Source organism: Ruegeria sp. BB5 (assembly GCF_056539405.1).
Map to the genome: position 1 here is coordinate 1 of NZ_JBQFUX010000006.1, position 57,671 is coordinate 57,671.

A 57,671-nucleotide genomic window follows, 5' to 3' on the forward strand; every position below is an offset into this window, starting at 1 on the left:
CGTCGTGACAAGGGATGGGGTGATCTGGCTGATGGTGCGGCCCCATTTTGTGACAGGGTTTTCCGCGATGAAAATGATGTCGTTTGAGCGCAGCTGGAATTGCGCGGCCAGGGTCAGCTGTGCGGCGTTGCGGATATCAAGGTGCCAGGCGGTGACGGCGCCGAACTCGCGGGCGTCGGTTGCGGCGCGCAGCACATAAACCTCCGATGCGTCGCCGGTTTCCTTGGCGATGCCGCCGCCGGTGTCGAACAGCGCATCGGCCAGGGTGGCCGCGTGGTTGAACGGCAGGGCATAGCGGCCCTGGGTGCGGACCTCGCCGGACAGGTAGACGTAATCGCGATCAACCGCGTCCAGTTCGATGGACTGAACAAAGTTGTTGCGGCGCTCATCCAGATCGGCGCGGCGCAGATTGACGGCCACGTTCAGCTCTTGCAGGGCGGTCTGGCGGCCTTCCAGCACGGTCTCGCGCAGGGCGATCTGCTGGGCAAAGAAGCGCTCGGCCCGGTCCAGATCATAGTCGGTATCGACAAAGACCGAGTCATCAGCGATCAGCTTGAGGTTCTGCAAGGCGGTGCGCGCATACAGATCTTCCAGCGGGATCTGATACATCTGCCCGTCGCGGTAGATGCGCACCGAGGAATTGTCGATATCGCTGACCGAGACCGACCCGGCGGCCGACAGCGCCTCGCCCAGGGTCAGTTGGGTCAGGGTGATGGGCTGGATGCCGGGCTGGCCGACGGCGCCGCCGACCGAGACGCGGCGGGAATTGAACTCGGCAATTTCCAGGCTGAAGGTGGGGTCGATCTGGTTTTCCACCAGACGCTGGAACAGCAGCGCCTCGGCCTCATCCACGGTCAGGCCGACCAGCCGCACGCGGCCGACATCGGGGATGTTGATCGAGCCGTCATCCTGCACGGTATAGCCGTTGCGGCTGTTCTGCGCGGCCAGCAGGCCCGACAGCTCTCCGGCGGTGCCTTGGGTGGATGGCGTGGACAGCACCAGCACGTCGCCGATGCCAATGGTGTAGGGGCCGGGGTTCACTTGCGGTGGCGGGTCCAGCTGCAGCCCGGCGCGTGATCCGTCCTGGGTCGAGGGCGCCTCGGGCAGGGGGCCGGTGCCGCGCAAGCTGGTGGAGGAGCCCGATCCGGCCGACAGGCCAAACACCGAAGGCAGGGTTTTGGGCGCATAAGGCGAGCGGTTGGCCACCAGCACGGTCTCGGGCGTGACCGGCACAACGCGGACCTTGCCGGCATCCGACACGCCTGCGGTCACCGAGGGGCTGCGGTAGATGGTTGAACATCCGGCGATCAGGCCGCTCAGGGCCAGCGCACTGAGGAGAAGGGGGAAATGGCGCACGCGCAGTCCTTTGCTGTTCAAAATCTCAACTCTCATCGGGCACCACCTTTATGACCATGTTGCCCAGGAAATCGCCGGTCCATTGCGAGGACTGGACGATGCGGCCGGTGCTGTCCTGCACCCAGTAAATGTTGCTGAAGGTCTCGGCCACCCCATAGCAATCCTCTTGCCGCTTTTGCGCGGCAACGGGCGTGCCCTGCAACACCACCGGGTCAGACCCCAACGGGGTGATCCGGCAGCGATAGGCGTGCAGCTCGATCTCGTCATTGCCGTTGAGAAAGCTGTGGAACCGCTCGGCCCGGCCCGAGCCGCCGCTCAGGATCAGCGCCGCGCTCTGGCTGACATCCGATCCGGCCAGACCGCCGCCGAACCCCTTGGCCGAGGTCAGCAACCCCTGATCCAGCGTGATGGTGGCGCCATCCGCACTCAGCCAGGTCTGTACCCCGGCGCGCTCGGTCTCAAGCAACATGACCCCGGCCAGATCGCGGGCGGGAAAGCCGACTTCAAGCCGCGGCGGGATCGGGCGGCGCGCGGCCAGCGCCTGCGCGCGCGGATGGAACCGGGGCGCATTGGGAAACAGCGCCCCCTTCAGCAGATCGACATCTTCCTGCGCGTCGCCGCAGGAGATCAGCATCAGGGCCAGCAGGGCCAGCAGGGCAGGGCGGCGCAGGGCTGTCATCGCCAGAACCTCCCCCAGCCGCGCGACAGGTCCTGCGCGCGGGCCTCGCGGGTGACGCCATAGAGCCGGTTGCGCACATGCAGTCGCGCGCCGCCATCGCGCAGAACGGGGCGGATGGTCTGAGCGATCTTGTTGCGCGACGGACGCCCGGTCAGCCATGAGACCGGGATTTCCAGCCGGATACCCTTGTCGAACGAGCCTTCGCCGAACTCTTCCGAGCTGACATTGGTCAGGGTAAAGAAGGCACCAACCTTGAAGCCGTTGTTGAACTCGCGATCCAGCGTGAAGGTGGCGCCATAATCGCCCGCCAGGTAGCGCCCGACATCGACCTGCGCGTGATACTCGCCCGGCAGATCGTAATAGGCCGAGACATGCCCGGTGGCGACGGAATAATCCTGAAAGCCGAACAGCACGTCGAAATCGCGTTGCACCGCATAATTGGCCTCGGCCCCCAACGCCAGGCGGCTGTTGGTGGGATACCACAGCAGTTCCGCCGACAGCCCGCCGAACATGGTCTCGAGATAGCCCAGCGTGGTGCGGGCATAAAGGTTCGTGCCCGGCCGCCACAGGTACTCGCCGGTCATATGTTCGATCCGCAGGTTGGATTCGCGGGCATAGATCGCCCAGTCTGAGCGCACATGCGGCAGCGGCGAATCCGAGACCCGGGTGCTGTCATCCAGCGTGCTGAGGATCGGCAGCCGCAGCCCGGTCGACAGGGTGAAGCCCGGCGAAAGTGTGTAATCCAGCCCCAGCGCGGCGCCCACCTCGTATCGCAGCGGGTCGTCGGGGTCGAAGAAGGAAAAGTTCAGATACGGCCCGAACCGATAGGAAAAATGCGGGTAAGCATCGCTGAGGATACCGCCCTGCACCAGCGGCAGCGTGTCCGACACCTCGGCCCGGGCAAAGCTGCGCCAGGCATTGTCGGGGTCGTGTTCCAGCTCATACAGGTCGTCGCGATTGACCCGCACCGCGCTCAGCGGCACGCCGTTCGACATCAGCGCGATGTCGAAATGCTCGGTTTGCGGTGGTTCTTCATTGGCCATCACACGGGCGGTGCGCCCCAACGCCTGGGCGGCCTGACCATAGGTGGTGTTCTCGACCCCGACCTGAACCGTATCGCCGGTCTCCGACAGATAGACCAGCCGCAACCCTTCCTGCGCCAGCGCGGCCTGCATCCGGGACCGGATGTCGCCGGTCGCGCGGTCCGCTGTTGCGGCAGCGGTCTGCGATCTGGGCTGCAACGGCGGTGGCGCGGCACCTTGTCCGCCCGGCGCCACCGATTTGCGCGGGTCGACGAAATAGCTCAGCGTCAGCCCCAGCGTGGAGCCATAAAGAAAAGATGTGGTCAGCTGCGTGCCATTGTCGAACCGGTACTGGACCCCGACATTGATCGGGGATCTGACCCGGAAACTGTCGTTGACCGCTTCCTGGCTGTACAGATCGGGGGAATACTCGGCCAGAAAGGTCAGCCGGTCATTATATTGCCAGCTGGCGCCCCCAAACAGCGCCGCATCGCCACGGAACCAGTTGCCGAATTCCAGCTCACCGCCCTGACCGTTCGAATTTGGCGGCGGCCGGGTGTCGAACCGGCTGCCAAACACACCCAGCGGGTTCGAAAACGCGCCCCGCCCCGCCATGCGGCCCCAGCCGATGCCACCGGTCAGCTTGAGCCGGTCCTGAAAGGTCTTGGTGGCCACAAAATACTCGGCGGCATAAACACCGGTACCGCCAAAATCGCGTAGCCCCATCACGATGGCCGGGCTGTGCCGGCTTTCCTCGCGCAACCGGAAATGGATGTCAAAGCTGCGGTCATACCGGGTGGTGTCGGGCCCATCCAGCCTGTCGATCACCGCATAACGAAAGCTGCCATGCACCCAGGGCAGCATCTGGAACGTCATCGTCCCCCGCCCGCTATTGCGCAACCCCGCAGCGGTGAAAACCAGCGCCCCGTCATCGAACATCTCGGCGGTTGGGATCTCAAGCAGGCCGGGCGTACCATAGGTCGAAACAGACTGCGCCTGACCCACGCCCGCCGCACCCGCACATACCAACGCCAACAGGCTTCTCAACCTCAAAGACACCGCTCGAATCTTCACGTCAATCTATCGCTTTTTCGATCGGCGTCTCACTAACAACTTTCAATACAAACGTCCCGAAACAATCCGCCAAAAAAAATATCCACAAAACACCATGTGGCAATTCTGCAATTGAAGAGTTAACGGCAGTGTGGCCGGGCCGGATAGCGTTGCAGGCCACCCTTGAATTTAAGGAAACGCGCCTAGGGGTTCTGCGGGCGCGATCTGTGGCAAGCCTCTGAAAAAGCAAATTTTATCTGCACGTTTATAGAATTTTTTTCAGCAATGACATTCTCACCTCCGAACGGTTGTGATAGCGTCCGGCCAAGACTTGTTTTAGGAGATTCATGATGATCAGAGCGACCGTGTTGGTTCTGGCCCTTTCAACCACAAGCGCCTTTGGGCAGGACGCGACCGACGGGACGACCCCGGAGCCTGTCGATCCTACTCGTGTAGCCCCATTGGACGATGCGGCGGCTGCAGCTGCGGCTGAAGGTGTGACTGGTTTTGTACCTCTTGTCGCGCCCGCACTTGGCGTGGCTGCGGCCGCAGTAGGTGTGGCTGCTTCGGGCGGCGGTGGCGGCGGGTCGTCAAACAGCACCACAAGCACAGTGGGCACCAACTGATCCGCTGTTCAAACAAACGAATAGTAGTGCGCCAATACGGCGCGCTGTCACCGGGAAAACCACTGCGGCAGTCTTTAGTTTTTAGATTGGTGTAATGTGTCGTGACACCGGAATTATCCTTTAGACACCTGCTTACAAACTTTTACGCCAGACACACGTAAAACGTGTGTCGTGCCGCTTTACCCTATGGCACCAAAACATGAGCTTTGGGCCTAAGCGCTTGACCATACCCCAACCTTAGAAACACGGCCGAAACTGTCTGAGATACAGTCATGTTCCCATGGGACATGGATGAAAAAATTGACTGAACAGTAAAAAAATGCTGCCATCCTGCCAGACAGGAGAGTGTTATGACAAAAACAATATTTTCAAGAAGAGTACTGCTGGCCGCTGTGGCGGCTGCCTCAACCCTATTCTCCGCCGGTCTGGCGGCAGCGGAAACCGTCAAGGTCGCGGCGATTTATACCTTGCCGGTGGAACAGCAATGGATCAGCCGCATACACAAGGCCCTAAACACCGCAGCCGAGCGTGGTGACATCGAATACGTGTTCTCGGAAAATGTGGCGAACACAGATTATGAACGTGTGATGCGCGAATATGCCGAACAGGGTGCACAGCTGGTTGTGGGCGAGGTGTTTGGCCTGGAGCGTGCGGCGCGCAAGGTGGCTAAGGACTATCCTGATACCGCCTTTTTGATGGGGTCATCTTTTGGGCCAGTAGCGCCCAATTTTTCGGTCTTCGACAACTGGATTCACGAACCGTCTTACCTGACTGGCATGGTGGCAGGGGCTGCCACGGAATCGAACGTGATCGGCATGGTCGGTGGATATGCCATCCCCGAGGTAAACCGCCTGATGAACGCCTTCATGGATGGCGCGCGCGAAGTGAACCCAGATGTCACATTCCTCGTGACCTTCATCGACAGCTGGTACGATCCGCCTAAGGCCAAGGAAAGCGCCATCGCGATGATGGATGCGGGGGCGGATATCATGTACGCAGAACGCTTTGGTGTCTCGGATGCGGCGGTTGAGCGTGGTGTAAAGGCCGTAGGCAACGTCATCGACACGTCGGGCGACTACCCCGGCACGATCATGGCCTCAGCCCTGTGGCATATGGAGCCGACCATCGACAAGGCCATCGCCAATGTTGCGGGCGGCTCTTTCGAGGCTGCGGATTATGGCCAGTACAGCTTTATGGGTTATGGCGGCGGGTCAATGGTTCTGGATGAAGAGCTAGTTCCGGCCGAGGTTCTTGAGGCGGTGAATGCCCGTCAGGCCGAGATTCTGGACGGTCTGTTCCGGGTGAATGTCAACGATGACCGCCCGGTCTCGGATAACTGATACTGCTCGGGCCGGTTCAGCAACTGGCCCGTGTTTCCAATGACAGACTCCACGGTTCTGAAACTCAACGGGCTGAGCAAACGCTTTGGTCCCGTCGTCGCCAATGACGATGTCAGCCTGATCCTGAACAAGGGCGAGGTTCTGGCATTGCTGGGCGAGAACGGCGCGGGCAAGACCACGCTGATGAATATGTTATTCGGGCATTATTTGCCCGATTCAGGGTCTATCGACGTCGCTGACGAGGCGGGTGTTCTGCAGCCCTTGCCATTGGGTCACCCGCAGGTGGCGCTGGCCGCAGGCGTGGGCATGGTGCATCAGCATTTCACGCTGGCCGAGAATATCTCGGCCCTAGATAATATCACATTGGGCTCAGAACCCCTGCTTGCACTGCGCCGCAACCGGCAGGAGGCCCGAGAAAAGATTCAGGCCATTATAGATCGAAGTGGCCTGACCGCGCCGCTGGATACGCCCGTGGGACGATTGTCGGTGGGTGAACGGCAGCGGGTGGAAATCCTGAAAGCCCTGTATCGGCAGGCGCGAATTTTGGTACTGGACGAACCCACCGCCGTGCTGACCCCGCAAGAGGCCGACACATTGTTCGAAAACATCCGGATGATGACGGATGAGGGGCTATCGGTCATTTTCATCAGCCACAAGCTGCGCGAGGTTCTGGCCTTTTCTGATCGGATCGCGGTGCTGCGCCACGGACGCAAAGTTGGTGAGATGGCTACATCCGAAGCGGATGAGAAATCTATCGCCCGAATGATGGTCGGGGCGGATACGCCGGAACTTGCCGGGGGCACCATGGCGCCGGGCGTTCCGGTACTCAGCCTGTCCGGCGTGTCAGTCGCTGGCCGGTCCAAGCGCGATACGCTCAGTGCTGTGGACCTAACCGTGCATGCGCACGAAATCCTCGGGATCGCTGGGGTTTCGGGCAACGGACAAAGCGGCTTGGCAAATGTGATCTCGGGTCTCGTTCAGCCCGAACAGGGTCTAATAAAGGTGGATGGAGTTGAAATTGGCACGCTCAACCCCGCGGCGATGATACGGGCGGGCGTGGGGCGCATCCCCGAAGATCGCCACCACGAAGGCATCGTTGGCGCGATGAGCGTGGCTGAAAACATGGTGATCGAGCGATTGGGTGACAGCGACGTGCAATCGCGCGGCCTGCTGCGACGTGAGGCGATCGAAGAGAACGCCGCCCGCCTTGCAAAGGCTTATGACGTGCGTGGGCCGGGTGTCGAAGCCCAGGCGCGGTTGCTGTCGGGTGGCAATATACAAAAGCTTATTCTGGCGCGGGTATTTGATCGGGCACCGCGTTTGATCCTGGCCAATCAACCGACGCGTGGTCTGGACATGGGGGCTGCTGCCGAGGTCGGACGCCGCCTGCTTGAGGCGCGCGAGCGTGGGGCCGGAGTGGTTCTGATCTCAGAAGATCTTGATGAAATTCTGGGTTTGGCCGACCGCATCGTGGTGATCCGCGATGGTGAATTGCACGAGGCCCCCGGCCGCGACCGCGAACAGATCGGGCTGATGATGGCAGGAGAACCGGCATGATCCGCATAGAACCGCGCCAGACTCAGTCGCGAGCCTTTACCCTGGGTGTTCCAATCCTGTCCGCCATAATTGCACTGGGGTTTGCCGCCATTCCATTGCTGGCCGCGGGGGCGAACCCTATTCTGGCGTATCAAGAGATGTTTCGCGGCGTATTTGGTTCTGTTTTCGCATTTTCCGAGGTGCTGACGCGCGCCACGCCACTGATCTTTACCGGTCTGGCCGCCGCTTTGGCGTTCCGCGCCAAGCTGTGGAATATCGGGGCCGAAGGGCAGCTGTATCTGGGCGCGATGGCGGCTGTGGCGATTGGGTCGGGGGTGCTGGATGTCCATGGTATCTTGTTATTACCGCTGATCGTCGTGCTGGGTGCTGCAGCGGGTGCGGCGGGGATGGTTGCCCCGACCTATCTGAAAATCCGTTTTGGCGCGGATGAGGTGGTGACTACGTTGCTGTTGAATTTCATCATTCTGATCTTTGTGCAGATGATGCTGGAAGGGCCCCTACAGGACCCAATGAGCCTGGGATGGCCGCAATCCGCCCCTATCCTGGATCAGGGTATGTTGCCGCCTTTGATCGAGCGGATGCGGGTGCATTCAGGGTTGATTGTGGCTCTGATACTGGCCGGATTGGCGCAATTCATGCTGGCCCGATCGGTTTGGGGATTCCGTTTGCGGGCGGTGGGGGAAAACGCTGCTGCTGCGCGCCATGCCGGGATCAACGTAAACCGCTCGCTGTTTGGCGTGGCCATCTTGTCTGGTGGCCTTGCGGGGCTGGCCGGGGTCAGCGAGGTCGCCGGGCTCAAGGGGTATCTGACCTCAGACCTGTCGCCGGGCTTTGGCTATACCGGCATCGTGGTCGCCATGCTGGCGGGGCTGTCACCTGTGGGCGTGGTGATCGCCGCGTTGTTCATCGCATCCGTGTTCGTGGGTGCCGACAGTATGAGCCGCGCAATGGGCGTGTCGTCCTTTCTGGCCGATCTGGTGGTGTCGGTTTCGTTGCTTTGCGTGTTGGTTGGTGGGTTCTTTGCCCGCTACCGGATCGTTCGGGCCAGCACGTCAGGGGTCACGTCATGATGGATATCCTTAATATCCTGCTCTCCGAAAGCTTCTGGGCCGCGTCCTTGCGCATCGCCACGCCGCTGATCTTTGGCGTTTTAGGCGCGCTGATCTGCGAGCGGGCGGGTGTGCTGAACCTCGGGATCGAGGGGATATTTGTCGTCGGTGCCATGTGCGGCTGGATGGCCGTTTGGCTGGGCGCGGGGCTGTGGGGCGGCGTGCTGGTCGCGGCGCTGGCCGGGGCCTTTTTTGGTCTATTGCACGCGATCCTAACGGTGCCTCTGGGTCTGTCGCAACATGTCTCAGGTCTGGGGATCACTCTGTTTGCAACTTCCGTCAGCTATTACTCCTATCGCACCGCATTGCCGAACGTGTCGTCACCGCCGCGGATCGAGCCATTTCAGCCACTGGATTTGCCCGTACTGTCAGATCTACCCTTTTTAGGGACTGTTTTGTTCCAGCAAACCGCACTGACATGGCTGGCTCTGCTCATGGTGGCGGTGGTCTGGTATGTGATGAACCGCACCGCCCTGGGCGTGGCCATTCAGGCGGTTGGAGACAACCCGGACAGTGTCGATGCACAGGGCTTATCGGTTTACGGGCTGCGGATCGGGGCCATTGTCGCGGGCTCGGCCTTGATGGCTTTGGGCGGGGCTTTCCTCACGATGAGCGCCTTTGATGCCTTCTTCTTCGGCATGGTCAACGGGCGCGGCTGGGTTTGCATCGCGCTGGTAATCTTTGCCAGTTGGCGGCCTGGAAAGGCGCTGTTGGGCGCGTTGTTGTTCGGGGCCTTTGATGCGTTGCAGGTGCGGCTGCAAACCGAGATCGGCGCGCTGGTGCCAGGTCAGGTATTCCTGATGGCCCCTTATATCCTCTCGATCATCGCCCTTGTGGTTGCGGCGCGGTCGGCGGATTATCCGCGTGCACTGCTCACCCCCTGGTTCAAGGGCCAACGATAGGAAACGTCATGTTCGATCTGATCGTCAAGAATGCCACCCTGACCGATGGCCAGACTGGCATTGATATTGCCTGCGTGGATGGCAAGATCGCCGCGATTGAATCCGGGATCACAGCCGAAGCTGGCGAAGTAATCGATGCGGGCGGCCAATTGGTTTCTCCCCCTTTTGTTGACCCGCATTTTCATATGGATGCGACTCTATCGCTGGGTAATCCGCGCATGAATGTCTCGGGCACATTGCTGGAAGGTATCGCGCTGTGGGGAGAGCTGAAGCCGATCCAAACGGTCGAGGACATCATCGCACGTGCAATGCGGTATTGCGAGTTGGCCGTGGCCAAGGGGATTGGCGCGATCCGCAGCCATGTAGATACCTGCGATGATGAGCTGAAGGGTGTTGAAGCCCTGCTGCAAGTGCGCGAGCAGGTGAAGGACTACCTGGATCTGCAACTGGTTGCCTTTCCGCAGGACGGTGTTTTGCGCGACCCGACCGCGATGCAGAACACGATCCGCGCACTGGACATGGGTGTGGATGTGGTGGGCGGTATTCCGCATTTCGAACGCTCCATGGCGGATGGGGCCGACTCTGTACGTCAACTTTGCGAAATCGCGGCCCAACGTGGCTTGATGGTCGACATGCATTGTGACGAAAGCGATGACCCGCAAAGCCGCCATATCGAGACGTTGGCCTATGAAACCCAACGATTGGGTCTAAACGGACGGGTGGCGGGGTCGCATCTGACCTCGATGCATTCGATGGACAACTACTATGTCTCAAAGCTGATTCCGCTGATGGTCGAGGCCGAAGTACATGCAATCCCGAACCCGTTGATCAACATTATGCTTCAGGGCCGCCACGACACGTATCCCAAACGCCGCGGCCAGACCCGCGTGCGCGAATTACGCGATGCGGGGATCACCGTGGGGTTCGGATCGGATTGCATGATGGACCCGTGGTATTCGCTGGGTAAGGCCGACATGTTGGACGTGGCCTTTATGGGGCTGCATGTGGGGCAACTCTCAAGCCGGGCTGATATGGCATGGTGTTTTGATGCGGTGACCGAAAACTCGGCCCGGATCATGGGGTTGCAGGGGTACGGCGTGGCCAAGGGTTGCGACGCGAATTTCGTTCTGCTGCAGGCCAGCGACAAGATCGAGGCGATCCGCCTGCGCGCCCATCGTCTGACCGTGGTGCGCAAAGGCCGGGTTATCGCCCGGTCGAATCCGGTGATCCATGATCTGAACTTGCCCAGCGGGCAGACATCTCTGGATGAGGCACGCGTGCCATTCACAAGCTGAAATCTGACAAGGCCCAACGGTGTTACAGGTTTGAACGCGGCAAATCTCGATAAGCTCATCCTGAATCTCTGCGGTCAGATGCTCCTGTTTCGTGCATATGGGCGTACATAAACATTAAATTCGTTAACCATTGCAGACTCAGACGGGTCTGCTGTGCTAGGTCTGTGACTGAAGTTGGGGGCTTCAGAGGGGCGACATGTCTCAGGACCTTAGGGACTGGCTAAGCGCACTTGGACTATCTGACTATGCGCAAGCCTTTTTGGATAACAAAATTGATTTCGCAATTTTGCCCGATCTGACGGGCGAAGACCTGATCGAAATCGGAGTGACCGCTGTCGGAGATCGCCGCAGGCTGCTGCGCGCGATTGCTGAGCTTGAGACTGTCGAAACCGTTCAACCCTATGAGCCCGAAACCCCGCTGGAGCCCGCCAGGCGGCAAGTCACAGTCATGTTCGCCGACCTAACCGGCTTTACCCGCCTGACCAGCGAGTTGGACGCCGAGGACATGCATGAACTGCTGAACGCGTTTTTTGCCAAGGTGGATCATGTGGTCGAAAAATTCGGTGGTCGGATCGACAAGCATATCGGGGACGCGGTGATGGCGGTGTTTGGAGCGCCGATATCGCACACGAACGATACCGAGCGGGCCGCCCGGGCGGCGCTGGAAATCCATGCAGTGCTGCCCGCTTTGAACCCGCCTCTGTCGTGTCACATCGGCATCGCGTCGGGTCAGGTGATCGCCAGCACAACCGGCAGTCAGGCCCATACAGAATACACGGTGACGGGCGACGGCGTTAATCTGGCGTCGCGCATCACCGATATGGCGACGCCGGGTGATACTTTGGTGTCCCATGACATTCAGCGCGCGTTAGGGCCGCTTTTTGTCGGCGAGTCGCTGGGTGAAAGGCCGATCAAGGGGCTGAACGAACCGGTCGAACTGTGGCGTCTGGATCGAATGGCGCGCAACATCCGGTCACGCCGGCACCGATTTGTCGGTCGCGAGCGCGAGATGTCGCTGTTCTCGGCCACGTTCGACCGCTGTCAGCAGCACGGCAAAGGTGAGGTGCATATCGTTCTGGGTGAGCCGGGCATCGGCAAAACCCATCTGTCCGAGCAGGTGGCCGAGATGGCCGCAGGCCTCAAATACTCGATCCACAACGGCGTGGTCATGGATTTCGGCGCGCGTGAGGGGCATTCGGCCATCCAATCCGTTGCCCGCAGCATTCTGGGGTTGCAACCCACGGACGACGCTGCCACAGGCGCTGCAATGGCGCAGGATGCGGTGACCAAGGGCTGGGTGTCGCCGTCTAACGTGGCACATCTGAACGCGCTTTTGGAACTGGAGCAGGACCCTGGCCTGGCCGAAGTTTATGCTGTGATGGATAACGCCACCCGCCAACGCGGAAGGCGGCAAGTGATCGACGAGCTGATCGCGGCACGCAGTCGTGAAGCGCCGATGCTCATCCAGATCGAGGATATCCACTGGGCCGCCCCCGAAATTCTGACCGCCTGCGCCCATATTGCCGCGACCACGCGCGATTTGCCTTGTGTACTGTTGATGACCAGCCGGGTCGAGGGCGATCCGATCAACCGTGAATGGCAAATGGGCACCGAAGGCGCGCTGATCTCGAAGCTGGAACTGGCGCCGATGGGGGATGAGCAGGCCCGACAGTTGGTTCAGGAGTTCACCGGCGTGGACCCCGAACTGCTGGATGCCTGCGTAAAGCGCGCGGGGGGCAACCCGCTGTTTCTGGAACAGCTCTTGCGCAATATCGATGTGCTGAAACGCGAATCCGTGCCGGGCAGCATTCAGGGCATCGTGCAATCGCGGCTGGATGCGCTGGACCGGCGCAGTCGGGCGGCGATTCAGGCGGCCTCGGTGTTGGGTCAGAGGTTCTCGCCCGAGGTGCTGAACTATGTCTTGGGTGAAGGGCATCTGGACACTTCGACCCTGATCCGGTCCGCCCTGATCCGTGAGGCAGGAACCGATCTGATGTTTGCCCACGCGCTGATCCGCGACGGGTCTTATGCGACGCTGGTGAAATCCGAACGCGCGCGGCTGCATCGTCAGGCCGCGAAATGGTTCGAGGATCGCGATGCCACCCTGCGGGCGCAACATCTGGATCGGGCAGGTGCCACCAATGCGGCACAAGCGTATCTGGAAGCTGCCGAGAAATTGATTCAGGCGTTCCAGTTTGATGATGCCAGCCCGCTGATCGAACGGGCCTTGGAATTGCCCGCGCCATCCGGGGTACGGTTCGATCTGTTTTGCGCGCGCGGTGAAACCCACCGTTTGCAGGGCTTGTCGGATGACGCCTTGCGCGAATTCAAAGAAGCCGCCGATCTGGCTGAAACGGATGAACAGACCGCCCGCGCCCATATCGGGTTGGCGCAGGCCGCACGGCAGGCCAGTTTGTACAAAGACGCATTGCAAAGCCTGGGTACGGCCGAGATGGCTGCAGAGCGGTGTGGATCGGAACGCGATATTGCCCAGATCAACTATGTCCGTGGCAATGTGTATTTCCCTCTGGGTCGGGTCGAGGATGCCCTGCAAAGCAATGAAAAGGCTCTAACACTGGCCAGAAAGCTGGAATCGGCGCGGCTTGAGGTCGGTGCGCTCAGCGGTTTCGGCGATGCGAATTTCATGAACGCGACCATGCAGACCGCCACGGGGTTCTATACGCAGGCGGTGGAACGGGCACGAGAAAAGGGGTTGGTGCGTGATCTGGCAGCGAACCTGCACAACCTCAGCGTGGCGCGCAGCTATACCGGCGATGTGGCGCAGGGCAAGCTGGATGCACAAGAGGCCATCGAGGTGTCCCAGAAGTATTTTGCCTTTGTTCCAGAATGCGTGGCCCAGACCTGCCTTGGCGTTGCGCATACGTTTTTGGGTGAGCTGGATCGGGCGCTGGAGACCTTCGCAGTTTCGGCCGAAATTGCCAACCGCGTAGGCGCAAAGCGGCTTGAGGCGCAGGCATTGGAGCATCTGGCCCGCACACAGGTTTACGCCGGGCAGATAGACGATGCTCGGGAAACCGGTCAGCGGGCTGTCGATATTGCGCTCGAACATGGTCGGAATTTCGTGGGGCCCAAGGCGTTGTCGGCGCTGGCCATGGCGGAAACAGACCCTAAACAGCAAGATCAGCACCTGAAACTGGGCGCCCAGATCATTGCCGAAGGTTGCGTCGGTCACAGCCACCTGCATTTTTATCCCGATGCCAGCGCCGTCATGCTGGCACGACAGGAATGGGACCGGGCGACTGAATATGCGGACGCATTGGCAAAATTCACCGCCGAGGAACCCCTGCCAATGGTCGACCTGTCGATACAGCACACCAGGGTTCTGGCCGCGTGCGGGGGCTGGGGCATTCCCATGTCAGCACATGAAGATTTCGAAGCGCTGGGCGCGCGCTTTTCCGAGATGGGCATCACGCAATCTCTGGTCGGGCGGTTGAATTGAGCGGGCGAGGGGCTGAATGAGCATCGAAAAGAAGGTTTGGTTGATTTCCGGTGCCCTGACGCTTGCTCTGGCCGTCGTGCTGTTCAAACTTTTGGTCGCGCTGAACCATTTTGAGGGCGACCCGACGCAATTGCCAGATGAGGCCTCAGTCGATGAGTATCTGCAAAAGCTGGACAATTTGCCCGACTATCGGGTCAAAACCGGCATCTTCATCAAATCCTTCAGCTTTACCGGCGCCAGCGACGTGCGCGTGAGCGGCTACGTCTGGCAACATTTCGAAGACGGCGTACATGACGCGATCAAGCCAACCGAAAAAGAGATCGGGTTCATCCTGCCCGAGGCCGTCGATGCCGCGAATGGCGTAATCGAAGAGGCCTATAGGATGGATCAGGACGGCGTGACCCTGATTGGCTGGTATTTTGAACAGACCCTGCGGCAGAGCTTTGACTACACCAGCTATCCGTTCGACCATAAAACCGTCTGGGTCCGGTTTTGGCCCGGTGAGTTTGATGTAAATGTGGCTCTAATTCCTGACTTTTCGTCTTATCCCGCCACCGGGCCGGATGATATTTTTGGCATAGATCCTCGCATCGTCATGGGCACGTGGGAGCGTGAGAACACCTATTTCGACTATCGCTTGTCCGATCTGGATACAACGCTGGGAATTGGCGAAAACGAGTTCCAGACCAACCTGCCGGAACTGCATTATAACTTCGTCATCAAGCGCAATTTCGGGAACGCTTTCATTGTCCACATGATTCCGTTGATCGTGGTGACGATGCTGCTGTTCGGTGCGGTAATGACGGTGACCCGCCGCCCCGATTTGGTCGAACGGCATGATTTCAGTACCTCCAGCGTGATCGGCACATGCTCGGTCTTGTTTTTCGTGATCCTGCTGGCCCATGTACAGCTGCGTGAAGGCTTTGCCGGATCGCCGGTGATCTACATGGAGTCGTTCTTTTTCCTGATGTATTTCCTGTTGCTGGCGGTTTCCGTAAACACCTACTTGTTTGCATCCGAGGCTGCGCCGTCCCTGCGGCTTATCCATTACAAGGACAACCTGTACCCAAAGGCCGCTTTCTGGCCTTTTGTCCTTCTGTGCATGGTGGCGATCACGGGCTACAACCTCAACCTCAAGGCCGGACCCGAGGTTGAGGCCGTGATCGAAACCCACAATTAGGCTGTCGGTTGAAACCCCGGTTTTGGCGTACCGGTGGCCATATCCAGCGTGTATTCCGCCACGATCCCGGATGTGCCTTGTTCCCATTCATCCAGATACTTGGTGGGATGCGCGATCACATAGGTATAGGCGGGTTTTTTGACGCCGTTGATCAACACGTTGATCCGCTTGCGAACATAGACATTCTCGGGCGAGTTGGGGCCGTGATAGCCTTCAAGCTTGTCCAGCTCTTTCATCCCGGTGGATGAGACGCGATAGACCTCGCCCCGCACCGCTTTGCCACGGCCTTTCTGGTCGACCAGCGTGGCCATCCGGTGCAAAAACCCACAGTTCGGATTATCGCAGAACGGCTCGTGGGGCACGATCAGGGGCATGCGTTGCCGGGTGATCGCCTCGCCCACAAAATCATCCAGCACCTCGGCATGGGCATCGTGATTGGGAAAGCCTTTCTTCAACGATCCGTAGGTGAAGTAGAGATGGGTCTTTTCACGGTCTTCTATCAGATCGTCTTCGTCCTCATCCTCAAGTTCAGTCAGAGTGTGAGTATTGGCCCAATCGTCCAGCATTGCCTGGATTTCGTCCGAGACTTTGGCGTCTCTGGCGTTTTTGGGATTCTGCAGGAACTGGATGCACGAACTGGCGTCGATCCCATCAGCTGCCAGCAGGATTTTCACCATCTCGACCGAGTTGTTCATTACCGCCACATGCAGGCTGGTAAAGCCGTGGTCGTTGCTGGCGTTGACGTTGATGCCACGGTCGATCAGCGCCTGTGCCGCCTCAAGGTCGGGCTTGCCCAGATCCATCCCGCTCTCGTTCATCTCGCCTTCGCCGCCTGCCGCGTAGTGCAACAGGGTGTCACCGTTGCTGTCATCAACGATATCAATTCCAGCCATACCGTTGTCGATGGCCTGAAATACACGGCCCCATTGCGCGAACTCATCCGAGGCGGCGGCCTCTTGCGCCCATTTGCAGATGTTGTGTTCCTGATCGGCCAGTTCCTCGAAGGCCTCGTCCAGAACCTCCATGATCTGATCCGGGGTGGCCATCATACCGATGCCCATCATGCCGTTAGACAGCCGCCCCTTGCGCGGCCCGACCAGATCAATACCCAGATCGCGCAGTTTTTCGACATTGTTCTGGGTGGTGACGTTGTTCCACATATTGGTGTTGCAAGCGGGGCAGAGGATCACCGGTTTGTTCCGGTATTGCCACGCCACAAAGACCGAGGTCAGCAGGTTGTCGGCAATTCCGTTGGCGATCTTGCCCATTGTGTTGCAGGTCACCGGCGCCACGATCACGCAATCGGCCCAGTCACACAGCGCCAGATGCGAGGCGCGCAGGGGCATTCCAAACTCGATATAGCGAAAGTTCCACTCGTCATCGTCGCGGTAATAGTCGTTATGGGTGATGCATCGTTCGATCCGTTCGGCACCGAAATCGCGAAAGAACCTCTCGGCCGAGACCGAGGGGATCAGTTTCACGTTGTGCCCGGCCTGTGTGATCCGTTCCACCAGTTCCGGCACCTTGTCGGCTGCCGATGATCCGCAGGCGCACAGCAATACGTTGCGCTTTTCGGTCGGCGCATCGGTCAACCCGCCCTTGGGATAACCAAAGATGTTCTTGTCCAGGCTGGGGGATTCATGGCGCAGCAGAACCGGTAGACCGGCTTTGTGTACCCGTTCCTGCAACCGACCTTTCAGGATCATATCGACAATGTCCGACCGCCTGCCCAGGCATTCGCTCTGGAAAAACAGGTAAGGCGGTTTTTCCTTACCGGTCAGCACATTCAGTTGCCGCCGGATCTTCATCACATTGGCCCCGTGGCCTTCAATGTCGATCAGCTTGATGCTGGTGATGCCGATATTGGACAGGATACTACGCAGCATATAGGACCACGGGTCCTCATCGGCGTAAAACAGCACAAGCGGGTTGGTCGCGACAATGCGGGCCACGTCGGTGGGGTCTTCTGGGGGGTCGTGTTCCTCGATCACCAGCATCGCTGGGTTTTTCAAATCACGCAGGCCGCGGAAGATATGCCCGCGCGGGGCCTGCCACACCTGCGAGGTCGCAGGGCTCATATCCACCACGGTCACCAGATCGGTATCCTCGTCATAGGCGATGCAGAGGCACCAGAACTCCTCAAGCAAGGCCGTTTCACGATAGACGTTCTCGGGCGGACGGATGACTTCAAACCCCAGCACGCGGTTAAAGTCGATGTTGATCATCAGGTGCCGATCATCATCGCTGTTGAGCAAGCGCAAATGATCTTGGAACCATTTCTCGGGTGTTATCTCCTCGGGATTAGGTCGCAAGGCATAGCTGTGGAACGTGCTGCCCAGATGCACATCGGGCGATTGGCTCAGGTACCGCTGCGCAAGGCTGTGCATTTCCTTGGCGGTGGACACACGGCTCAAGGCTTCGGTGTAATCGGTTTGCGTGGCAATCAGCAGCTTGTCTTCATCGACCTGCTCATCCCCAAGGATCGCAAGGCTTTCGGCCAGCACCCCCAGCGAGTTCATATTCGGGCTGGCCCGCCGGAACAGGTTGCGGCGTTTCTTGGGGTCTTTGGCCAGATACAATGTGCTGTCCACATAGTTGCAGTCCTGCTGCAGGGTCTGCAGGTTGGTCTTTACAGCCTCACGCGCTGAGAACCGCAGGATGCCCCGTGATCGCATCGAGGTTCCGTCGCGATCCGACATTCCGGCCCACAGCCGGTCGATGGTGGTGACCCACAGCTTGCCGTATTTCTCGGGGTGGACGTCCATCATATGCACCAGCCCGGTGCTGGGATTGCACTTGGCGATGATGGCAAAGTGGCCCCCCGGCATGGTCGGTTTGCCATGGGCGACACCGACCTGAAAATTTGCCACCAGGATGTCGTTGTCCCCACCCAGGCGGTTGGATTCGTCGATCGCCTTCAGCAAAATTTCGACCGAGGTCGTGGCCTCGTCCATGAAATAGGCCTGAACCTGCACCTTGTCGCGCAGGCCCTGGGTGTGGATGAAGGTGCAGGCGACGTCGTAAAGCTCACCCAGTGAAATACCGTCATTGACCACGAAAGACGTGGGCAGGGCACATTCGCGAAAGATATCGTTGACCTCGCAACTGAACCCCAGCGCCGACATGCTCAGCGCCGCTGCCGTAACGCTGCAGCAATTGATGGGTTGCTGAAAGTTCTGCAAATGCACGCTGACCAGATCACCGAACAGGGTGTCATAGCAGGCTTCGCGGATGTCCGTCGGAATTTCCAGCCAGTGATTGCTGGACAAATAAGCCAACTTGGTGCCGGGCGTGGCCAAAGCTTCGAGGCTGACGGGAATATCAAAGATTTCAAGATGTTCCTCGTAGAAATAGTCGCCCGCGTCGGCCTTTGCCAGAACCGTCTCGTCCTGTCGCAGATGCACCTCGCCCCCCAGCACCACATACATGCCCCGCGATGGCAGGATCGTATCCTCAGCCACTTCGAAACACTCAAAATGCGATTGGATTACGGTTGGATCATCGGCGGGCAGAACTTCTTGTATCAGCGCCCAGTCGGATTCGGTTGGATGATAGGAAATAGTGTTTTCAATCGGGTCTTTAGGCACGTCTGTTCCCCCCTGAACTAAAGCCGTGAATGTCGTCAAAGAACCAGTGCTGCGTCTTGTGGCATGTGTCAGGCGTCTTATGGTCAAACAGAAATAAAGGACCGGCCCGACGGTTAATCTGCACTGGCCGGGCCAACAGAATGCGCACGTTCAGCGCGAACAAATGGGCCCAATTGCGCGTACCGTATCGCATTTGGACACAAAAATCACCGATGTTGTTGATTTGACTATACGAGTTCGGATTGTAGCTTTTGTCGCCCGCTTCCTGTCAGCCATGGTTTTGACATTATGTCGAAATTACCGTCGTAATGACGTAACTTTCCGCGTTTTCGTCAAGAATACCCCTGCGGATCGAACAGCCCACCCCTCATACTTTTCCTAAACGAAAGAGGAGGCGCGTTTTGAGCTGGAACATTTGTGTCATAGGGGCAGGTAAGATCGGTCAGATGATCGCCAGCCTGCTGCAAGCATCGTCGAATTACTCGGTCACCGTTGCCGACCGCGATCTGGCGGCGTTATCGGTGCTTAATAAACAGGGGATTGCGACCCGGCAGATCGATGTGGGGGATGAGGCACAACTGACCCAAGGACTGTCTGGGTTTGATGCCGTGATCTCAGCTGCTCCGTTCTTTTTGACGCCGAAGATTGCCAAGGCGGCCAAGACCGCCGGGGCACACTACTTTGACCTGACCGAAGACGTTGCAGCCACCAATGCGGTGCGCGAATTGGCCGAAGACAGCGATACCGCCTTTATGCCGCAATGCGGTCTGGCTCCGGGCTTCGTTGGCATTGCTGGCGCGTCGCTGGCGGCCGAATTTGATGAGCTGGACAGCCTGCACATGCGGGTTGGGGCTTTGCCGCTCTATCCGACCAACGCAATGAAATACAATCTGACCTGGTCGACCGACGGGCTGATCAACGAGTACTGCAACCCCTGCGATGCCATCGTGAATGGCGAGCGCGTGAAAACCGCGCCGCTGGAAGATTACGAAGTGCTGGGCCATGACGGGGTGGAATACGAATGCTTCAACACCTCCGGCGGGTTGGGCACGCTGCCCGAAACGCTTGAGGGTAAGGCGCGGGCGGTATCCTATCGCTCGATCCGCTATCCCGGCCATTGCGATATCCTGAAGCTGCTGCTCAAGGATCTGGGGCTGGAGCGCCGCCGCGACCTGCTGAAGGACATCTTCGAGACCGCGCTGCCGCGCACCGATCAGGATGTGGTGCTGGTCTATTGCACTGCCAAGGGCCTGATTGACGGTGCGCTGCGCGAGAAATCCCTGATCAACAAAAGCTTTGCCCGCACCCTCAACGGACAGGTCTGGAGCGCCATTCAGGTCACCACCGCCGCAGGCGTTCTGGGCGTGGTCGACCTGATGCGCACCGGGGGACTGCCCGCAAAAGGATTTATCCGGCAGGAACAGGTGAACCTGTCCGATTTCCTCAACACTGAATTTGGCCGACTCTATCGCGCCGGCGACGTAACTGAACAGAACAAGGCGGCCTGAGATATGAAAGACATCGTGATGACTGCGCAAACCACCCTGGCAAATCTGGACCTGACCGAGGCCGAACTGACCGGCGGCACGCTCAAAGTGACCTCGCCGATTGACGGTAGCCTGCTGGCCGAGGTGCATGAGACCCCAGCTTCCGACATGGAGGCCATCCTTGCCCGTTCGAAAATGGCCTTCAAGGCATGGCGCACCGTGCCCGCGCCGCGCCGGGGCGAGTTGATCCGTCTGCTGGGCGAGGAATTGCGCGCCGCCAAGGACGATCTGGGCGCGCTGGTCAGCTGGGAGGCCGGCAAGATCACCTCGGAAGGTCTGGGCGAAGTGCAGGAGATGATCGACATCTGCGATTTTGCCGTTGGTCTGTCGCGCCAGCTATACGGTCTGACCATTGCCTCGGAACGGCCCGGCCACCGGATGATGGAGACATGGCACCCGGCGGGTCCGGTGGGCGTAATCTCGGCCTTCAACTTCCCCGTCGCAGTCTGGTCGTGGAACGCAGCGCTTGCGCTGGTGTGTGGCGATCCGGTGATCTGGAAGCCGTCCGAGAAGTCCCCGCTGACGGCAATGGCCTGTCAGAAAATCTTTGAACGTGCACTGGCCCGGTTCGGCGACGCGCCCGAAGGCTTGTTGCAAACCCTGATCGGCGGCGCCGCGCTGGGCGAGGCGCTGGTGGCCAGCGAGGATGTGCCGGTGATCTCGGCCACGGGTTCAACCCGTATGGGCCGCGCAGTGGCCCCCATCGTGGCGCAGCGGTTTGGCAAGTGCATTCTGGAACTGGGCGGCAACAACGCAATGATTGTCGGTCCGTCGGCTGACTTGGAAATGGCAGTGCGGGCGATTGTCTTTTCGGCTGTGGGCACCGCGGGTCAGCGTTGTACCACTCTGCGCCGTCTGATTGTGCATAGCTCGATCCGTGAAGAATTGGTGAGCCGTTTGAAAAAGGCCTATGCTGGTTTGCCCATTGGCAACCCGCTGGCTGAGGGCACCTTGATTGGCCCGCTGATCGACGAAGCCTCGGGTGCGGCCATGACCGCAGCCCTGAAAGCGGCTGAGGCCGAAGGCGGCACCGTATTCGGCGGCAACCGTGTGACCGAAGGCGTGCCTGCCGGGGTCTATATGGCACCCGCCATCGTCGAAATGCCCGGCCAAAGCGATGTGGTGAAGACCGAAACCTTTGCTCCGATCCTCTATGTCATGGGTTATGACGATTTTGACGATGCGATCGAGATTCAGAATGACGTACCGCAAGGTCTGTCGTCGTGCGTGTTCACCCTGAACATGCGTGAGGCCGAGCAGTTTTTGACCGCAGCCGGGTCGGATTGCGGAATTGCCAACGTAAATATCGGACCTTCGGGTGCCGAGATCGGTGGCGCATTTGGCGGCGAGAAGGAAACCGGTGGCGGGCGCGAAAGCGGCTCGGACGCCTGGAAGGCTTATATGCGGCGTCAGACCAATACGGTGAACTACTCAGCCGAACTGCCGCTGGCCCAAGGCGTCAAGTTCGACATCTGATTGACCCTTCCGGCGGCATCGGCAGGTGCCGCCGGATCAGTCTGCAAACAGATAATCCAGTCTCATCACGGCCTGCGCCTTGTCTTCTGGGACATTCAGAAATTCAGCCATTACCTCTTCGTTTTCAGCCCGCGTATTGGCCTCGCGGATACGCAAGTATCCTTCGAACCCCGCACCCCGGATCAACTCGGTTTCATAGGCCAGCGAATTGCGCAAGGCCGGCACAAGGCGCGCAACGGTTTCCGATGGGCTGTTTTCTCCGGCCAGACCGACCCGCCGCGCATGGCCGATCAGGTAATCGTCAGAATAGTCGCATTCGATCTCAAGAACCCGGGTCCTGACCTGGTCCGAGCAGAAATCCTGAATGATATCCAGATTTGCCGGGTCCACACACAGTACCAGCTTGTTGGTCTGGAAATGATCGAACAACATCCGCACGACCGCGCGCCGGTGGCGGGAGCGCTTGGTTAGCGTCGTCTCGATACCGCCAAGATTAGGCAGAAGGGTGTCTTCTTCATTGAACAGGTATTCGACACAAGGAATGTCAGTCTCGGACGTGATCTGATCGACCAGACGCTTGGCCACGTGCCATTTTTTGCAAGCAATTAGATATAGTTCGCGTTCGGGACCCAGGGTATTCCCGGCCTCCCAAAAGCGCTGCCCAAAGCGGCGGCCAACGCGTCCGCGCCCGGTTAGAAACCCATAGAGGTTCCGCCCTTCATCCGAGATTTGGAACTCGACCCCTTCGCTGGCATAGAGCTGGCCCAGCCTCTCTTTCAACTCATGCGCCTCGGGGCTGATCTTGCGGGCAAACATGTAATCCTGCCCCAGCAGCATGTCGTAGTGATCGTTGTAAAAGGTCACCGGCATCCCGTAATCCGAGAACATTAGGAAAGTGGGGGTTCGGTTCTCAATCTCTTCCTTGGGGATCAGATGGCGGACTAGGGTCTGGAAAAACGTCTCATCCGGTATCCAGGTGGTCGAGAAAAAGCGGACCACATCCGGGCGCTGTTGCAGGAGCTCAAGGATCATCTCGACCGTGCGGCGGCGCAGGCACCACCACTGACTGCCGATCATAACTTGGATGTCTGCGGGGATATCGCGCGTCAGGTCAAAGCGTTTTTGTAGGTTGTATGCGGCATAGAACCGTTTGCTCTGGGTGCGTTCGTTGAAGAAATGACGGTAAATTAGCCGGTCTTCCTTCATACCGGTTTTGATCCAGTTGCTGGCAAAGAAATCGTGGCTTTCCACAAAATCCTTGTCGTTTTCGTCCAGAAACCAATGGATGTACTCGGCGGTTTTGATCGCCATGCAATCGCCAGACAGCATGTAGAAATGGGTGACCCGTGGAAACGCATCCACCGCAGCCTGCACGGCATTCAGGGTCGCCTGCACCAAAGACCACTCGCCCCAGCCGCATTTGATGCGCTTGGCGGCAAAAGCCACATTTGGATTATCTTTCAACGCGCTGCGAATACGGCCATAGGCCACCGCGCTGGCGCGCGCGTCAAAATGGATGGCCATGCAGTCGCCTGCGGCTGTCAGTTGCTCGGCCTGCGCGATGATTGCGTCAGGGTCCTTGTGGCACAATAGAATATAGGCAATTTTTGCCATATTGCGTCTGTAACGTCCGTTTCTGCCTGTTTGCTCTCTGATACTGAGGATGAGCGATTGAATAAACAGAATATTTTTGGTTCTTTATGAGCCTAAGCGGGCGCGTGTGGTTATTTTGACCCGCTGAGGAGGCATTGCAGATGGGTTTTCCCGGTACATGGATGACCGAGAGTGAGAGTATGGTGTACCGTGTTGTGCCGAAATGTGCGTGCTCGACCATCGGGCAGATTATGTACTACTCGGACCACGGTCGGTTTTTCGACGGCGATATTCATGACGCCAAGGACGGCATGCACAAATGGGCCTTTGCCGACAGCCAGGCCCGGATTTCCGGCAATATTCGCAAACACGCCTCATACTCTTTTACCTGTGTGCGCAATCCGTACACCCGGATACTCAGCTCGTTCTTCGACAAGATTTGCGGTATTCAGCGCAATGGCAGCCGGTATCGGGGCAATCTGGTCCCGACGCTGATCTATAATTACGGGATCGAAGTGGGCGGCGATGACGGCAAGGGCGAGTTTGACCAGATCGCCAGTTTTCGCCGCTTTTTGCTGTTTGCGCGGGATACGATCCGCTGGCGCCGACCGATGGACCCGGACATTCACTGGTCAGCCGTGTCAGGGCATGTCTCGACTTTCATCGTAAATGGTGGACGCTACGACCGCATTTTCTGGACCGAGAAATTCAATGTCGGAATGCAGGGGGTGCTGGACAATCTGGACACACCTCACGCGGTCAGCCTTTCAGATATTCCACGGTTCAACGAATCCGAAGGGCATGGCCCCAAACGTGCGCATCCGGTCGAGGATTATTTCGACGATCTGTCCATGCATTTGGTCTTCGAAATCTACAAACAGGATTTCGAACTGTTCCGATACGATTTTGAGAACCCGGCAAATAAGATGCCGATTGGTGAGATTGATCTGGACGAGGTTCACGCAAAACTAGGCGATTGACTTGCCATAAGGCAGGCACTCCCGCCTATCGTCAATGTCTCTGACGAGACATCTCCTCTAGTTAGGCCCGGCGCTGCGCACTGCGCGGCGCCGGGCCCAAGGCCGAACGTAGCATCGGCGTAGCCGATGGTGCGGGTCGGGCGCGGGAGGCTGTCTGAGATGACTCAGGTAACGATCAGTTCGCGTTTCAGACCGATAGGGTACAAATTTGGTCCGCTATCCGTATCGAGTTCACTGAGGTCGTGCCAACTGGCTCTGCACATGAGGCCGTTATCCTCGGCAAAGGTGATAGCATGTTTTGGTAGGGCAGATGGATTTGATAGAGTCACTTCTGTGGCGAAAATTATCTCATGCCCCAGCTGGCCTTCGTGGCGATAAATGTTCTCCAAAACCAAAGGCGCGCCGGAAATCTGAATGTCAACGCCAAGCTCTTCGTGAAATTCGCGTTTCAGCGCGTCCTGCCAAGTTTCGCCGAACTCAACTGTACCGCCAAGCGGACGGACACCTTTCAGATTGCCACTGTCGTCATGGACGTCGGCCACCAAGAGACTGGGACCTCTCCATAGCAAGCCGATCGCCTTGACCCGAATGCCTTGATACGGACGCCAAATCGTCATCAGAGCTCCTTTTGATCAAGTTGGCATTCAAAAATGAAAAGGCCCCGCTGTGCAATACAGCGAGGCCTATAATCTACCTACCGCAACCCGGTTCAGACCTGACGCACGGCTCCTTTCGCCGCGCTGGTTGTCAGCTTGGCATAGGCCTTCAGTGCGGTCGACACCTTACGCTTGCGCGGCTCGGCTGGCACCCAGCCCTTTTCGTCCTGCTCTTCGCGCCGTGCTGAAAGTTCCTCGTCAGACACGGCCAGATGGATGCTGCGGTTGGGGATGTCGATCTCGATCTTGTCGCCCGGGCGCACCAGTCCGATCTCACCGCCCTCGGCGGCTTCGGGTGAGACGTGGCCAATCGAAAGGCCCGATGTACCGCCCGAGAACCGACCATCAGTCAGCAGGGCGCAGGCTTTGCCCAGACCTTTGGATTTCAGATACGAGGTCGGATACAGCATTTCCTGCATCCCCGGACCGCCGCGCGGGCCTTCATAGCGGATCACCACGACGTCGCCCGCTTCGACTTTGCCGGTCAGAATGTCATTGACCGCCTGATCCTGACTTTCGCAGACATAGGCCGATCCGGTGAAGGTCAGGCTGGCGGGATCAACGCCTGCAGTTTTCACGATACAGCCGTCCCGAGCGATGTTGCCAAACAAAACCGCCAGACCGCCATCCTGGCTGAAGGCATGCTCTTTCGACCGGATTACACCGCCTTCGCGGTCGATATCCAGTTCCTTGTACCGGTTCGATTGGCTGAAGGCTTGGGTGGTGCGCACGCCCCCGGGGGCGGCCTTGAACAGCTCTTGCGCCTTGGGGTTGTTGGCGACCTTGATGTCCCAATTCGCGATTGCCTCACCCATCGTGGCGGAATGCACGGTGGCGCAATCTTCGTGCAGCAGCCCCGCTCGGCCAAGCTCACCCAAGATCGAGAAGATACCCCCGGCGCGGTGAACGTCTTCCATGTGTACGTTTTCAGTGTTTGGTGCCACCTTGCACAGGCAGGGGACTTTGCGGCTAAGGCGGTCCATGTCGGACATGGTGAAATGCACCTCGCCTTCATGCGCGATGGCCAGCAGGTGAAGAACCGTGTTGGTCGATCCGCCCATGGCAATGTCGAGGCTCATGGCGTTTTCAAACGCCTCAAAGGTTGCGATCTCGCGCGGCAGGAAGCCTTTTTCGTTCAGATCATAATGGCGTTTTGTGATCTCGACGATGCGGCGACCGGCTTCAAGAAACAGATCTTTTCGATCAGCGTGGGTGGCTAGGGTTGAACCATTGCCCGGCAGCGCCAGACCCAGCGCTTCGGCCAGGCAGTTCATCGAGTTGGCGGTGAACATGCCCGAGCATGACCCGCAGGTCGGGCAGGCATTTTCTTCGATATGCTGCACCTGTTCGTCGGTGTATTTGTCATCAGCGGCGGCAACCATCGCGTCGACAAGGTCAATCTTTTTGACGTCCAGATCAGCGATGTCGATCTTGCCCGCTTCCATCGGACCGCCCGAGACGAAGATAGCCGGGATGTTCAGGCGCATAGCGGCCATCAACATGCCGGGGGTGATCTTATCGCAGTTCGAGATGCAGACCATCGCATCGGCGCAGTGGGCGTTGACCATATATTCCACCGAATCCGCGATCACCTCACGCGAGGGCAGCGAATACAACATTCCGTCATGGCCCATGGCGATACCGTCATCCACCGCAATGGTGTTGAACTCTTTGGCCACACCACCCGCAGCTTCGACCTCGCGCGCGACCATCTGGCCCAGATCCTTCAGGTGAACGTGGCCGGGAACGAACTGGGTGAACGAGTTGACGATGGCGATGATCGGTTTGCCGAAATCGTCATCCTGCATACCGGTTGCGCGCCACAGGCCGCGGGCACCGGCCATGTTGCGGCCATGGGTGGAGGTTCTGGATCGGTACATTGGCATGATGCTGTTTCCCTTTTGCCCCGGTTGCGATATGCGGGATGTGTGCGTTATAGCGCACGTACCACATGTGCGCTATAACGCACAAGAGGATTCGAAAGACGACCAGATGGCACCGGACGATATTACACTGAAACTGCGGGATGTGCGGGCGGCCTCGGGGCTGAGCCTGTCGAAGGTGGCCGAGATGACCGGCGTCAGCAAAGCCATGCTGGGCCAGATTGAACGTGGCGAATCCAGCCCGACCATCGCGACGCTATGGAAGATTGCCAAAGGGTTTCAACTGCCCCTTAGCGCGCTGATCGGTCCGGCGGCGTTTCGGGATACGACCACGCCTGACGTGTTTCGCACGGTGACCTTTCCAGGCAGCATCGAGGTTAAGATCGTCTTTCCCTTTGACCCCGCCCTGCGGGCCGAGACCTTTCATGTGGAACTTTCGCCGAACCAAAGCCACGAATCCGCCGCCCACGCGACCGGTGTGACCGAAGAGGTCTTTGTCCTGAACGGCGCGCTTGAGATTTTGCGGGATGGTGAGTGGGTGGCGCTTGTGGCGGGACAGGGCCTGCGATTTGCGGCGGACCTGCCGCATGGCTATCGCGCCGGTGATCAAGGGGCTGTTTTTTTGAACATGCACCATTATGCACAATTGGATGCGCTGGCCGCGATCGGCTGAACCTGACCCCACATAGTAATAGGCAAGATATGGGCGCTTTTCTGGAAACTCTAACACTGGCGGACGCGATTGGCTCAATCGGTGCTTTGGTCGTGGTGGCTGCGTATTTTGCCACTCAGATGCGGATGATGAATTCGGACGATCTGGCATTCCCGGTGCTGAACCTCGCCGGGTCGATCCTGATCGTCTATTCGCTGCTTCAGAATTTCAATCTGGCGTCGATGTTGATCGAATCCTTCTGGATTCTGATCAGTATGATCGGGATCGTTCAGTTTTTCCGTCTTAGGCGCGCGCGTTAGGCGGGCTAGGCCCCATCCAGTCTTGAACCCGAATGCGTGCGCGTATAGGGAAAACTCAAGCTCGCTTAGGGGAGGCTTTGATGCTGGACGATCCGAAAACACTCGTTTCCACCGAATGGCTTGCCGCCCATATCAAGGATCCTGATTTACGGATTCTGGACGGGTCATGGTATCTGCCGCAACAGGGGCGGGATGCTAAGGCGGAATATGATGCCGCCCATATTCCCGGCGCGCGGTTCTTCGATATCGATGATATTTCCGATCAGCGTTCGGACTTGCCGCATATGGCACCACCGGTCGAAAAATTCATGTCGCGCTTGCGGGCGATGGGTGTGGGGGATGGACATCAGGTCGTGGTCTATGACGGTGCCGGGTTGATGTCTGCGGCGCGGGTCTGGTGGCTGTTTCGGCTGATGGGTCAGGAAAACATCGCTGTTTTAGATGGCGGCTTGCCGAAATGGCAGGCCGAGGGTCGCGAAATCGAAGACCTGCCGCCGATCATTCGGGATCGCCACATGACCGTACGTGTGCAAAACCATTTGGTACGGGATGTGACGCAGGTATCGGCCGCAGCCAAACTCGCCGATCATGAGATTATCGATGCCCGATCCGCCGCCCGCTTTGCTGGAACTGCGGCTGAGCCGCGCGAAGGTTTGCGGTCGGGGCATATTCCGGGGTCGCGCAACGTGCCTTTTGACCTGTTGCTGAACAAAAATGGTACGATGAAATCGCCCGACGATTGCCGCGCTGTGTTCGAAGCCGCAGGTGTGGACCTGTCAAAGCCCGCGATCACATCCTGCGGGTCGGGCGTGACCGCCGCCATCCTCAGCCTGGCGTTGGAACGCTTAGGCAAGAAAGACCACTCGCTTTATGACGGCTCCTGGGCTGAATGGGGTGCCTTCCCGACCCTGCCCGTCGCAACCGGAGAGAACTGATGTTCGAGAACCTCAAACCGCAGCCTGCTGACAAAATTCTGGCATTGGTGCAGATGTACCGCGAAGACCCGCGTGATCAAAAGATCGATTTGGGCGTCGGCGTCTACAAGAATGCCGAAGGTGTGACCCCGGTAATGCGCGCGGTGAAGGCCGCCGAAAAGCGCATTTTGGAAGAGCAGGAAAGCAAAGCCTATACCGGTCTGGCCGGTGATCCGGCCTATGCGGATGCGATGATTGGTTTGATTCTGGGCACGTCCGTGCCGCGCGGTAACATCGCTGCCGTGGCCACTCCGGGCGGCACCGGAGCCTGCCGCCAAGCGTTCGAATTGATCCGCATGGCCAACCCATCGGCGCGCGTTTTCGTGTCGAACCCGACATGGCCGAACCACCTGTCGATTCTGAACTATCTGGGAATGGAGATGGTCCCCTATCGCTATTTCGACGGCGATACCCGAGGCGTCGATTTCGATGGCATGATCGAGGATCTCAAGACGGCCAAGGCGGGTGACGTGGTGCTGTTGCACGGCTGCTGCCACAACCCGACCGGCGCCAACCTGAACATGGTGCAGTGGCAAGAGGTCGTGAACCTGATCAACGAACGTGGTCTGGTAGCGATGATCGACATTGCCTATCAGGGTTTTGGCGATGGTCTGGAGGCGGACGCGCAGGCGGCCCGTCTGGTAGCCTCGTCGGTCAAGCGCTGCCTGATCGCGGCGTCGTGCTCGAAGAATTTCGGCATCTACCGCGAACGTACCGGCCTGTTGATGGCGATCAGTGATGATGCGGCGCAGACAGCCTTGAACCAGGCTACGCTGGCCTTCCTGAACCGCCAGAACTATTCCTTCCCGCCCGATCACGGTGCACGCGTGGTGACCACCATCTTGAATGACGACGCCCTGCGCGCCGATTGGGCTGCCGAGCTCGAAGATGTGCGCCTGTCCATGCTGGGCCTGCGTCAGCAACTGTCGGATGAGTTGCAACGACTCAGCGGCTCGGACCGCTTTGGTTTCATTGCTCAGCACCGCGGCATGTTCTCGCGCCTGGGTGCGGCTCCGGAACTGGTCGAGAAACTGCGCGGCGATCACGGTATCTACATGGTCGGCGACAGCCGCCTGAACATCGCCGGCCTGAACGCGACCACCGTGCCAATTCTGGCCAAGGCGATTGTCGACGTCGGGGTTTGAAATCCCGCAGTTTTAATCAATGAAAACCCGGGCGCGAACGCCCGGGTTTTTTGTTTGAGAGTGGTTGACTCTTAGCCTTTTGAAAACTCGGGATACGCTTCCATACCCAGTTCCGCCATGTCGAGGCCGTTGATCTCGTCTTCTTCGCTGACGCGGATGCCGACGGTGGCTTTCAGGATCATCCACAAGATCATTGCGCCGACAAAGGTGAACACACCGTAAGCAATGATGCCTGTCAGCTGCGTGGTCAGGTTGGCCTCACCGTAGAAGATGACGGCGATGGTGCCCCAGATACCGCAGAACAGGTGAACCGGGATGGCACCGACCACGTCGTCGATCTTGAACTTGTCCAGCATCGGAACCGCAAAGACCACGATGATACCGCCCACGGCACCGATCCACAGCGCACCGAACAGGGTCGGGGCCAGGGGCTCGGCCGTGATCGACACCAAACCGGCCAGTGCGCCGTTCAGCACCATGGTCAGGTCGGGCTTCTTGTACAACAGCTGGGTCATAATCAGCGCCGCGACAGCTCCCGAAGCGGCGGCCATGTTGGTGTTGGCAAAGATGCGCGACACGTCCGAGGCATCCCCCACGGTGCCCATAGCCAATTGCGAGCCGCCGTTGAAGCCGAACCAGCCCAGCCACAGGATGAACGTTCCCAAGGTTGCCAGCGCCAGGTTCGAACCCGGGATCGGGTGGACCTTGCCGTCTTTGTTATACTTGCCTATGCGCGGGCCCAAGATGATGGCCCCGGCCAAAGCCGCCCAGCCGCCGACCGAATGCACCACGGTCGACCCGGCAAAGTCGGAAAAGCCTTGTGCGTCCAGCCAGCCGCCGCCCCATTTCCATGACCCGGTGATCGGGTACATGATACCGGTCAGCACAACGACAAAAGCCAGGAAGGGCCACAGCTTGATGCGTTCGGCAACGGCGCCCGACACAATCGACGCAGTCGCGGCAACAAAGACCAGCTGAAAGAAGAAATCCGACCCGATCGAGGCATAATCCAGAGCCGCTGCATCGGCGCCGACGCCAACGGGATCAAGCACGGTGGTTGAGAAGAACGGACCCAGCCAGCCGGAGATGGACCAGCCATCGCCCGGATACATCAGGTTGAAGCCGATCAGCCAGTACATGATCGCGGCAATCGAAAACAACGCCACATTCTTGATCATCTGCATGGCCACGTTCTTGGAACGCACCAGCCCGCCTTCCAGCATGGCAAAGCCAGCAGCCATGAAGAAAACGAGGAAGCCGCCCATCAGGAACAGCAGAGTGGTAAAGATATACTGGGTGTGCAGCGCGGCCTCGCCTTCGACGGCAGCCTCTTGCGCCAGACCCATCTGCGGCAGCGCGACAATCGCGGCGGCAGGGATGAGAGATTTCATCAGGTTCATAGTCAGTCCTCGAATTTTTGGAATGGAGGGCACTTAAAGCGCCTCTTCGTTCATTTCCCCGGTCCGCACGCGCAGGGCCTGCTCGACATCGAGGACGAAAATCTTGCCGTCGCCGATCTTGCCGGTTCGGGCGGTTTTGGTGATGGTTTCGACGATCTGGTCGGCCATCGTGGCAGGCACCACAATCTCCAACTTGATTTTGGGCACGAAATTCACTGCGTATTCAGCGCCACGATAGATTTCTGTGTGACCAGATTGAGAGCCAAAGCCCTTGATCTCGGTCACCATCATGCCTTGCAGGCCTGCGTCGGTCAGTGCCTCGCGCACCTCTTCAAGCTTGAACGGCTTGATTGTCGCAATAATCAGTTTCACGTTGGTCCCCTCTACGGTCCGGTCTGTTTGCACCTGCAGAAAAAAGAGCGTGCCTGACCGCAGTAAGGAACGGGTAAGGAGGGACGACGCCGGGTGAATGCGTGGGGAAGTGCACAATTTTTGCACAAAAAGTGACAATTGAGTAATAAATAGGCACGCTATAGAGGGTGATTGCCGGAATTTCAGACCTCTACTTCACCGGCGTGGCATTGTATTGTGCCTCAAAACGATAACCGGGCAGAGTTTGAGCATGACTGAGTCCAGGCGCCGAAAGGCACCGCTTGTCGCGGATAAAAGATACCCGTCGAAAGGGCGCAAGCCCGCGGCGACCAAGCGCACCGCGAAAACCGCGGGCAAGAAGGCGGCCGCGCGCAAAACGACGACGCGCAAGACCACGCGTAAGAAAACGCGCCGGAAATCTGGTGGCGGTGGTGGGGGTATTTTCCGCCGTTTCTTCCGGTGGGTCTGGCGGTTGATCTGGGGCATAACCTGGCGTGTCGGCGCGGTGGTTGCGATGCTGTTGGCGCTGGCTGTTGGAGTTGTCTACACCACGCTGCCAGATGTGAATGAACTGCTGGACGGTCGGGCGCGGGGGTCGGTCACGCTGTTGGACCGCAACGGCAAGGTCTTTGCCTGGCGCGGGGATCAGTTCGGCGGGGTGATCACGGCGGGCACTGTTTCACCGCACCTCAAAAACGCTGTCGTCGCCACCGAGGATAAGCGGTTCTATCGCCATTTCGGCGTCAGCCCCCGAGGTGTGGCCAGTGCTGTGCGCATCAACCTGAGCGAGGGGCGCGGGCCGTTGTCAGGCCATGGCGGATCAACCATCACGCAGCAGACCGCCAAGCTGCTCTGCTTGGGCGTGCCGTATGTGCCCAGCGAGTGGGAGTCCGAGGCTGCGTATGAATCCGATTGCCGTCAGGGGTCGCTGTGGCGCAAGGCCAAGGAAGCGGTCTATGCGATTGCGATGGAGGTCAAATATTCCAAGGATGAGATTCTGACCATCTATCTCAACCGCGCGTTCCTTGGTGCCGGTGCCCGCGGGTTCGAGGCCGCAAGTCAGCGCTATTTCGGTATCTCTGCAGCCGAGGTGAACCCGGCGCAGGCGGCGATGCTGGCCGGTCTGCTGGTGGCCCCCACGCGTTATGCGCCCACGAACAACCTGCAACGCTCGCAGGATCGGGGGCGTTTGGTGCTGGGGCTGATGGAGGCGCAGGGCTATCTGACAACCGCGCAAGCCAGCAGTGCCCGCAGCAACCCGGCGCAACTGTCCGAAGCCGCCGCAGCACGGGCCGGCGGGTATTTCGCCGATTGGGTTATTACCGAGCTGCCCAGTTACTTTGGGGCAGATACCACGGATGATGTGGTGATCAAGACGACCCTGGACCAGCGCTTGCAGAAATCGGCAGAAGAAGCGCTGAAATACATCTTTCAGGAGAAAGTTCGCGAAGGGTCCAAGGCGCAGGCCGCAATTGTGGTGATGTCGGCAGACGGCGCCGTACGCGCCATGGTCGGCGGGCGCCAAACGCGGGTCTCGGGTGCGTTCAATCGCGCCACGCAGGCATTGCGCCAGACCGGATCGTCCTTCAAGCCGTTTGTCTATGCCACTGCTTTGGAGCTGGGCTATTCACCGCTGGATACGGTTGTGGATGAGCCCTATTGCGTCAACATTCCAGGGTCCGGTCAGTGGTGTCCCAAGAACTATACCCACAAGTTCTATGGTCGGGTTACGCTGGCAGATGCACTGAAGAATTCGCTGAACATCCCGGCGGTGAAAGTGGCCGAAGTTGCTGGTCTGGACAATGTCCGCACGGTCGCCAGTGAGTTCGGCATCGACAGCGATCTGGCGCAGGGGCCGGCCTTGGCGCTGGGCGCGTCGGAAAGCACGCTGATCGAGATGACCGGTGCCTATGCCGGTATCCTCAATGGTGGCTCGGCCGTGGAACCCTATGGCCTGTCAGAGTTGAAGCTGCTGGAGGATGATACGCCGGTGATGGTGACCAGCTCGGGCATTGGTGAGCGGGTGATCAACGACAAGGCCGCCAAGCAGCTGACCTGGATGATGCAGCGTGTGGTGTCCGAGGGGACCGGCGCACGGGCGCAACTGCCGGGCTGGCAGGTGGCCGGTAAGACAGGCACGACGCAGGCGGCGCGGGATGCGTGGTTTATCGGATTTACAGCAGATTACGTGGCTGGTGTCTGGATGGGTTATGACGACAACACACCCCTGTCCGGAGTTACCGGGGGTGGGCTGCCCGCAGAGATCTGGAAAGAAACCATGCTGCGCGTGACCGAAGGTATGACACCCACACCGCTGCCGATGCTGGCCCCGGATCCACCTAAACAGGTAGCACAGCCGCAGCGACAACGCCGCAGGCAGGGTGGGTTTGAAAATGCCATCAACAATCTGCTGAACAATATCTTCGGCAACTGATGCACCAATAAAAAAGGCGGTGCGCGTGGCACCGCCTTTTATTTGTCTGATGTGAAAGCGGATCAGAGGCTGCTGTCCAGCGCTGCCAGAATCGCGTCACCCATTTCGGTGGTCGAGACCGGCTGAACACCCTCATCGGCCAGCAGGTCGCCGGTGCGGACACCGTCAGCCAGAACCTTCTCGATCGCGGCCTCCAGTCGATCCGCCTCTTCGCCCTGATCAAAGCTATAGCGCAGTGCCATGGCGAAGCTGAGGATACAGGCGATCGGGTTGGCTTTGCCCTGACCCGTGATATCGGGGGCCGAGCCGTGGACCGGTTCGTACATCGCCTTGGGGCGGCCATTGGCCATCGGTGCCCCCAAGGACGCCGACGGCAGCATGCCCAGCGAGCCGGTCAGCATCGCGGCACAATCCGACAGGATATCGCCGAACAGGTTGTCGGTCAGGATCACGTCAAATTGTTTGGGTGCGCGCACCAGCTGCATCGCGCCGTTGTCGGCATACATGTGCGACAGCTCGACCTCGGGGTATTCCTTGGCCACACGGTCCACGACCTCGCGCCACAGGATGCCCGATTCCATCACGTTGGCCTTCTCCATCGAGCAGACCTTTTTGTTCCGGCGCATCGCCAGTTCAAAGGCCGAACGCGCGGCGCGTTCGATCTCGGATTCGGTATAGCGCTGGGTGTTGATGCCAACGCGTTCGTTGCCTTCCTCGAAGATACCGCGCGGCTCACCGAAATAGACACCCGAGGTCAGCTCGCGCACGATCATGATATCAAGACCGGCGACGATGTCTTTTTTCAGCGACGAGAAATCGGCCAGCGCGTCAAAGCACTGTGCAGGGCGCAGGTTGGAATACAGGTCCATTTCCTTGCGCAGTCGCAGCAACCCGCGTTCGGGCTTGAGGCTGAAATCCAGATCGTCGTATTTCGGACCACCAACAGCGCCCAGCAGAACGGCGTCAACTTCCTGCGCCTTGGCCATGGTCTCGTCCGACAGGGGCTTGCCGTGCGCGTCATAGGCCGCACCGCCCACCAGATCCTCGCTCACGTCAAAGTGAAGGCCGCGCTTTTCGCCGAACCAATCGATTACTCTGCGCACTTCGGCCATGACTTCGGGGCCAATTCCGTCTCCGGGCAGGATGAGGAGCGAGGGGTTGGACATGAAGGATCTCCTTGCGTTTCGTCGCAAAGGCCCTAGCGTCTGCGCCGCATCGGGTCAATGAGACGATCCGGCCAATTCACGAGGAAAACACATGTTGATACCGGGAAACCCCGTTCCTGAGCTGAAAATTGAAACCATAAGCCATGGACGTTTCGATTTGGATACCGGCAAGGGCGAAAATGGCACGTTGGTGATTCAGTATCGCGGCCTGCACTGTCCGATCTGTATCAAGCAGATGGCCGAGGTCGAAGCGGCGCTGGATGAATTTGCCGAGCTTGGTATCGAAGTGATCATGATCACCACAGACACGGCTGAGCGCGCCGCGGAAACGGCCGAGAAGGCCGGTGTTTCGCGGCTGCGTGTGGGGCACAGCCTGCCAATGGCTGCGGCGCGGGATGATTGGGGGCTGAACATCTCAACCGCGCGCGAAGGCAGCGCCGAACCTGACCTGTTCGCCGAACCAGGTCATTTCTTCATCGCCCCGAATCGAATGCTTTACTATGCGTGGCAACAGACGACGCCCTTTGCCCGACCTGCCATGTCCGACATTGTTGGCGGTCTGAAATTCACTCTGGGCAACAACTACCCGCCGCGCGGCACCTATACCGGCGCGCTTTAAAGGCTGGCCTTCAACCCGTCCGCCAGCAAATCCCAGACCCTGCGAATGCGCGGGGTCTGACGCATGGCCTGCGGTGCGGCCAGCCAGACTGGCAAGGTCTGAACATCAACATCCAGCGGTATTATTTCGACATCCGGATCAGCCTTTGCCACTTCGATCTGGGTAAAGCCGATTCCGCATCCCGCACGGACCAGTTGCCAATAGGCGCTTTGCAGGTCACAGCGGGTGGCGAAGCTGTCCCTGCTGGCGGGCCACCCTCGCGCGCGCATCTTAGTGATGATCTGTTCATTGGCGTCAAAGCCTACCAGATCGTGGTCGAACAGTTCTTCGGGGCGTGTTGGCCGCCCGGCGCGATCCAGATAAGTGCGGGCCGCGCAAAAACACAGATTCACATCCCCAAGATAGCGCGAGATCAGGTCCATCTGTTCCGGGCGATACATGCGCACGGCAATGTCGGCCTCGCGATACAGCAGGTTTTCGATCGTGTCCGTTGCCACCAGTTCCAGTTGAATGGCCGGCTCCTGGGCCCTGATCTGTGCCAGAATTGGTGGCAGCAGATGATGCGATGCAAAGACCGAGGCGGTGATGCGCACCGTCCCCTCCAGTTGCTGTGCCTGACCTGCCGCCGTCAGGCTGAATGACGTCATCGCTGAATGCATCTGTTGCGCCATCGGCAGCAGTTGCGCCCCAACATCGCTGAGCTTCAGGCCGCGGGCATGCCGGTCGAACAAGGACACGCCCAGCTCATCCTCAAGCGCGTGGATTTGGCGGCCCAGCGTAGGTTGGCTTCGGTCCAGCTGCCGCGCTGCTGCCGAAAGCGAGCCGGTCTGAGCCACGGCCAGAAAGCTTTGGATCAAAGACCAGTCGGCATGAGTAAGAGATTTGTCCATTCATAAATGAATACACGTTCCGAGTCTGGCGGCAATAACAGAAGTTAAATGAATGGATCAGTGCGAAAGCTGCTTGGGCGCAGCAATGTCGACCCAGACCAACCGGTGTCTGCTGGCCTGTTCGGCGGCGATGCGCAGAGGCGTGCCCGGTTTGGGCCAGAACACCCCCGCTGCGGTAACTTGCAGGTCGGCCGAGGGCAGCACGTAATCCACCCGCATTTCGCCCACCGCCTTCCAGACCACAGTAGTCTGGGACTCCAATGGTTGATCTGTGTGTGGGTCCTGCAAGCGCGGATCGGCCAGCAGCGCCTGTATTGCCTCTTTCCGCCCATCGCCGCGTGTCGGGTCCAGATTGGCATCTCCGGCGATCACGAAGGGGCCTTGGGGCCTATGCCCCAATTCTCCGTCCAGAACTGCGGACCAAAGGCGGATTTCGTCGCGGTTGCGCAACCCGTTGCGGTCCTCGGGGCCGTCAAACACTGGTGGGGCCGCGTGAAATGTCATCAGATCCAGCGAACCAATGGGTGTGTCCACAGGTACGATCCAATGGGCAACAGCGGACAGGCGCTGAATGCGCTGGGCCTGTTCTGATGGGAAGGGGCCGTCTTCCGTCACTGGCAATTGCGCGCCCGGTAGGTCGCGCCACAGCAGATCCGTAAACTGCTGCACAGTGTCGGTGCGGATAGGGTGCCGTGACAGCACCGCAAGCCCACCCTGACCGGTGAAACGACCCCAGCCCTGCGCGTCTGCCGGGCCATGGGTGCGCCCGTCTCCGTTCAGATCCAAAGCGGTCTCAAGCCCCGCATTGGGCTGGGCGGCGAAGTGATGGGGATAGTCCAGTCCAGCGGTCCGCAACAGATCGACCAAAGCAGTCAAAGCCTGCCCGTCCATATCCCAGTCGATGCCTTGCAAGCTGACGATATCTGGTCGGGCGGCGACCAGAACGTCGACCACCGCCTGTACCTGTGGATCGCCGCGCCGGATATCGCGCAGCAACAGACCAGGCCCGTCGCGGTTAAGTTCAGTGTTGAAGGTGGCAATGCGCAGCGTTTCTGCCTGTGCCATTACCGGCAACAGCAACAGAAGAAGAATGCGGATCATGCGGCCTGTGTGGACTCAGCCGTGGAATAGGCGCGGCGCTTTTCAACGATCAGATTGGCGATGCGCAATGTCGCCATGCCGCGCATGATCATTGAGGCGGGCAGGAAGGCCCAGGCGCTCATGGTCCAGATCATGGTCTGAGGATTGCTCAGCGAGATCGGGTTGGCATAGTCAGTCAGCAATTTGATCAGCGCTGGAATCAGGAATGGCAGCAGCACCCCGATCGAGATATTCAGGCGCCCGTCCCGTTGCAGGCGGGTGACGACGTCCCCGCCCTTGGTCGGGTCAAACAGAGGCAGGTTGGTCCAGACGTTGAACGCACCGTTGCCGGTAGGCCAGCCGCGCATCTTCACCGCATAGGCAAAGCTGGCAATGGTCACTAGCGCGGCAACATAAGCAACACTGGCAGAGATACGCACCAATTCGATCAGCGGCGCGTTGGCATCGGCGGGCAGCACCAGCACAACCAGCCGAACCGGCGAATAGGGGAAATCGACAACATTGGCGATGCCCAGCCCCAACGCATAAAAAAGCCCGGTCAGATCGCTGGGCGCATAGGCGTTTTTGCAGATCAGCGTCAGGAAAGTGATCATCGACATCAACCCGACAAAACGCAGGCGGTTCACAGGTGGTGCGTCGCGGAATTCGATAAAGCTGGGAAAGGCCGAGTTATATTCAGCAAACGTCAGAAAGAATGCGAGAATGGCGAGAAAGACGACAATCTCGGTGCCATTCGTTGACGATACGGGCAAGTACAACGCGGGGGTTAGCACCATCAGTGCAACCATTATTCCCCGAATTGCCGCCCCAGTTGTGCGCGCAATCACTATCCGAACCCTTTCCAAACCGGAGTAGCCGATTCTGTGCCGACTTACGTTCCAACTTGTGCCCGCCGCATTTTTTATGACGGATGCCTCTGTCTCGCCAACTTTGACGATAAGCGACATTTCGCTCAAGCCAGGGTGCAGAAAACACGTAGTTTCGGGCAAAATGATGGCGCAACTGGTGCGGGATTGCATCATTTTCGACGCAAATCCGACGTGTATCTCAAATTGATACCTATATCTTGTGGTAGTTAGACCTTTGACCCCAAGAATGCGAATGGGGCCGCCGAGACGACCCCATTAGGTTGAGTATTCACAGATTCATCCACAGAATCACACCCAGGGGCGGGCCTGGCCTGCGTGATCCTCGAATTTGTCGATGTGATGGTCTTTTTCCATCGTCAGGCCAATATCGTCCAAACCGTTCAGCAGGCAGTGTTTGCGGTGTGGGTCGACGTCAAACTCGATCACGACGCCATCCGATGTTGTGATCTGCTGATCTTCCAGATGCACGGTCATGCGGGCGTTCTGACCCTTATGGGCATCTTCCATCAGCAGCGCGTGATGTTCTTCTTCGACCACGATCGGCAGAATGCCGTTCTTGAAGCAGTTGTTATAGAAGATGTCGGCAAAGCTGGTCGAGATCACCACCTTGATGCCGAAATCCTTGATTGCCCAGGGCGCGTGCTCGCGGGACGAACCGCAGCCAAAATTGTCGCCTGCCACCAGAATCTCGGTTTCACGATAGGCGGGTTGGTTCAGGACGAATTCTTCGTTCTCCTGCCCGTCATCGTGATAGCGCATCTCATCAAACAGCACGACGCCAAGGCCGGACCGTTTAATGGTTTTCAGATGCACTTTCGGAATGATCATATCGGTGTCGATATTGATCAGTGGCATTGGGGCAGCCACCCCGTGGACTTTGTCAAACTTTTCCATGTTCACACTCCTGCGGGAGAAGGCTGCGCCCGTTCCCCGCGTTTAAGCCTGTTTCGCTTCTATTGTTTCGTCTTTGGGTGCGTTCTTGATGAAGAGCGCCATGAAGACCAATCCGAACCCGTTGAACAGCATCTCAATGCCCAGGAAGATCCCCAGAATGCTCAGCAGAGCCTGGGGTTCCTTGCCCACATACGTCCAGATGATAGCGGCGAGGACGATCGACAAGATGCCCGAGATCATCGTGGGCCAGAAAAACTGCGTTCCTTTCATTTGGAACGACAGAATGACCCGAGCGATGCCGCCTGCCATAAACAGAACCAGCATCACCGTCGCCAAGGTCAAGGTCCCCTGCAGCGGGTGATCCAGGAAGGACCAGCCCAGAAACAGCATCACCACACCCATGATGAGAGACAGGATCTTGTTGCCGGTGCCTTCGACGGTGAACCCGCCGACAACCTGCAACGCGCCTGCAATCAGCAGCAACACCCCAGTCACCACCGTCACCGCAACCGAAGCTGCAATCGCATTGCCCAGCGCAAAGACGCCAAATGCTATCGACAGCAGCCCCAGCAGGAACCATTTGATCCAGTCACTCATGTGTTCAATCCCTCAAATATCTAGATATGAGGAGACCTTACATCAATTCACGGACGTCTGTCAGCCGTCCCGTAATTGCCGCAGCGGCAGCCATTGCAGGGCTCAGCAGGTGGGTGCGTCCGCCCCGGCCCTGACGACCTTCGAAGTTGCGGTTCGAGGTCGCGGCACAGCGTTCCCCCGGTGCCAGCTGATCCGGATTCATCGCCAGGCACATCGAACACCCAGCCAGACGCCATTCAAAGCCTGCTGCTTTGAAGATATCCGCCAGACCCTCTTCTTCGGCCTGAGCGCGCACCAGGCCCGAGCCGGGAACGATCATGGCCCGCAGACCATCTTTGATCTTTTTGCCCTTCAGAATTTCGGCGGCGGCGCGCAGGTCTTCGATCCGGCCATTGGTGCAGGACCCGATAAAGACGGTGTCAATTTCCACATCGCTCAGCTTTTGGCCCGCTTCCAGGCCCATATATTCGATCGAGCGGCGGGCCGCCTCGACCTTGCCGCCTTCGAAATCCTCGGGGTTCGGCACGGTTGCGGTGATCGGCAGGACGTCTTCGGGGCTGGTGCCCCATGTGACGACTGGCGCAATGTCTTCGCCGCGCAGAGTGATAACCTTGTCAAAATGCGCGTCTTCGTCGGTGTAGAGCGTTTTCCACCAGTTCAAAGCCGCTTCCCATTGCGCACCTTTAGGAGCGTGCGGGCGACCTTTGACATATTCAAACGTAGTTTCGTCCGGCGCTATCAGGCCCGCCCGGGCGCCACCTTCGATGGCCATGTTGCAGACGGTCATGCGACCTTCCATCGACAGATCACGGATCGCTTCGCCACAATACTCGATGACATAGCCGGTGCCGCCAGCCGTACCGGTCTCACCAATCACGGCCAGAGTGATGTCCTTGGCGGTCACGCCTGGCTGCAATTTGCCGGTGATCTCGACCTTCATGTTCTTGGATTTCTTCTGGATCAGAGTCTGTGTGGCCAGAACATGCTCGACCTCAGACGTGCCGATACCGTGGGCCAGCGCGCCAAACGCGCCATGGGTGGCGGTGTGGCTGTCGCCGCAGACAACGGTCATGCCGGGCAGGGTCCAGCCCTGTTCCGGGCCGACGATATGAACGATGCCCTGACGGACGTCATGCACTGGGTAATAGTGAATGCCGAAATCCTTGGCGTTCTTGTCCAACGCTTCGACCTGAATGCGCGATTCCGGGTTTTCGATCCCGTTCACGCGGTCCGGTGTAGTCGGAACGTTATGATCCGGCACGGCGATGGTTTTTTCCGGGGCGCGCACCTTGCGGCCCGCCATGCGCAGGCCTTCGAACGCCTGCGGGCTGGTCACTTCGTGGACCAGGTGGCGGTCGATATACAGCAGGCAGGTGCCATCATCGGCTTCGTGCGCGACATGGGCATCCCAGATTTTGTCATAGAGTGTTTTGGGGGACATTGGTCCTCTCCCGTATTTAAATGAGAAATAGCTGGCGAGTGGCTGGACGCGCCTTATAGGCGGGCCAGAACCGTGCGGGCGGCCCCAAAGAACCGTTCACGCAGGCGCGTGCGGTCTTGCAACGTCGGTGCAGGGGCCAGATTGAGTCTCATGCGCACCAGATATATCGGGCTTTGCTGTCAATCAAGGTTCAATCCGGTGTCAGACTTGCATCATTGTGCAACGCTGTCCAAGCTGGAACCATGAATCAGGACCTGATCCCCAGCTCGCTGTCGGACCTTTATGAAAACATGGTCGCGGGCTTTTCCGTGCAATTCGAAAACCTTGTCGAACTGATTGTCACCCCCGGTTGGCGACAGCACCAGTTGGTCATCATTGTTGTTCTTTGGGGGTTGGCCCTCCTTTTGAAATTGGCAACGCAAGGCCGGTGGGAGACCTGGGCCCGGTCCCGCTCGGGCTGGCCGAAATGGCGGCTGCGTACCTTGGTGCAGTTAATGCAGCGCCTGACGCTGGTTTATTTCGTGGTGATGTCCTGGGCGTTGTATCTTTTGATGCAGCAAGTCACCTGGCCGTCGCGCAGTTACATTATCGGCGTGTTTGCGACTTTGGCCTTGGCGTGGCTGGCCATTGCCCTGGTGGCGCGGCTGGTGCGCAACCGGACCCTGCGGCGGATATTCAAATGGGCCATGTGGGTCTATGCAACGCTGATTGCGCTGAATCTGACCGATGACGTGGCCGATTTTCTGGACGGGGTAGCGATTTCCATCGGCGATCTGCACATCTCGGCGCTGGGGATCATCAAGGCGGTTCTGCTGATCGGTATTTTGCTGACGCTGGCCCGTATTGGCACCCGCGCGGCTGAGCGGGGGCTGATGAACAATGACGACATCACCCCATCCATGCAGGTGTTGTTGGCCAAGGGCATTCAGGTGCTGCTGTATGGCGCTGTCTTTCTGGCAGCCATCCGCACGCTTGGGTTTGACCTGACCGGTATTGCGCTGCTGTCCGGTGCGATTGGTGTGGGGATCGGGTTCGGGCTGCAAAAGGTGGTGTCCAACCTGATATCCGGGATCATCATCCTGATGGACCGGTCGATCAAGCCGGGCGACGTGATCTCGTTGGGCGACACGTTCGGCTGGATCAATGCGCTGGGCGCGCGTTATGTCTCGGTCGTGACGCGGGACGGGCGGGAATACCTGATTCCGAACGAGGATCTGATCACCAATCAGGTGGTGAACTGGTCGCATTCCGACAAATTCGTGCGATTGGACCTGGAGTTCGGCACCAGCTACGACGACGACCCGCATAATGTCCGTGCAACGGCCATCGGTGCGGTCAAATCCGTAACGCGCGTGTTAAGTGGCGGTAAGCACGAGCCGGTCTGCCACATCACCGGGTTTGGTGACAGCAGCGTGGATTACGTCCTGCGGTTCTGGATTAGTGACCCGACCAAGGGCCTGACCAATATCCGCGGCAATGTCTATCTGGCCCTGTGGGATGCGTTTAAATCCAAAGGTATTTCCATCCCTTTCCCCCAGCGCGAGGTTCGGTTGTTGTCCGACGCAGCCACGCAACAGGTCGCCAAAGAGTGATCCCCTGTGCGCCCCGCATAGCGGCGTTTCATTGAAATGTTGCATTCCCCTTGTTACCTTATTAGTACCCCGGCGCCGGGGTTTTACGGCGCGCAGCAAAGGAGGACTATGTTCTGTCTCTACATACCCAGGCGGGTTTGCCCGCCGATGACCGGGCCAATGTAATGGCTCACTCTCAGTCAATCAGCGACAAGCTGCTTGAACGTATCCTTTCCTCACTTTCCGATGACAAGGCCGAAGATGTCGTGCAGATCAACCTGCAAGGCAAGTCTTCGGTTGCGGATCACATGGTGATTGCCTCGGGTCGGTCGACCCGTCAGGTCTCGGCCATGGCGGAAAAGCTGACGGATCGCATCAAGCAGGAATTCGGTTTCACCTCGAAGGTCGAAGGCAAGGATGCCGGCGACTGGGTGTTGATCGATACGGGCGACGTGATCGTCCATATCTTCCGCCCCGAAGTGCGTGAATTCTATCAGCTGGAAAAGATGTGGCTGCCTCAGGGCGGCAGCGCCTCGGCGAACTGAGGCGCCATCCCGGCCTGCATTAACAGGCCGGCGGCGAGAGAAATATGCGTATAAGCATTTGTGCGGTCGGGCGATTGCGTGCCGGACCGGAGAAGTCCCTGCTTGATGATTACCTGACCCGATTTGACCGGACCGGCCGCGCGCTGGGCCTTGGTCCTGCGCAGGTGATCGAAGTTGAGGACAAGAAAAACGCAGGCATGGGGGCGGAAGCCGCACTGCTGCGTAAGGCTCTGCCCAAGGGCGCAGTAATCTGCACACTGGACGAGCGGGGGCGGGTGATGTCCTCGCCGGATTTTGCCAAGAAACTGGGCGGATGGCGCGATGCCGGGCGTCAGGATTTGGCGCTGATCATTGGCGGGGCGGACGGAATAGACCCTAATCTGCGGGACGAGGCCGATTTTTCTATCTCATTCGGGTCAATGGTCTGGCCCCATATGCTGGTCCGTGTGATGCTGGCCGAGCAACTGTACCGGGCTGCAACCATCCTGTCGGGCGGCCCTTACCACCGGGTCTGACATGGCGCAGCTTTTGATCGTCTACCATTCGCGCACCGGCGGCGCCCGGCAAATGGCCGAAGCCGCGGCTGAGGCCGCGCATGATGAGGCTGAAACCATCCTGAAACCCGCCGATCAGGCCGGACCGGACGATCTCCTGCGCGCCGATGGCTACCTGTTCTGCGCGCCCGAGAATCTGGCCGCGATTTCGGGTTTGATGAAAGAGTTTTTCGACCGCAGCTATTATCCCGTACTGGGCAAGATCGAAGGCCGTCCCTATGCCCAGATGGTGTGCGCCGGGTCCGATGGCGAGAACGCCGCGCGCCAAATGGCCCGGATCGCAACTGGCTGGCGGTTGAAAGAGGTGCAACCGCCCCTGATCATCTGTACCCACGCTCAATCGCCCAAGGCGATCTTGGCGGAAAAGACCATCCCTGATGATCAACTGGAAAAATGTCGCGAAATCGGCGCCGCCTTGGCCGCAGGTCTGAGTCTGGGTGTTTTCTGACTCTCAGTTCAGATCAACAACCGTGGTGCCTTCGTTCCAGCCATCCACATTGCACCGTGCCTGAACCTGCACTTGAGTAGCGCCCTTGGGAATCACGACACCACTGAGTGAACGGGTAAAGGGCTGCTCATTCTCATGTGGATGGTGCAACACGCGCATGCCCAGCTCGTCGCCGTCCATATCCAGCACGCGCCAGCCATCGGCGTAATGATCCCAGCCAGTATCGGGATGGCGGATCGTCACGTCGAATCGCCAGGTATCGCCGCTCTGACGGGCTGAGACATTCTCGATCACCGACGGATCGGCAAGGGCAGGGCTGGCCAGAAAGGCACTGAGAATCAGGTATCGCATGCGCTGACCATAGGGTGTGCGACGCACCCGCGTCATCACGAACCTGTGTTGGGTGGCAGGTCCATCAGGATCGATCGTGAATGCGAGGCAAATTCCCGCCGGTACAACACGCCAAAGGTGACGGTGGTGCCGATGATCAGGGCAACCGGCCCCAATATCCATGTCACCGAGGCCAGCGCAAAATAGGTCGCTCGAAGGGCACGGTTGAAGCTGCGCGCGGCGGTAACGCAAATCTCGGCGGCTTGCGCGGCGCGGGGATAGGCCTGCGGGTCTTCGGGGTCATTGGGCACGGCGGCCATCAGCACCCCGCAATAGCCGAACAGGCGATGCGCCCAGACATACTTCAGAAACGCGTTGGACAGAAATGCCAGTACAATCAGAATCTTGATCTCCCAGACCAAGGCCGGGGCGCTGCCTATGGCCAGATCCTGCGCCACTCCGGCCAGACGTTCGGTATTGCCCAGCAAGGCCAGCCCGCCGCCAATGGCAATCATCGTGGTCGAGGCGAAAAACGTGCTGCCCTGCCGCATGGTGCCAACCATCTGCGCATCAAACATGCGCGGTTGGCGCGTTACCATCTCGTGCATCCAGTTGCGGCGAAAATCATCCATCATCATCGTGACGGAGTTTTTGCGCGGTGAAGGGTTGTCGATCCGCCAGCCGATCCACTGCCAGGCACAAAACAGCAGCAAAATGGCCGCATAGTCGAGTGGTGAAAACACCAGGGCGCGTTCAATCCAGGTCATGGTCGCGACACTACGCGCGGCCAAGAGAACTTGCCAGATGTAGAAATTGGTAATATTAATTTACCAAACCGGAGGGCTCGCCATGGACATGCCAACGCCAAACCCAGATATTCTGCGCCGCAGGGACGCCGTTTTGCAGCAATTGCTGGAGGTTTTGCCCCAAGATGCCGTGATCCATGATGCTGCTGAAACCCTCGCGTATGAATGCGATGCGCTGACGGCGTATACATGTCCTCCGATGCTGGCGGTGCTGCCGGCGACCACGCAACAGGTCTCGGACGTGCTGCGCATCTGCCATGCCGAAGGCGTGCCGGTTGTGCCGCGCGGTTCGGGCACGTCTCTGGCGGGCGGGGCATTGCCGACGGCGGATTGCGTCATTCTGGGCATCGCCCGCATGAACGAGGTGTTGGAGACCGATTATGACAATCGCTATATCCGCGTCCAGACCGGCCGCACCAATCTGAGCGTGACCGGGGCCGTTGAGGAAGAGGATTTCTTTTACGCCCCCGATCCTTCGTCACAACTGGCCTGCGCCATCGCGGGCAATGTCGCGATGAATTCCGGCGGGGCGCATTGCCTGAAATACGGTGTGACGACCAACAACTTGTTGGGCGTGACCATGGTATTGATGGACGGCAGTGTGGTTGAGATCGGCGGCGCGCATCTGGATGCAGGTGGATTGGACCTGCTGGGGGTGGTTTGCGGCTCGGAAGGGCAATTGGGTGTCGTGACCGAAGCAACGCTTCGCATACTGCGCAAACCCGAGGGCGCTCGGCCGGTTCTGATTGGTTTCGACGACAACGAAGTCGCCGGGCATTGTGTCTCGGATATTATCAAATCGGGCATTCTGCCCGTCGCGATCGAGTTTATGGACACGCTGTGCATCAGGGCTTGTGAGAATTTTGCCAAAGCAGGCTATCCCGATTGCACGGCGCTGCTGATTATCGAGGTCGAAGGGTCCGAGGCTGAGATCGACTATCAACTGTCGAAGATCGTCGAGATTGCCAAACGCCATAACCCGGTGGAAATTCGCGAAAGCCAATCGCCCGAGGAAAGCGCCAAGATTTGGTTGGGCCGGAAATCGGCCTTTGGGGCCATGGGGCAGATGAACGACTATATGTGTCTGGACGGTACGATCCCGGTCTCGTCCCTGCCCGAAGTGTTGCGCCGGATCGGCGAGATGAGCCAAGACTACGGCCTGCCCGTCGGTAATGTGTTTCATGCGGGTGATGGTAACATGCACCCTCTGATCCTGTTCGACGCCAACAAACCCGGTGATCTTGAGAAATGCGAGGCGTTTGGCGTCGACATTCTGCGGCTATGCGTCGATGTAGGCGGCTGCCTGACGGGTGAACACGGGGTAGGCGTGGAAAAGAGGGATTTGATGGCACATCAATACACGCCGCAAGACCTGGAAGCACAGATGGCGATCAAGGATGTGTTTGATCCGAAATGGTTGCTGAACCCCGCCAAAGTGTTCCCTCTGGACGCGTCAGCATCCCGGCGCGATGTGCGTATGGTCGCGGAATAAAAGGCTCTAACACAAAAGATATGCGATGAAACCCAAGACGGAAACCGAACTGGCCGAGATGGTGGCCGGACTGAGCCATCCGGTGCGTATTGCCGGTGGTGGCACCCGTGGTATTGGCGGGCCAGACGCAACCATTCACACCGCGGGCCTAAGCGGCATAACCCTGTATGAACCCGGCGCGCTGACCCTTGTGGCGCAGGCCGGCACACCCTTGGCCGAAATTGAGGCCGCTCTGGAAGCAGAAGGCCAGCAATTGCCGTTTGAGCCTATGGATCATCGTGGTCTGCTGGGCACGGGCGGAGAGCCCACCATCGGCGGTGTCGTGGCGGCCAATATCTCGGGCCCACGGCGTATTCAAGCCGGGGCCTGCCGGGATTTCCTGCTGGGTGTGCGGTATGTCGATGGCAATGGGCAGGTGATCAAGAACGGTGGCCGGGTGATGAAAAACGTCACCGGATACGATGTGGTCAAACTGATGGCGGGGTCCTGGGGCACGTTGGGGATTTTAACCGAAGTGTCGCTGAAAGTGCTGCCAAAGCCCGAATCCACCGCGACCTTGGCTGTACAGGTCTCGGATGCTGAAGACGCAGTGCAAGCCATGTCCGCAGCGCTGAAATCTCCGTTTGAGGTCAACGGGGCCGCGTATGACCCTCAAGATGGGCGCACCTTTTTGCGGATCGAGGGGTTTTCCGATTCGGTGTCCTATCGCTTGGGCCAGCTGAGATCCGTATTGACCGGATTCGGTGAGGTCAAAGAAATCCCGGATCCTGCGGACCTGTGGCGAGGCCTGCGTGATGTCAAACCGTTTCAGGGTCAGGACGGCGACGTCTGGAGGATCTCGGTCAAGCCAAGCGACGCGCCCGAAGTTTCGATGCATCTGGCGGCGGACCAGCTTCTGTTCGATTGGGGCGGGGGATTGATCTGGGCGCGGGTCTCACAAGGAACCGATCTGCGCGCACGTTTGGGTGCATTTGACGGCCACGCAACACTGGTACGGGCTGGAGCAGATACAATAGAAACATTGGGTCAATTTCAGCCTGAACCTGCCGAAGTTAAGGCTCTAACACGGGGATTAAGACAGCGTTTTGATCCACGCGGCCTCTTCAATCCGGGCCTGATGGGATAAATTGATGCAGACGACATTTACCGAAGAACAGCTAAAGGACCCGGCGACCCAGCGCGCGAATGAAATTCTGCGCAGCTGTGTACATTGCGGGTTCTGTACTGCCACCTGCCCTACCTATCAGGTACTGGGCGACGAACTCGACAGCCCGCGCGGACGTATCTATCTGATCAAGGACATGCTTGAGAATGAGCGTGTGCCGGATGAAAAAACGGTACGGCACATCGATCGTTGTCTGTCCTGCCTGGCTTGTATGACAACTTGTCCGTCCGGCGTGCATTACATGCATCTGGTTGATCACGCGCGGGACTATATCGAACAGAATTACAATCGCCCCTTCAGTGATCGTGCGCTGCGCTGGATACTGGCGCAAATTCTGCCCTACCCGACACGATTCCGCTGGGCGCTACTTGGGGCGAAACTGGGCCGCCCGTTTCGCTTCCTCATGCCGGATGCGCGGCTGCGGGCGATGTTGGATATGGCGCCCAAGCATATCCCTCCGGTCAGCCGAAATGACGACCCGCAAAGCTTTGTGTCCAAGGAACCGCGCAAGAAACGCGTGGCTTTGATGACGGGCTGTGCGCAAAAGGCGCTCAACACCGATATCAACGACGCAACCATTCGCCTGCTGACCCGGTTGGGGTGTGAGGTTGTGGTGGCCAAAGGGGCCGGGTGCTGTGGCGCGCTGACCCATCACATGGGCAAGACCGGCGACAGTCACAAAGCGGCCCAAGCCAATATCAAGGCCTGGACGGCCGAGATGGATGGCGGTGGACTGGACGCCATTGTTATCAACACCTCAGGTTGCGGCACGACGGTCAAGGATTACGGGCACATGTTCCGAAACGATCCTCTGGCCGAAGACGCTGCGCGGGTGGCGGATATCTCGATGGATGTCAGCGAATTGCTGATGCTTCTGGACCTTCCCGAAGGTACGAACCAGAACTTGACCGTTGCCTATCACGCGGCATGTTCTCTGCAGCATGGGCAACAGATCAAAACTCATCCCAAGACTTTGTTGAAAAAGGCTGGATTCACCGTATTAGAGCCTGCTGACAGCCATTTGTGCTGTGGCAGCGCTGGTACGTATAACCTGATGCAGCCGGAAATCTCGGGCCAGTTGAAGCAGCGCAAAGTGAAAACGCTTGAGGCCAAGAAGCCCGACATGATCGCGGCGGGCAATATTGGTTGCATGATGCAAATCGGCTCGGGCACAGATATTCCGGTTTTGCACACGGTTGAATTGTTGGACTGGGCCACCGGTGGCCCCAAACCACGGGCCTTGCAACCGGGTGATGGGGCACAGATTCCGATCCTCAGATAAGCCTGGTTGATGCAGCGGCGCATCAGTTTTCGGACGAAACCAAACCCGGCACGGCTGCCCTATTTTCGCCCAACCACGACCTTAGGAAGGTGATCCAACAGCAACGCCGGAGAACCGCTTGCAAAACTGGATCAGGGCTTTAGCGCTGGCATTGATGCCGATAGCGGCCGCGGCGCAGGATAGTGGGCTAAAAAGCCTGGATACCACCGATGCCGGGCGGGCGTGGATGGCTGTTGGCCGTCTGGATATAAACGGATCGGGGTTTTGCACGGGTACGCTGATCTCACCTACTTTGGTGCTGACCGCCGCGCATTGCCTGTACGACAAAACAACCGGTCAGCGGATCGATCTGTCCGGGGTCGAGTTTTGGGCCGCGTGGCGTCTGGGCCGCGCGTCCGCCTATCGTGCGGCGCGGCAGGCGGTGGTGCATCCGGACTATCGCTATGACAACGAAACTTCGACGGCACGGTTGCGCAATGACATTGCACTGATCGAGTTGTGGCAACCCATTCGCAACACCACTGTGATCCCGTTTGAAACCGGCGATCGTCCCCGTCGTGGGGAAGAGGTGGGCGTTGTCTCGTACGGGCAGGACAGGGCCGAAGCCCCGGCGCTGCAAGAGGTCTGCTCGGTCATGACCCGCCGGTCAGAAGTTCTGGTGATGTCCTGCGATGTCGAGTTCGGCTCTTCGGGCGCGCCGGTTTTTTCCTTTGAGGGTGACCGCCCGCGCATCGTGTCCGTGGTGGCTGCCAAGGCCGAGTTGAACGGCCAGCGCGTTGCCGTCGGTACCCCGGTCGAAGGGTCGCTGCGCCTGTTGCAAGCTGAACTGTCGGCTGGGCGCGGGTTTCTGGCTGCGACCCCTGAGGGTACATCCAAAAGAAACATTGGCGCGAGGTTCATCAAGCCATGATACGAATTCTGCTGGGCACATTGTTATGCTTGTCTGTCTTGTCGACTGCATCCCATTCGCAAACCGCAAAACGCAAGCTGACGGATCGTGACGACCTTTATGGCTGGGAGGCGGTGGGCCGTCTGGATATCGGCAATAAGGGCTTTTGCACCGGCACGCTGATTGCACGGGATCTGGTTCTGACGGCGGCTCATTGTGCGTTGGATAAGGCCACCGGCCGGCCCTATAAACCCGGAGAAGTGACGTTCCGTGCCGGATTGAGCAACGGTAATTCTCTGGCCGACCGCAAAGTCATCCAGATCGCCACCCATCCGGATTTTGTGGCCAATGCGCCGGTCTCGGCACCGCGAGTTCGCATCGATGTGGCGCTGATGCGTCTGGATGCCCCGGTCCCGCACGGCGTCGCCGATCCGTTTGCGTTGTACGAGGGACGGATCAACGACAACGAGATCAGCGTTGCATCCTACGGGCAAGGCCGATCCGAGGCTATTACGCGCCAGCGTTCGTGCAGCATCCTTCAACGCGGTCGCGGGCTGATCAGCTTTGACTGTGACGTAACCTTTGGGTCTTCGGGGTCGGCCATTCTGGCAAAAAAGGGACCGCGCTGGCAGATTCTGTCGGTTGTATCCGCGGGTGGTTTTGATGGTCGGCGCAAGGTCGGGTATGGCATGGAACTGTCTGGGATCGTTTCTGATTTGAAAGCTGACCTGCGCCGAGATGCACCCCAGCCCAAGGCCAAGATCCGCCGGTTGCAGGTGGGGTCGGACAAGTCCAGTTCCGGTGCCAAATTCATCTCATCCGACGGGTCTTGAACTCGTTCAAAATGCTCCCCATGTGAATTGTACCGGGTCGCCGTGAACGGGGCCTGGCATACTCAATCGCCCGTCCGAACGGAGGGCAAATCGTAGATCGCTCAGATATGAGGATATGACACATGCGTACTTTTGATTTTGCACCGCTGCACCGCGCAACCATTGGTTTCGACCAGATCGCAGACATGATGGACCGCGTTCTGACCAATGACGTGGCTCAGCCCAGCTATCCGCCTTACAACATCGAAAAAACCGATGCCGACACCTATCGCATTTCGGTCGCTGTCGCCGGTTTTTCGGAAAATGACCTGTCGGTCGAAGTTAAGGAAAACGCGCTGATCGTCGCCGGTAAGAAAGCCGCCGAAGACCAAGAGCGCAGCTACCTGCACCGCGGCATCGCCACCCGCGCGTTCGAGCGCCGCTTTGCGCTGGCCGATCACGTGCGCGTCACCGGCGCCAACCACGAAAACGGCATGCTGAACATTGACCTGAAGCGCGAGGTGCCCGAGGCCCTGAAACCGCGCCGGATCGAGATCGCTTCGGCCAACGCCATTGAAAAGGATGTGGTCGACGCCAAAGCCGTGAACTAAGGCGGTCAACCCACACGCCGCGGCGATCTCCTCCTCTCTGGGTCGTCGCACCATGCGCCCCGCGTTCCTCCAGACGCGGGGCGTTGTTTTTTTAGCGCACCTAAGCAAACTCTTTTGGTTCACCAAAATTCCGGCAATCACTAAACACCGTGAGCTAGTCTTTTTCAGGATTAACCGTTGATCAAGAATTCAAAATTGTTGACCACAAAAGGAACCGGGAAACATGCGCTCTAGTTTCATTTTCACCAGTGCAGTTTGTGCCGCCTTAGCGTTTACGGCACTAACAGCGACAAATGCCCAAGCTGACGATGCCGGGAAGATAATCGCAGGGGTCGCTCTGGGTGTGTTAGGCGCGTCAATTGCTGAACATCACCATAAACACGGGTCGCCGTACCAGAAACACCCCGACGTCTCGCCCGAAGAGAATGCAGTTGGGCTGTGTATGCATCGCACCAAAACCGCGATGACCAATCAGGGATATTACGCTGTCGATTTCGAGCGCACGCTGTCTTACACCACAAATTCAGATGGGATCGATCTGATTGATCTGGAGGTCGCCCGGTCCAAGAACACCAATGATGCGCGCAGCACGATCAAAGCCCATTGCGCAATTCAGAACGATGCAGTGGTGAATTTCCGGTACTCGAATTACTGAGCCTCAGACCCGGAACCCAGCGTATTGAGAATGGCCACCGCCGAATGGCGATGGCCCAATCGGATCAGACCGACATGCAGATATATTTCATCTCAAGATAGTCTTCCATGCCGTGATGGCTGCCTTCGCGACCCAGGCCGGATTGTTTGACGCCGCCGAACGGGCCCAGCTCGGTTGAGATGATGCCGGTGTTCACGCCGACGATGCCGTATTCCAGCGCCTCGGCCACTTTGTAGACGCGGCTCAGGTCCTTGGCATAGAAATAGGAAGCCAGACCAAAGATCGTGTCATTGGCCATGGCGATGACATCATCCTCGTCCTCGAACTTGAACAGAGGGGCCAGCGGGCCGAAGGTCTCCTCTTGCGCGACCTTCATGTCCTGCGTCACGCCGGTGACGATGGTGGGCTGAAAGAAGGTACCGCCCAGATCATGCGGCAGGCCACCGGTCAGGATAACGCCGCCTTTTTCCGTGGCATCAGCAATATGTTCGCGCACCTTGGCCACGGCCTCATCACTGATCAGCGGGCCGGTGGTGATACCCTGGTTCAGGCCGTCGCCGACGTGCAGGGCCTCGGTTGCGGCTTTCAGCTTGGCTGCGAATTCGTCGTATACACCGGCCTGCACATAGATGCGGTTGGCGCAGACACAGGTCTGGCCGTTGTTGCGGAACTTGCACATCATCGCGCCTTCGACGGCCGCGTCCAGATCGGCGTCGTCGAATACAATGAAAGGTGCATTGCCGCCCAGCTCCATCGAACATTTCATGACCTGATCGGCGGCCTGACGCAGCAGGATGCGCCCCACCTCGGTCGAGCCTGTAAATGTCAGCTTGCGCACGCCGGGGTTTTCGCAGAACTCTTTGCCGATCTCGCTGGCCTGAGACGAGGGCACGACGTTGAACACGCCGGCAGGTACGCCCGCCTGTTCCGCCAGCAGCGCCAGCACCAGCGCTGACAACGGCGTTTCCGTCGCCGGACGGGCCACAAAGGCGCAACCTGCGGCCAGCGCCGGGGCCGCCTTGCGCGTGATCATTGCGTTGGGGAAATTCCACGGAGTGATCGAAGCCGCAACACCGATGGGCTGTTTCAGCACGGTGATCCGCTTGTCGCGCTGATGGCCGGGGATGGTCTCGCCATACACACGCTTGGCCTCTTCGCCGAAGAATTCGATGAACGAGGCACCATAGGCAATTTCACCCACGGCTTCAGCCAGCGGCTTGCCCTGTTCGGCGGTCAGGATCTTGCCCAGATCCTCGGCGTTTTCCATCATCAGGTCGAACCAGCGGCGCAGGATTGCAGCGCGTTCTTTGCCGGTCAGCTTGGCCCATTCTTTTTGCGCAGCCTCGGCCTGAGCGATGGCGCCTGCCACCTGCGCCCGGCTGACATCGGCAACCTCGGCCACCACATCCCCGCGGGCCGGGTTGGTCACCGCAAGGGTGCCATTGTCGCCATCCACCCACTGACCGCCAATATAGGCTTTGGTCACCAGCAGGTCAGGGTTTTTCAGAAGGGATTTCAGATCGGTTGTCGCGTCCAGCATGGGTCAGCCTCCGGCAGAAAATTGGTTCAACGCACCCAATCAGGTGGGGTCCGGAATGTCTATGTCCACTATCGCCAGCGGGTCAATCCAGATTTGATCAAATAACCTTCAGTTCAAGGCCGTGCATCACGCCTATCTTTTTCAGGCTGAGTTTGTCAAAGTCTGGAGGAAATTTGGACCCAAGGGGATGTAAACACCCGTAACATTCCCTATCTTATTGGGTAAATAAAGAAAAAAGGGATAGCAGAGATGTCGAACCATCAATTTGATGCCTTGATCGAAGAGACTCAGGCGAAAGTCCGTGAAAGCCAATCACAGATCGAAGGGCTGACATCGCGGATTGAGGCCGCCCGCGCCAAGATCGGCACCACTGAGGCGGATATCGACATCGAAAATGCCACGCTTGAAGACGTGCATGCCCATACCGAGGTGATGAACGCCAATATCGCCGAGCTGATCATGGGTCTGGACGATGTGACCAACGCGTTTTCCAAGGATTTCGACGAGATGCGATCGAAAACCGGGTGGGAATCGTTTGTCGGCATCTTTGCCAAAGCCAAATCCGAGTCGATGCGGCAGGAGCGCATGCGCACCGCCAATATCGACGACAAGCTGCAGGACCTGATCGCCAAATCCGACGTGATCGTCAAGCTGCTGGAAGGGCAGTTGTCGGTGTTGGAGGAGCAGCGGGTAAAGGTTGAGGACAACCTGACCGTCACTCTGGACGACCGCGAGGCGACCGTGGCCGAACTGGAAGCCTTGCGCGCTGAAATTCAGGGCATGGACCCGGCCATCATCACGCTGGAAAACAAGATCAGCGTCGAACAGGACGCCGCCGCGCGGACCCAGCTGGAAACCGAACTGGCTGAGATGAACAAGCAATACAACGCCAAGGTTCAGGAAGAGCAGGTCAAGCTGGCCAAGTCCCAGACGCTTGAGCGCTATATCGAAAAGGGCAAGACCTGGGTCGATTCCCTGCAGAACCAGGCGGCGACGCAGATGGTGCTGATCAACAAGCTGCAAACAGACACGCAACAGCGCGTGGTGCTGTATGACGCCCTGACCAAATCGCTGAAAACCGCGCAGCAGCAGGACGTGGCCCACCGCATCAACGAGATCGGCGTGCAGACCGACCAAGAGGCGCAAACCGCCATGGCCGCCATCGGCACCGCGACCAACCAGAAGATGGCCGACATGCTTGAGGCGCATGAGGACCACATGGTCTTTGCCCGCGACGTGCTGGAGAAAAAGGCCAAGGCGGATGAACGCTTTGCCCGTCGGTTCGCGTCGATTGTCGAGAAGCATGATAAGAACTTGTATGGGGGGTGAGGCGCTTCAGTGACGTTCCGTTCCAAAGGCAAGCCAAAAGGAATACGCTACAGGTTCAGGATAGGGATTCTCTTTGTTGTCTTTGGTGGGTTCCTAACTTTGCTTCTTCTGACAGCTGATTGGACCCCGGATTCTTTGATAGCTAAACTTATATTGATAGCGGGTGTTCTATTGATGACATTCTGCTTTTGCGTTCTGTTTGCCAACGGTCTGATCAAACTTGAACAGCTTGATCAGAAGTTGTTCGGCCGCCGACAAAGAAAAGAGCGCGTGGATAATGACTAACCCCACCCAAGACCATGTCGGCCTGACCGACACCTTCGCCTCGCGCCGCTATTTCCGCAAATTTGAGGTAATCACCGTCCATCTCCTTCGTGTGGCTGCGACGATGGAGGCCGAGGGCGCGATCAGCAAGCAAGAGGTGCGGATCGTGTCGCGCTACCTCTCGGGGCTGCTCTACACGTTCCGTGCGCTCAGCATGAAGTACCTGCTGGTCGGGCGCGATACGGGGCGTTTTTTTGGCAGCCTTGCGATGGACAAGCGCGACAGCGGGTTTCCCGTGGCGGCGGAGTTGCTGACCATGGCCAACGACGCGCAGCAGGCGCAAGTACATCTGGCAAATATGCCCTCAGAGGACGACCTGAAAACCGACATGGTGCGCACCATCATCAGCGAACAGGAAATCCCCACCAAGCTGCAATTCGCACTGTCCCAAAGGCTCTATTACGAGGAATTGTTGAAAGGTCAGCTGTTCTGGTCCCGCAACGATCCTGAATGCCACTGGATCGGGAATGAAGGCGAGCGGCGCAAGTTCATGATCCACTGGGCGGTCTATGACAGCCAGATCAACCTGCCGGTCATCTACCTGATGCAGCTTGAGGACAGCGGCAAGACGGCCCTGCCCAAGGATCAGCGCCGCTGGCCCGAAGTGCAGGCGCATCTGATGGCGCAGTCCTTGGGTGGATTGAAACTGGTGACCATCGCCAAAGGTTTCGATCAGGACTTCGACGACCTGCACCCCAAACACCTGCGCCGCATCCACGTGGGCCCGATGTATTCCTCGGCCTATACGGAGCAATCCGGGCCACTGCGGCAGGTGCTGGAAGACGCGCAGGCGCCCGAAGGTCAGGACTGGGCGCTGGCCTGGACCACGGAAGAATTGGAGAGCGAAGACGTGATCGAAGAACGCGCCGGGTGGTTTTCCACCGTCGAACGCGAGGTCTTCGCTTTGGACCCGTTCGGCGGGCAGGGGGCCGAGACCGGCGCCACGAGCACGCAGCGATCCATCATCCTGCCCCAGCGCCCGTTCCAGGTGCTGGCCGAGCGCAACCCGCCGGGATTTGCCGACGTGCGCAAGTTCGTCGTTAGCAAGACCGGGCAGGTGTTGAGATATTGAGGATTTCGCCTTCGGCGAGAGTATTTTTGAAAAGATGAAGCAAGGGCGGTTTTGAGATGAGTTTGACGTCA

General features: G+C 58.8%; 51 protein-coding genes (1 of these 51 running past the window's edge). 31 read left to right on the plus strand and 20 right to left on the minus strand.

What is annotated here, in order from left to right:
- The 3 genes from ACR0DL_RS14205 to ACR0DL_RS14215 all read right to left on the minus strand — a co-directional run.
- A partial coding sequence (locus ACR0DL_RS14205) for a polysaccharide biosynthesis/export family protein (RefSeq protein ID WP_480689751.1) occupies nt 1-1,392 on the minus strand: 1,392 nt, incomplete at its 3' end.
- Nucleotides 1,382-2,035 (minus strand): YjbF family lipoprotein, encoded by a 654-nt coding sequence (locus ACR0DL_RS14210; protein ID WP_170352133.1) that lies wholly within the window; start codon nt 2,033-2,035, stop codon nt 1,382-1,384. The genes ACR0DL_RS14210 and ACR0DL_RS14205, both read right to left, overlap by 11 nt.
- Nucleotides 2,032-3,996 carry a YjbH domain-containing protein gene (locus ACR0DL_RS14215; RefSeq protein WP_480689957.1) on the minus strand — a complete coding sequence of 655 codons (1,965 nt, stop codon included), beginning with the start codon at nt 3,994-3,996 and terminating at the stop codon, nt 2,032-2,034. The genes ACR0DL_RS14210 and ACR0DL_RS14215 overlap by 4 nt, the downstream gene beginning before the upstream one ends.
- Before the next feature lie 464 nt (nt 3,997-4,460).
- On the opposite strand from ACR0DL_RS14215, the gene ACR0DL_RS14220 reads away from it, so the two are divergent.
- The 8 genes from ACR0DL_RS14220 to ACR0DL_RS14255 all read left to right on the plus strand — a co-directional run bounded on the left by ACR0DL_RS14220 (nt 4,461) and on the right by ACR0DL_RS14255 (nt 15,579).
- Complete coding sequence (locus ACR0DL_RS14220) at nt 4,461-4,736, plus strand: hypothetical protein (protein ID WP_480663455.1); 276 nt, start codon at nt 4,461-4,463, stop codon at nt 4,734-4,736.
- Nucleotides 4,737-5,086: 350 nt separating this feature from the next.
- Nucleotides 5,087-6,076 carry a BMP family protein gene (locus ACR0DL_RS14225; RefSeq protein WP_170379376.1) on the plus strand — a complete coding sequence of 330 codons (990 nt, stop codon included), beginning with the start codon at nt 5,087-5,089 and terminating at the stop codon, nt 6,074-6,076.
- 39 nt (nt 6,077-6,115) lie between these two features.
- Nucleotides 6,116-7,633, plus strand: coding sequence for an ABC transporter ATP-binding protein (locus tag ACR0DL_RS14230; protein ID WP_480689753.1), 1,518 nt, complete (start codon nt 6,116-6,118; stop codon nt 7,631-7,633).
- Complete coding sequence (locus ACR0DL_RS14235; protein WP_480689755.1) at nt 7,630-8,703, plus strand: ABC transporter permease; 1,074 nt, start codon at nt 7,630-7,632, stop codon at nt 8,701-8,703. Before ACR0DL_RS14230 ends, ACR0DL_RS14235 begins: the two co-directional genes overlap by 4 nt.
- Nucleotides 8,703-9,644 (plus strand): ABC transporter permease, encoded by a 942-nt coding sequence (locus ACR0DL_RS14240; protein ID WP_170379394.1) that lies wholly within the window; start codon nt 8,703-8,705, stop codon nt 9,642-9,644. The genes ACR0DL_RS14235 and ACR0DL_RS14240 overlap by 1 nt, the downstream gene beginning before the upstream one ends.
- A gap of 8 nt (nt 9,645-9,652) precedes the next feature.
- Nucleotides 9,653-10,939, plus strand: coding sequence for an amidohydrolase family protein (locus ACR0DL_RS14245; protein ID WP_480689757.1), 1,287 nt, complete (start codon nt 9,653-9,655; stop codon nt 10,937-10,939).
- Between the two features lie 196 nt (nt 10,940-11,135).
- The gene (locus ACR0DL_RS14250; RefSeq protein WP_480689759.1) at nt 11,136-14,399 is read left to right on the plus strand and encodes an adenylate/guanylate cyclase domain-containing protein; all 3,264 of its coding nucleotides are present in this window, start codon (nt 11,136-11,138) and stop codon (nt 14,397-14,399) included.
- Between the two features lie 16 nt (nt 14,400-14,415).
- Entirely contained in the window at nt 14,416-15,579 is a 1,164-nt protein-coding gene (locus ACR0DL_RS14255; RefSeq protein ID WP_170413138.1) for a hypothetical protein, read from the plus strand.
- On the opposite strand, the gene ACR0DL_RS14260 is transcribed toward ACR0DL_RS14255, so the two are convergent.
- On the minus strand, nt 15,576-19,166 hold the full coding sequence (locus ACR0DL_RS14260; RefSeq protein ID WP_480689762.1) for a flavoprotein: 3,591 nt from the start codon (nt 19,164-19,166) through the stop codon (nt 15,576-15,578). The two genes, ACR0DL_RS14255 and ACR0DL_RS14260, sit on opposite strands and share 4 nt — an antisense overlap.
- Before the next feature lie 401 nt (nt 19,167-19,567).
- Here ACR0DL_RS14260 and ACR0DL_RS14265 point away from each other — a divergent pair, with 401 nt between their 5' ends.
- Both ACR0DL_RS14265 and amaB read left to right on the plus strand, forming a co-directional pair.
- Nucleotides 19,568-20,674 (plus strand): saccharopine dehydrogenase family protein, encoded by a 1,107-nt coding sequence (locus tag ACR0DL_RS14265; RefSeq protein WP_170361843.1) that lies wholly within the window; start codon nt 19,568-19,570, stop codon nt 20,672-20,674.
- 3 nt (nt 20,675-20,677) lie between these two features.
- On the plus strand, nt 20,678-22,189 hold the full coding sequence (amaB, locus tag ACR0DL_RS14270) for an L-piperidine-6-carboxylate dehydrogenase (protein WP_170413133.1): 1,512 nt from the start codon (nt 20,678-20,680) through the stop codon (nt 22,187-22,189).
- Between the two features lie 36 nt (nt 22,190-22,225).
- Here the strand turns inward: amaB and ACR0DL_RS14275 are convergent, their stop codons facing one another.
- Nucleotides 22,226-23,803 carry a DUF5928 domain-containing protein gene (locus ACR0DL_RS14275; RefSeq protein ID WP_480689764.1) on the minus strand — a complete coding sequence of 526 codons (1,578 nt, stop codon included), beginning with the start codon at nt 23,801-23,803 and terminating at the stop codon, nt 22,226-22,228.
- A gap of 140 nt (nt 23,804-23,943) precedes the next feature.
- Here ACR0DL_RS14275 and ACR0DL_RS14280 point away from each other — a divergent pair, with 140 nt between their 5' ends.
- The gene (locus ACR0DL_RS14280) at nt 23,944-24,762 is read left to right on the plus strand and encodes a sulfotransferase family protein (RefSeq protein WP_480689766.1); all 819 of its coding nucleotides are present in this window, start codon (nt 23,944-23,946) and stop codon (nt 24,760-24,762) included.
- A 164-nt stretch (nt 24,763-24,926) separates the two neighbouring features.
- Here ACR0DL_RS14280 and ACR0DL_RS14285 read toward each other — a convergent pair whose 3' ends face one another.
- Together ACR0DL_RS14285 and ilvD are read right to left on the minus strand one after the other, a co-directional pair.
- A complete protein-coding gene (locus ACR0DL_RS14285; RefSeq protein ID WP_480649137.1) occupies nt 24,927-25,379 on the minus strand; it encodes an NUDIX hydrolase in 453 nt (150 codons plus the stop codon).
- Nucleotides 25,380-25,471: 92 nt separating this feature from the next.
- Complete coding sequence (ilvD, locus tag ACR0DL_RS14290) at nt 25,472-27,304, minus strand: dihydroxy-acid dehydratase (protein WP_170379356.1); 1,833 nt, start codon at nt 27,302-27,304, stop codon at nt 25,472-25,474.
- A gap of 106 nt (nt 27,305-27,410) precedes the next feature.
- Between ilvD and ACR0DL_RS14295 the strand changes: the two genes are divergently transcribed.
- The 4 genes from ACR0DL_RS14295 (at nt 27,411) to ACR0DL_RS14310 (ending at nt 30,392) form a co-directional block, all read left to right on the plus strand.
- Nucleotides 27,411-27,974, plus strand: coding sequence for a helix-turn-helix domain-containing protein (locus tag ACR0DL_RS14295; protein ID WP_480689960.1), 564 nt, complete (start codon nt 27,411-27,413; stop codon nt 27,972-27,974).
- A gap of 29 nt (nt 27,975-28,003) precedes the next feature.
- A complete protein-coding gene (locus ACR0DL_RS14300; RefSeq protein ID WP_170351845.1) occupies nt 28,004-28,273 on the plus strand; it encodes a CBU_0592 family membrane protein in 270 nt (89 codons plus the stop codon).
- A gap of 80 nt (nt 28,274-28,353) precedes the next feature.
- Nucleotides 28,354-29,208: a 3-mercaptopyruvate sulfurtransferase gene (gene sseA, locus ACR0DL_RS14305; protein ID WP_170399356.1), complete on the plus strand. Its 855-nt coding sequence runs from the start codon at nt 28,354-28,356 to the stop codon at nt 29,206-29,208.
- Nucleotides 29,208-30,392 (plus strand): amino acid aminotransferase, encoded by a 1,185-nt coding sequence (locus ACR0DL_RS14310; RefSeq protein ID WP_480689768.1) that lies wholly within the window; start codon nt 29,208-29,210, stop codon nt 30,390-30,392. The genes sseA and ACR0DL_RS14310 overlap by 1 nt, the downstream gene beginning before the upstream one ends.
- 71 nt (nt 30,393-30,463) lie before the next feature.
- On the opposite strand, the gene ACR0DL_RS14315 is transcribed toward ACR0DL_RS14310, so the two are convergent.
- A complete protein-coding gene (locus ACR0DL_RS14315) occupies nt 30,464-31,792 on the minus strand; it encodes an ammonium transporter (RefSeq protein WP_480689769.1) in 1,329 nt (442 codons plus the stop codon).
- A gap of 33 nt (nt 31,793-31,825) precedes the next feature.
- Entirely contained in the window at nt 31,826-32,164 is a 339-nt protein-coding gene (locus ACR0DL_RS14320; RefSeq protein ID WP_170351849.1) for a P-II family nitrogen regulator, read from the minus strand.
- 250 nt (nt 32,165-32,414) lie between these two features.
- Here ACR0DL_RS14320 and ACR0DL_RS14325 point away from each other — a divergent pair, with 250 nt between their 5' ends.
- Nucleotides 32,415-34,598, plus strand: a complete 2,184-nt coding sequence (locus ACR0DL_RS14325; RefSeq protein WP_170552273.1) for a transglycosylase domain-containing protein — start codon at nt 32,415-32,417, stop codon at nt 34,596-34,598.
- A 62-nt stretch (nt 34,599-34,660) separates the two neighbouring features.
- Here ACR0DL_RS14325 and leuB read toward each other — a convergent pair whose 3' ends face one another.
- Entirely contained in the window at nt 34,661-35,764 is a 1,104-nt protein-coding gene (gene leuB / locus ACR0DL_RS14330) for a 3-isopropylmalate dehydrogenase (RefSeq protein ID WP_170361851.1), read from the minus strand.
- A gap of 91 nt (nt 35,765-35,855) precedes the next feature.
- Here leuB and ACR0DL_RS14335 point away from each other — a divergent pair, with 91 nt between their 5' ends.
- Nucleotides 35,856-36,383 carry a redoxin domain-containing protein gene (locus ACR0DL_RS14335; RefSeq protein ID WP_170379343.1) on the plus strand — a complete coding sequence of 176 codons (528 nt, stop codon included), beginning with the start codon at nt 35,856-35,858 and terminating at the stop codon, nt 36,381-36,383.
- Here ACR0DL_RS14335 and ACR0DL_RS14340 read toward each other — a convergent pair.
- The 7 genes from ACR0DL_RS14340 to ACR0DL_RS14370 all read right to left on the minus strand — a co-directional run bounded on the left by ACR0DL_RS14340 (nt 36,380) and on the right by ACR0DL_RS14370 (nt 42,327).
- Entirely contained in the window at nt 36,380-37,273 is an 894-nt protein-coding gene (locus ACR0DL_RS14340; protein WP_480689770.1) for a LysR family transcriptional regulator, read from the minus strand. The genes ACR0DL_RS14335 and ACR0DL_RS14340 overlap by 4 nt on opposite strands.
- Before the next feature lie 57 nt (nt 37,274-37,330).
- The gene (locus ACR0DL_RS14345) at nt 37,331-38,374 is read right to left on the minus strand and encodes an endonuclease/exonuclease/phosphatase family protein (protein ID WP_480689771.1); all 1,044 of its coding nucleotides are present in this window, start codon (nt 38,372-38,374) and stop codon (nt 37,331-37,333) included.
- Nucleotides 38,371-39,201 (minus strand): hypothetical protein, encoded by an 831-nt coding sequence (locus ACR0DL_RS14350; protein ID WP_170361854.1) that lies wholly within the window; start codon nt 39,199-39,201, stop codon nt 38,371-38,373. Before ACR0DL_RS14350 ends, ACR0DL_RS14345 begins: the two co-directional genes overlap by 4 nt.
- Nucleotides 39,202-39,531: 330 nt before the next feature.
- Nucleotides 39,532-40,137 carry a 3-isopropylmalate dehydratase small subunit gene (gene leuD, locus ACR0DL_RS14355; RefSeq protein ID WP_170351856.1) on the minus strand — a complete coding sequence of 202 codons (606 nt, stop codon included), beginning with the start codon at nt 40,135-40,137 and terminating at the stop codon, nt 39,532-39,534.
- A 42-nt stretch (nt 40,138-40,179) separates the two neighbouring features.
- A complete protein-coding gene (locus ACR0DL_RS14360; RefSeq protein WP_170351857.1) occupies nt 40,180-40,734 on the minus strand; it encodes an HdeD family acid-resistance protein in 555 nt (184 codons plus the stop codon).
- Between the two features lie 37 nt (nt 40,735-40,771).
- Nucleotides 40,772-42,175 (minus strand): 3-isopropylmalate dehydratase large subunit, encoded by a 1,404-nt coding sequence (leuC, locus tag ACR0DL_RS14365; RefSeq protein ID WP_170413102.1) that lies wholly within the window; start codon nt 42,173-42,175, stop codon nt 40,772-40,774.
- Nucleotides 42,176-42,228: 53 nt separating this feature from the next.
- The gene (locus ACR0DL_RS14370) at nt 42,229-42,327 is read right to left on the minus strand and encodes an isopropylmalate isomerase (RefSeq protein ID WP_170351859.1); all 99 of its coding nucleotides are present in this window, start codon (nt 42,325-42,327) and stop codon (nt 42,229-42,231) included.
- Between the two features lie 90 nt (nt 42,328-42,417).
- Here ACR0DL_RS14370 and ACR0DL_RS14375 point away from each other — a divergent pair, with 90 nt between their 5' ends.
- From ACR0DL_RS14375 to ACR0DL_RS14390, 4 genes are all read left to right on the plus strand, one after another.
- Nucleotides 42,418-43,767, plus strand: coding sequence for a mechanosensitive ion channel family protein (locus ACR0DL_RS14375; RefSeq protein WP_170351860.1), 1,350 nt, complete (start codon nt 42,418-42,420; stop codon nt 43,765-43,767).
- Nucleotides 43,768-43,931: 164 nt separating this feature from the next.
- A complete protein-coding gene (rsfS, locus tag ACR0DL_RS14380; RefSeq protein WP_058276550.1) occupies nt 43,932-44,291 on the plus strand; it encodes a ribosome silencing factor in 360 nt (119 codons plus the stop codon).
- Between the two features lie 44 nt (nt 44,292-44,335).
- Entirely contained in the window at nt 44,336-44,806 is a 471-nt protein-coding gene (gene rlmH / locus ACR0DL_RS14385) for a 23S rRNA (pseudouridine(1915)-N(3))-methyltransferase RlmH (protein WP_480689772.1), read from the plus strand.
- A gap of 1 nt (nt 44,807) precedes the next feature.
- Entirely contained in the window at nt 44,808-45,293 is a 486-nt protein-coding gene (locus ACR0DL_RS14390) for a flavodoxin family protein (RefSeq protein WP_480689773.1), read from the plus strand.
- 3 nt (nt 45,294-45,296) lie between these two features.
- Here ACR0DL_RS14390 and ACR0DL_RS14395 read toward each other — a convergent pair whose 3' ends face one another.
- On the minus strand, nt 45,297-45,644 hold the full coding sequence (locus tag ACR0DL_RS14395; protein ID WP_170379331.1) for a hypothetical protein: 348 nt from the start codon (nt 45,642-45,644) through the stop codon (nt 45,297-45,299).
- A 35-nt stretch (nt 45,645-45,679) separates the two neighbouring features.
- Entirely contained in the window at nt 45,680-46,390 is a 711-nt protein-coding gene (locus tag ACR0DL_RS14400) for a DUF599 domain-containing protein (RefSeq protein ID WP_170379329.1), read from the minus strand.
- Nucleotides 46,391-46,472: 82 nt separating this feature from the next.
- Between ACR0DL_RS14400 and ACR0DL_RS14405 the strand changes: the two genes are divergently transcribed.
- The 7 genes from ACR0DL_RS14405 (at nt 46,473) to ACR0DL_RS14435 (ending at nt 53,335) form a co-directional block, all read left to right on the plus strand.
- Nucleotides 46,473-47,921 carry an FAD-linked oxidase C-terminal domain-containing protein gene (locus ACR0DL_RS14405; protein WP_480689776.1) on the plus strand — a complete coding sequence of 483 codons (1,449 nt, stop codon included), beginning with the start codon at nt 46,473-46,475 and terminating at the stop codon, nt 47,919-47,921.
- Between the two features lie 25 nt (nt 47,922-47,946).
- On the plus strand, nt 47,947-49,047 hold the full coding sequence (glcE, locus tag ACR0DL_RS14410) for a glycolate oxidase subunit GlcE (protein ID WP_480689778.1): 1,101 nt from the start codon (nt 47,947-47,949) through the stop codon (nt 49,045-49,047).
- 4 nt (nt 49,048-49,051) lie between these two features.
- On the plus strand, nt 49,052-50,368 hold the full coding sequence (glcF, locus tag ACR0DL_RS14415) for a glycolate oxidase subunit GlcF (RefSeq protein WP_480689780.1): 1,317 nt from the start codon (nt 49,052-49,054) through the stop codon (nt 50,366-50,368).
- 118 nt (nt 50,369-50,486) lie between these two features.
- On the plus strand, nt 50,487-51,278 hold the full coding sequence (locus tag ACR0DL_RS14420; protein ID WP_480663486.1) for a trypsin-like serine peptidase: 792 nt from the start codon (nt 50,487-50,489) through the stop codon (nt 51,276-51,278).
- Nucleotides 51,275-52,090: a trypsin-like serine peptidase gene (locus tag ACR0DL_RS14425; protein ID WP_480663488.1), complete on the plus strand. Its 816-nt coding sequence runs from the start codon at nt 51,275-51,277 to the stop codon at nt 52,088-52,090. The genes ACR0DL_RS14420 and ACR0DL_RS14425 overlap by 4 nt, the downstream gene beginning before the upstream one ends.
- Nucleotides 52,091-52,212: 122 nt before the next feature.
- A complete protein-coding gene (locus ACR0DL_RS14430) occupies nt 52,213-52,680 on the plus strand; it encodes an Hsp20 family protein (RefSeq protein ID WP_170351869.1) in 468 nt (155 codons plus the stop codon).
- A gap of 223 nt (nt 52,681-52,903) precedes the next feature.
- Complete coding sequence (locus ACR0DL_RS14435; protein ID WP_480689782.1) at nt 52,904-53,335, plus strand: hypothetical protein; 432 nt, start codon at nt 52,904-52,906, stop codon at nt 53,333-53,335.
- 64 nt (nt 53,336-53,399) lie between these two features.
- On the opposite strand, the gene ACR0DL_RS14440 is transcribed toward ACR0DL_RS14435, so the two are convergent.
- Entirely contained in the window at nt 53,400-54,875 is a 1,476-nt protein-coding gene (locus tag ACR0DL_RS14440; protein WP_170361865.1) for an NAD-dependent succinate-semialdehyde dehydrogenase, read from the minus strand.
- Nucleotides 54,876-55,124: 249 nt separating this feature from the next.
- On the opposite strand from ACR0DL_RS14440, the gene ACR0DL_RS14445 reads away from it, so the two are divergent.
- From ACR0DL_RS14445 to ACR0DL_RS14455, 3 genes are all read left to right on the plus strand, one after another.
- A complete protein-coding gene (locus tag ACR0DL_RS14445; RefSeq protein WP_170552297.1) occupies nt 55,125-56,204 on the plus strand; it encodes a coiled-coil domain-containing protein in 1,080 nt (359 codons plus the stop codon).
- 277 nt (nt 56,205-56,481) lie between these two features.
- Nucleotides 56,482-57,600 carry a hypothetical protein gene (locus tag ACR0DL_RS14450; RefSeq protein ID WP_170552300.1) on the plus strand — a complete coding sequence of 373 codons (1,119 nt, stop codon included), beginning with the start codon at nt 56,482-56,484 and terminating at the stop codon, nt 57,598-57,600.
- 56 nt (nt 57,601-57,656) lie between these two features.
- Nucleotides 57,657-57,671, plus strand: the start of a protein-coding gene (locus tag ACR0DL_RS14455) for an AAA family ATPase (protein WP_480689784.1). The gene runs 1,920 nt beyond the window's last position; only the first 15 of its 1,935 coding nucleotides appear in the window; its start codon is at nt 57,657-57,659; its stop codon lies off the right edge, out of view.

Coding starts and splice junctions, on each gene's coding strand:
- ACR0DL_RS14210 (WP_170352133.1), bottom strand. CDS start 2,035: ATGACAGCCCTGCGCCGCCCTGCCCTGCTGGCCCTGCTGGCCCTGATG.
- ACR0DL_RS14215 (WP_480689957.1), bottom strand. CDS start 3,996: ATGTTCGATGACGGGGCGCTGGTTTTCACCGCTGCGGGGTTGCGCAAT.
- ACR0DL_RS14220 (WP_480663455.1), top strand. CDS start 4,461: ATGATCAGAGCGACCGTGTTGGTTCTGGCCCTTTCAACCACAAGCGCC.
- ACR0DL_RS14225 (WP_170379376.1), top strand. CDS start 5,087: ATGACAAAAACAATATTTTCAAGAAGAGTACTGCTGGCCGCTGTGGCG.
- ACR0DL_RS14230 (WP_480689753.1), top strand. CDS start 6,116: ATGACAGACTCCACGGTTCTGAAACTCAACGGGCTGAGCAAACGCTTT.
- ACR0DL_RS14235 (WP_480689755.1), top strand. CDS start 7,630: ATGATCCGCATAGAACCGCGCCAGACTCAGTCGCGAGCCTTTACCCTG.
- ACR0DL_RS14240 (WP_170379394.1), top strand. CDS start 8,703: ATGGATATCCTTAATATCCTGCTCTCCGAAAGCTTCTGGGCCGCGTCC.
- ACR0DL_RS14245 (WP_480689757.1), top strand. CDS start 9,653: ATGTTCGATCTGATCGTCAAGAATGCCACCCTGACCGATGGCCAGACT.
- ACR0DL_RS14250 (WP_480689759.1), top strand. CDS start 11,136: ATGTCTCAGGACCTTAGGGACTGGCTAAGCGCACTTGGACTATCTGAC.
- ACR0DL_RS14255 (WP_170413138.1), top strand. CDS start 14,416: ATGAGCATCGAAAAGAAGGTTTGGTTGATTTCCGGTGCCCTGACGCTT.
- amaB (WP_170413133.1), top strand. CDS start 20,678: ATGAAAGACATCGTGATGACTGCGCAAACCACCCTGGCAAATCTGGAC.
- ACR0DL_RS14275 (WP_480689764.1), bottom strand. CDS start 23,803: ATGGCAAAAATTGCCTATATTCTATTGTGCCACAAGGACCCTGACGCA.
- ACR0DL_RS14280 (WP_480689766.1), top strand. CDS start 23,944: ATGGGTTTTCCCGGTACATGGATGACCGAGAGTGAGAGTATGGTGTAC.
- ACR0DL_RS14285 (WP_480649137.1), bottom strand. CDS start 25,379: ATGACGATTTGGCGTCCGTATCAAGGCATTCGGGTCAAGGCGATCGGC.
- ilvD (WP_170379356.1), bottom strand. CDS start 27,304: ATGCCAATGTACCGATCCAGAACCTCCACCCATGGCCGCAACATGGCC.
- ACR0DL_RS14295 (WP_480689960.1), top strand. CDS start 27,411: ATGGCACCGGACGATATTACACTGAAACTGCGGGATGTGCGGGCGGCC.
- ACR0DL_RS14300 (WP_170351845.1), top strand. CDS start 28,004: ATGGGCGCTTTTCTGGAAACTCTAACACTGGCGGACGCGATTGGCTCA.
- sseA (WP_170399356.1), top strand. CDS start 28,354: ATGCTGGACGATCCGAAAACACTCGTTTCCACCGAATGGCTTGCCGCC.
- ACR0DL_RS14310 (WP_480689768.1), top strand. CDS start 29,208: ATGTTCGAGAACCTCAAACCGCAGCCTGCTGACAAAATTCTGGCATTG.
- ACR0DL_RS14315 (WP_480689769.1), bottom strand. CDS start 31,792: ATGAACCTGATGAAATCTCTCATCCCTGCCGCCGCGATTGTCGCGCTG.
- ACR0DL_RS14325 (WP_170552273.1), top strand. CDS start 32,415: ATGACTGAGTCCAGGCGCCGAAAGGCACCGCTTGTCGCGGATAAAAGA.
- leuB (WP_170361851.1), bottom strand. CDS start 35,764: ATGTCCAACCCCTCGCTCCTCATCCTGCCCGGAGACGGAATTGGCCCC.
- ACR0DL_RS14335 (WP_170379343.1), top strand. CDS start 35,856: ATGTTGATACCGGGAAACCCCGTTCCTGAGCTGAAAATTGAAACCATA.
- ACR0DL_RS14340 (WP_480689770.1), bottom strand. CDS start 37,273: ATGGACAAATCTCTTACTCATGCCGACTGGTCTTTGATCCAAAGCTTT.
- ACR0DL_RS14345 (WP_480689771.1), bottom strand. CDS start 38,374: ATGATCCGCATTCTTCTTCTGTTGCTGTTGCCGGTAATGGCACAGGCA.
- leuD (WP_170351856.1), bottom strand. CDS start 40,137: ATGGAAAAGTTTGACAAAGTCCACGGGGTGGCTGCCCCAATGCCACTG.
- ACR0DL_RS14360 (WP_170351857.1), bottom strand. CDS start 40,734: ATGAGTGACTGGATCAAATGGTTCCTGCTGGGGCTGCTGTCGATAGCA.
- leuC (WP_170413102.1), bottom strand. CDS start 42,175: ATGTCCCCCAAAACACTCTATGACAAAATCTGGGATGCCCATGTCGCG.
- ACR0DL_RS14370 (WP_170351859.1), bottom strand. CDS start 42,327: ATGAGACTCAATCTGGCCCCTGCACCGACGTTGCAAGACCGCACGCGC.
- ACR0DL_RS14375 (WP_170351860.1), top strand. CDS start 42,418: ATGAATCAGGACCTGATCCCCAGCTCGCTGTCGGACCTTTATGAAAAC.
- rsfS (WP_058276550.1), top strand. CDS start 43,932: ATGGCTCACTCTCAGTCAATCAGCGACAAGCTGCTTGAACGTATCCTT.
- rlmH (WP_480689772.1), top strand. CDS start 44,336: ATGCGTATAAGCATTTGTGCGGTCGGGCGATTGCGTGCCGGACCGGAG.
- ACR0DL_RS14390 (WP_480689773.1), top strand. CDS start 44,808: ATGGCGCAGCTTTTGATCGTCTACCATTCGCGCACCGGCGGCGCCCGG.
- ACR0DL_RS14395 (WP_170379331.1), bottom strand. CDS start 45,644: ATGCGATACCTGATTCTCAGTGCCTTTCTGGCCAGCCCTGCCCTTGCC.
- ACR0DL_RS14400 (WP_170379329.1), bottom strand. CDS start 46,390: ATGACCTGGATTGAACGCGCCCTGGTGTTTTCACCACTCGACTATGCG.
- ACR0DL_RS14405 (WP_480689776.1), top strand. CDS start 46,473: ATGGACATGCCAACGCCAAACCCAGATATTCTGCGCCGCAGGGACGCC.
- glcE (WP_480689778.1), top strand. CDS start 47,947: ATGAAACCCAAGACGGAAACCGAACTGGCCGAGATGGTGGCCGGACTG.
- glcF (WP_480689780.1), top strand. CDS start 49,052: ATGCAGACGACATTTACCGAAGAACAGCTAAAGGACCCGGCGACCCAG.
- ACR0DL_RS14425 (WP_480663488.1), top strand. CDS start 51,275: ATGATACGAATTCTGCTGGGCACATTGTTATGCTTGTCTGTCTTGTCG.
- ACR0DL_RS14430 (WP_170351869.1), top strand. CDS start 52,213: ATGCGTACTTTTGATTTTGCACCGCTGCACCGCGCAACCATTGGTTTC.
- ACR0DL_RS14435 (WP_480689782.1), top strand. CDS start 52,904: ATGCGCTCTAGTTTCATTTTCACCAGTGCAGTTTGTGCCGCCTTAGCG.
- ACR0DL_RS14440 (WP_170361865.1), bottom strand. CDS start 54,875: ATGCTGGACGCGACAACCGATCTGAAATCCCTTCTGAAAAACCCTGAC.
- ACR0DL_RS14445 (WP_170552297.1), top strand. CDS start 55,125: ATGTCGAACCATCAATTTGATGCCTTGATCGAAGAGACTCAGGCGAAA.
- ACR0DL_RS14450 (WP_170552300.1), top strand. CDS start 56,482: ATGACTAACCCCACCCAAGACCATGTCGGCCTGACCGACACCTTCGCC.